A 57671-nucleotide genomic window follows, 5' to 3' on the forward strand; every position below is an offset into this window, starting at 1 on the left:
ATGTTTCTGTACGAATTTTCAGATACTTGAAGTACCGCTAACGATTTTGACCTTTTAGCGGTACTCCGTATCTGACCTCACTTTCATCCCACGTCTAAAGACGGGCTATGCCCGGTGTGGGCTTTCTCGTTCGGGAAATCTGTAATACAATTGGTAAAAAGGCTTTGAATGTCGATGGCATTTTACCAAATGAACGAACAATTTCATCGTAATCTAATTCCTCGCCATCATCTTCCACTTCTATTTTTCTAGCAACCGTTGTCGCCCAAAAATAACCGACAACGGTTGCAGGAATAGCAACAATTAAACCGATTAAAATGATTGTCCCTAAGAAACCATCCGCTCCAATATTCCCTGCAGCTGCAATCGGGCCAGGAGTTGGCGGAACAAGTGTATGTGTAGCGTATAAACCAGTTGCAAGTGCAACAGACATAGAGGCTAAGGCAACTTTCGCTCGTTTCGCTAATGCCTTTCTTAAACTGTTCAAAATAACAAAGCCAGAGTCACAAAATACTGGGATTGAAACAATGTAACCGATTAAGCTCATCGCTAACTGTGGTCTTTTCGGCCCAACAATACGGAGAACTACTTCTGCCATTCGTAAAGCAGCACCAGATTTCTCCAAGATTGTCCCAATAATTGTTCCGAATACAATGACTAGACCAATTCCGCCCATTATTCCACCGAAACCTGTATTGATATTTTCTACAATTTTCATAAGCGGCATTCCAGAAGCAAACCCTACAAACAATGTACCTAACATAAGTGATAGAAAAGGATGCACTTTAAACTTAGTCGTAGCAACGATAATTAACAATACTCCAATGGCTATTACAAGAAATAACATTTTGTTTCCTCCTGCTTTTTCTATTTTTGTAAACTTATCATATAAGTACGGATGACCTGTTCAGCTGTTTGCTCGAGCAGTTCAGCTCCTCTTGTGATGGCTTCTTGAAGAGTCATAGGAGCATTTACAATGCTATTAACACTTGTAATCCCATGCTGATACAAAACTTCAATTCCCTGACCAATTGATCCAGTAAGAGCAAATACCGGGATTCCCTTCTTTTTAGCGGCCTCTGCCACCCCCATTGGTGTTTTTCCAGATGCTGTTTGGAAATCAATTTGTCCTTCTCCAGTAAAAACACATTCTGCACCATCTAAATGTTGATCAAGCTTTGAATACTCTATAACAATGTCAATCCCTCTTTTTGTTTTTGATGGAAAAAAAGCTTGGAAAGCTCCACCAATTCCGCCTGCTGCGCCAGCACCAGGCTTATCATGCAATCGAATTCCTGTTTTCAGTACAACCAAATCAGCCCAATGAAGTAAGTTGTTGTCTAGAGCCTCCACCATTTCAGGTGTTGCTCCCTTTTGAGGTCCAAACACATGAGATGTTCCATCTTTACCAATAAATGGATTTTGCACATCTGTTGCAATCAAAAATTCACAATTGGAAATACGAGAATCAAAATCTTGGTCATCAATTTGGACAACTCTTGAAAGTTCACCGCCTCCAAAGCCAACAAGCTGATTGTTTGAATCTAACAACCTCATCCCCAAAGCTTGAAGCATGCCGATTCCACCATCATTGGTAGCGCTTCCACCAATCGCTAAAATGAATTTACGCAACCCATCATCCAGCGCTTTTTTAATTAATTGCCCTGTACCAAATGTTGTAGCAGCCATCGGATTGAGTTTTGTAGGATCGACAAGACATATGCCTGAAGCACTTGCCATTTCGATTACACAAGTTTCCTCGTCACCCAATATTCCATAAGCTGCTTCAACAGGATCTAGTAATGGTCCTTTAACTGTTAATTCAACCTTTCGTCCATTCGTTGCCGTAACTAAACTTTCCATCGTCCCCTCTCCACCATCGGCTACAGAAACGATAACTGTGTTTACTCCTTGTACTGCCTTTTTCACCCCTCTTTCAATTGCTTGTGCGGCTTCAAGTGCCGTCAAACTTCCCTTGAATGAATCGGGTGCAATGACAATCTTCATATTGCATACCACCTTACTAAATAAATTATCTACTGTGGAAACAGCACTTAAAAGAATTAATATTTGAAGATTTAATTAATATTCCATTAAAAAGTGAATCTATTAATACGGCCCGCGATCGCTAAGTGCCTGAAGCGGAAATCAACAGGGAAGTTTAACATATCCATAAAAAAAACACCTCCAATTGTTAGTTGTGTCTAACAATTGAGGTGAAGTTAAACTAATTCTACTCACTCTTTTTTTATTCTTGTTTATTTTATATCCACCCTAGCAACCTTGCTGTTTGTGCAATGATAAACGTTACAAGAATAGCGATTACTGTTGGAATAAGGAACGCAAGAAAAGTCCATTTCTTACTTTTCGTTTCTTTATAAATATTAATTAGTGTTGTTCCACATGGATAGTGCAGGAGAGAAAATAACATCATGTTAAGCGCTGTTACCCATGTCCATCCTTGTTCAAGAAAAATTTTCTTTAAGTCTACTAAGCTATCAACCTCTGTGAGAGCGCCAGTTGATAAATATCCCATCAAAAGTATAGGAAGCACAATTTCATTAGCAGGCAAACCTAAAATAAATGCCAACATGATGTAACCATCTAATCCTAGCATTTGTCCGAACGGGTCCAAAAATTGAACCATATACATTAAGATACTTGTGTCACCAATGTATATATTTGCAACGACCCAAGTTAATATTGCTGCTGGTGCTGCTACCTTAACAGCTCTCACTAATACTGCCCATGATTTTGTAAGAGATGATCGGATTACCGTATCAAAGAACTTCGGACGGCGGTATGGAGGTAATTCCAACGTATAATGAGTAGGAACACCTTTTAGCGCTGTTTTGGAAAGAACCCATGAAACAAAAAAGGTGACTATAATCCCAAATAAGACCAGTCCGACAATTACCCCAGTTGTTACAAGTGATTTAAGTCCGCCAGTAAAATTTGCCGCCATAAAAAGAGATGCAAATACAATTAATGTGCCCCAACGTCCATTACATGGAACAAAATTATTCGTTAAGATTGCTAGCATACGCTCTCTTGGCGATTCAATAATTCGAGTAGAAATAACTGCTGCTGCGTTACAACCAAACCCCATCGCCATTGTTAGTGATTGCTTTCCATGAGCCCCAACTTTTTTAAATATCCGATCCATATTGAATGCTACACGTGGCAGATAGCCATAGTTTTCTAAAAGAGCGAATGTTGGAAAAAAGATAGCCATAGGTGGAAGCATAACACTTATGACCCAAGTTGTTCCCCTATATAAGCCTAATACCAATACACCATGAAGCCAATCTGGAGCATGAATAAAGGTAAAGAATGCAGTTAAATAATTTTCTAACCATCCAAAAAACTCTGCCAGCATTGTAGAGGGAATATTAGCACCGGCAATGGTTATATAAAAAACAAGCCCTAACATAACAATCATTATTGGAAACCCAAGGAAAGGAGAAGTAAATATCGCATCTAACTTTTCTGTCTTCGTATCACTTTTTGATTTCGAATAAGTGACTCCTTCTTGACATAATTGGTTACTCCTCTGATATAAATGATGAACAATTTCGTCCCTAAGCTTTGGTGAAGAAAGTTGTTGCGCTTCAGAGAATAGCTGTTGAATATTCATCTGTTATCTTAACCTCCTCCAATCGCAGACGTTTATTTATTTCATTTAGTAACTTCTCATCTCCATCTAGTAATCTTAGTGAAACCCAACGTGACGATAAACGATCTCCAATCATTCCTCTTATATATGGTTCGATTTTATAAATTTGTTCTTCGATTTCATCGGAATATGTCATTAGAGTTGGCTTACATTCTATCGTTCCATTTGCAATCCGTTCGATCGTATCAAGCAACAGGTCAAAACCTACTTTGTTTCGTGCTGATAACTTAATAACTGGAACGCCGAGTTTATTAGTTAAAATACGTTCATTAATCTTGATGCCTTTTTTTTCTGCTTCATCTATTAAGTTAATGCAAACGATCACATTGGTTGTCATTTCCAAAACTTGCAATGCTAGATTGAAATTCCTCTCTAATGATGTTGCATCTAACACGACAAGCGTTACATCTGGTTTTTCAAAAACAATATAATTCCTAGCTACTTCTTCATCCGTTGAATTTGAAAATAGAGAGTACGTACCTGGAAGATCAATAAAACTATATGTTTTTCCTTTATATTGAACTTTGCCTTCTGCAAGCGAAACGGTCTTACCTGCCCAATTTCCTGTATGTTGTCTAAGGCCGGTTAGGGCATTGAATAAGGTGCTTTTTCCAGTATTCGGGTTTCCTGCTAAGGCAACTCTAATTGGATTTGTCATTGCTGATCAGCTCCCCTTCGATTTTGGAACTCTCTTCTTTCCTTAATGCAATCGTTGTTTGACTTACTCGAAAAGCGATTGGATCTCCAAGAGGGCTTTTTTTAAGAACTTCAATTATGGCTCCCGGCACAAACCCTAGGTCTAATAACCTTCTTCTCATTACTCCTTCTAAAAAGATATCAGTAATACGGATGAAATCACCTTTTTTCCCTTGATATAAGGTCAACCTATTGGTTGTATGCATATTTTTTTCACCTCTGCCTTTATTTTTCCCTAGCGCAACTTTTAGTATAATAATACGAATATATTTTTATATTGTCAATGGTATTATCATATTCATTAAAAATTTTCAAAAAAATTACACTCTATATAACCATCGTTATGCAGGGTTATTAACACATGTGATAATTCGGAGACTTATACTCCATGTACATTACACCTCGTTTAAAAAATAAGCGCTGCTGAAACTTAGTTCAACAGCGCTTTCATCATTTATATAAATGTATAACAAATCCATTGATCTAATTGTAAATAAAACTCCAAATGGATAGGACCACCTTTAATAGGGTATTCCCTTTTTTGGCTCATAATAGAGTCAATAATTAAACTGAAAATTGGGACACTATTTATGCAACACTAGTGTTTTTAATTAAATAATTTATAAACATCTTTTTCCCTTCCTCAACCACTTGTTCGTAAGGATTATCTTGATCCATGGTGGCATATTGAAAACTAATGCCATTTATTATGCTCCAGAACAATCTTGCTATAAGATCATTGTTAAATGTTGTTAGAAATTCTCCACTGTCTTTACCTTCTTGAAGCATATCAATAACGACTTTATTGTAGTAATGCCTTCAAATAATGTAACCTCTTGACTGGATTGACGATAGTGGCTATAAAGTTCAGGAATAATGATTGGCATTTTATACATCGGAAAATTTAGCATCTTACTGCGCTCTTTTATGGAAAGTTTTTTATATCTTCTAATTCACCAAATGCAAGTTTCTTAAATCCATGTTTATCAGCTAAATTGATACAAATGTATTCTGAGAATTTGCCAGAGTACCATCGAAATCAAATATAATATATTTAATCATCATTTCCCCTCTTTTCTCTTTTAAAATTTCATTTAAATAAAAAATACAATTGCAGCTGCTGCCACACTAATAAAAACTGATGATATTACATAAATGAATGCTATTTTAAATTGTTTTTCTAGAAGAAGTTTAACGGTTTCATTGCTAAATGTTGAAAAGGTTGTAAAAGCCCCGCAGAACCCTATTCCAAACATAAACCATACCCAATCTTGGATTTGGTTTGTTATATGTAATTTTGCAAGTAATCCTAATAATAATGACCCTGTAAGGTTAATGATCCATGTTCCTAATGGAAAAGTACCTTTTGATTTTTTATTAATAAAAGCACCTATTAAATACCTTAACAATGCCCCAAATGAGCCGCCTACTCCAATTATCCAAATCATAAAACATCAACTTTTTCTTTATTATTTAATGTGGCTAATTTATATCCAAGAAAAGCAAAGACTAATCCTAGTGTGACACTTAATAATACATAAATGATAGCTAAAAAATAATCTTTATTTACAATTAAATAAATGGTTTCCACTGAAAAGGTAGAGAAAGTTGTAAAAGAACCTAGGAAGCCTGTACCAACAAATAATGACAATCTTTTCATAGCTTTTCTTCTTTGACTTATAAATGTTAAGAGCCACCCAAGAACTAGAGAGCCTGTAAGATTTATGAAAAATGTTCCTAATGGAAATCCATTATTAATATGCACCCATTCTCCGATTCCGTATCTTGTTATAGCACCAAAAAATCCGCCAATCATTACCAAAAGAATATTCAATAATTTGTACACCTCAAATTAATATTTATCTGTATGGATATCATACCAAAAAATAGAAAAAGATAAAGGTTGACTAGTCCCTATATTATTGTAAATTTTTTGTTGAAATATTTTTATTATATATCATGAAATGATACAATAATTGATGTAAATTGTTTTTAAATTTGATCTTTAGGGGTGACTAAAGTGGCTATTAATGTCTATCTTAATTTTAATGGAAATTGCCGAGAAGCAGCAGAGTTTTACGCAGAGGTTTTTGGAACAGAGAAACCACAATTTATGACTTTTGGTGAATCACCTCAAGATCCTAATTATCCCCTTCCAGAAGAGGCAAAAGATTTAATCATGCATACTCGACTTAATATTGATGGCAGCAACGTAATGTTTTCTGATACTTTTCCAGGAATGCCATTTGTTGAAGGCAATAATATCACCCTTGCCATTGTCAATAAAGATTTAGATGGTTTGAAATCTACTTTCGAGAAACTTAAAGTTGGTGGTACAGTTGCCATGGAACTTCAAGAAACATTTTGGAGCAAATGTTATGGCCAGTTAACTGATAAGTTTGGTGTTAATTGGCAGTTCAACTTCGAAAGTGAAGAAATGTAATGTAATTTATAAAATGGAGCATCCACCTTAGTGAGATGTTCCATTTTTTTATTAAATGCCTCTAGTTATTCCTTTTAGTCGCATCCCCTTACTTCCTCCAAGAATTCAACCTTATCCCTTTTCACCTGACTAGCAGATAATACATATTTTAAGGTTAAGGAGTGGGTAATTGATGACTTTACTACAGAAATCACAACTTGAAGAGCTTTCAAAAAAATCTTGGCAATATCATGCTTATAATCATTTTAAAAATAAAATAATCGATAAAAAGAACCTTTTCCCTTGTATACCAGCCACTCAAGCATTTTCATTAAGCCATTTAAGATACGGTTTTGTTGGAAGTCCTATAAGTCCCGAAACTTCCAAAGAATTGGCAGAATTACTAAAGGATTATTCGATTCACTATAAAGACTTCGGAAAATATACATCACTCATCGTTTTTTTTAATACTTCCCAAGAATTGAAATTAAAATCCAATGTAGAAGACTTCGAAGCTTTTTTTTGGCAACATCTTATTAATTTAAATAACCTCGATGAAGTACAATGGCCGGTAAAGATTCCTAAAAACCCAGATAATCCTTTTTGGGAATTTTGTTTTCACGGCGAGCAATATTTTATGTACTGTGCTACTCCCGCTCATAAAAATAGAAAAAGCAGATATTTCCCTTATATGTTATTAGCTTTAACCCCTCGATCTGTGCTAATGGAATTTAATACAAATGAACAATTTGCGCTTAAAGTAAAAAAACAGATTCGAAGCAGATTAAAAGATTATGATACATTACCTATCCACTCTTCCTTAAATAGCTATGGAAACAAAGACAATTATGAATGGAAACAATATTATTTACATGATGATCATACTGAATTAATACAATGTCCGTTTACAAAAAGAAATAAGAATTAAAAACCCTTCCAAATATGGAAGGATTTTTAATGTAATATATTTAAGGTTAAAATACTGTACTTTTTGAAAATAAGTTTGAAATAATTACAAACCTCCGCAAGAGGAATTATTATTTTCCTCTTTTTTTTCGGTTGTTACAGATTCTAATCCATAGCCAGTAGAACTAATTTCTAATACTTCTTTATTTGTTGTCCCTTTTAAGCTTTGCTTTAATTCTTCACCTTTTTGTCCTAATTGATTTTCTTTCATTTTCATGCCTCCATATTATTTTTTCACTTTAATTAAAAACTAGATGCTTCTGCCCGAAATAGTTCATTACTGTATAAAATCCTGTTCCAATAAAAACGGCTAGATTTTCATTAGAAAGGAAGAGGTAACTAAAGAAAGAGAGATCGGATATGATTTCTGCTGCAATGTGACTAACTGTGAATGAAATGAAGTAACAAACAAGAATGACTGTGATAAATCGCGGTAAGCTTTTTGTTATTTTCGAGTTACTTTGGAAGGTAAAGCTTCGGTTCAAGAAATAGCTTACAACCGCACCAGCACTATTTCCAAAAAATGTTGATAGCCAATATGATAACCCAGTTACATTTAATAGAAAAAGCATAAGTGAAATACCTGTCAATGTATTCATGATTCCAACGAGCAAAAAACGAATAAAAGAATTAGTTCGTTTCAGATAGTTTTCCAAAATCAGCGTTAAAGAGTTCATTTTCATTCCCTCCGTCATTTATGATATGTCGGGGTATCGGCATGTTAAATGTATCTATATCAATCATAAATTTCGGCCTGCGCTTCGTCTCACTATATATTTTACCTATATATTCCCCAATTAATCCTATCGCGATCAGCTGAAGCCCTCCTATTAGCCAGATGGATGTAATTAAGGAGGTCCAGCCCATTTCTGTATGTCCAAAAAACTTTAATCCTAAAAAATATGCTCCGAACAAGAAACTAATACAGAATGACATAAACCCAATGACCATTACCAATCGAATAGGAGTGATAGAAAAAGAAGTAATGCCTTCAAAAGAGAATGCAAGCATCTTTTTTAATGGATATTTCGTTTCCCCTGCCAGCCTTGGCTTTCTGTCATAGTAAATAGTTGTTGATCTAAGTCCCAAAAGGGGAATAATACCACGCAGAAACAGATTTACCTCTTTAAAGCGACTGAGTTCATCAAGTGCCCTCTTGCTCATTAAACGAAAATCGGCGTGATTATAAATGAGATCCACGCCCATTTTTTTCATTAAATTGTAAAAGCCTTGGGCAGTATTCCTTTTGAAAAAAGTATCGGTATCCCTTCTGCGTCTGGCACCATAGACAATGTCATTTCCTTCATGAAATTTTATAAGAAACTCTCGAATTGCGTGTATATCATCTTGAAGATCAGCATCAATGGAAATCACACAGTCCGATGCTTTTCTAGCGGTCATAAGTCCTGCAAGAAGTGCATTCTGATGTCCTACATTTCTTGATAGCTTCAGTCCCCGAATCATCTCATTTATTAAGCTACTTTTGTAAATGATCTGCCAAGTTTGATCCTTGCTTCCGTCATCCACGAACAAGATTTTACTTTTTTCCGATATAAGTTCCTCCTTCACCATTTCTCCTAGAAAGCTGCTTAGCTGTAAAATGGTATCTGGAAGAACCTCTTCTTCGTTGTAACAAGGAATGACGATTGTAAGCACTGGATTTTTCATTTTGTTTCCTCCTGGCAGTTAAATGGCTTTATATAGGTAGATTTTCCATGCAGAGCTTTTTGATTCAAAAATTTTTTCTAAATTCAAACCGTTGTCAGATGCATTATCAATAGGGATGGCTGAGAAAATATGTGTGCCTCCCATTTCCTTAAATGGAGCCATATTAAGTTCAAGGTTCTTCAGCCGCTTTTTTGAATGTTTCTTAAACATATAGCGTTTACCCAGCTCTTTCGTAAAGATATAGCATCTCCCGCCCCATTCATCAAAATAGGTTCGAATCGTTTTATTTTTTGCAAGTTCTTTCTGGATAATTCTTCTAAACTGATATTTATAGCTTAATGGATAAAAATTATTATAGGTGTCGAGGGTGTAGAATCCGTTATATTGTGCAATTGCAGGATGGATACCAATGCTTGCAACTCGATATTCCTCTTGAGGGATGCCTATAAATTCTTTAATATCATTAAATTGCTCCTCAGCAAAAAATTGTCTAACTGTTGGTTTATTTTGAAATAATATCTCTTCATTGGTTAATGAAACAACGAAAATCTGTGCAGCAATAAAGACTGGAACAGCCCACGTCCATTTTATTTTCAGCAGTATTTTTAAAGAAATGGCAAACAAAACATAAATGACTAGCGGTCTTAAAAAATGGTAGCGGGCAAAATTGAATGTATTCATAAAGTGAAAACGTTCTGTTAATGGCAGCCAGCCTTTATAAAACCAAAATCCATACCATGCAGATAAAACGAAATTAAGAAAAAAAAGAAAAACAAACTCCTTTTCTTCCTTCCACAACCCTTTTCTAATAACGATGAAAAATGCCATCAGCATAACTGGCAGGATAATAATAGAATGTATTGTTGCAGCATGATGGTGGCCAAAAATATAATTTTTGAAGGTTAGCCGGATACAATGCCAAAAAGACAATCTTGCGTGAATATATTCATCTCTGCTGTTTGGCTCATCATCAAACAAGAAGGAATAAACAAGACGATATTCTACGATAAAATAAATAATGGTCATATAGGCTATGGATAAAAGGAAGCGCCAATTCAACCCTTTCCGTCTTATTACATCAGATAACCAAAAAAGTCCCATTGCACTTAAGAAAAAGAAAAAACCTAATACGATACTTGAATAAAACGGTAGAAGAGTTAGCACAACATAGCTTTTCCACATACTTTCTCCCTTTCGGATATTCAAGAACGCCCATAATGCTAAAGGCATTCCAAGTGTGCTTAACATACCTGAAGGCCAAAACGGAGTAAATGCAAATGCAAGCGAGGTCCCAATATTAATAGCTATTGTCTCCCATCCTCTTCCTTTAAGAAAATGAGTTTTCAATAGTAAATACATCCCTGAAAAAGCAACGAATCTTGTTATCGTCTGGCTTAATGCATATGCAACCATTGTTGGTAACAAAGCATACAGCCAAACGATTAAGCTGTATTCCGTCCCAAATGCATTACGAGATAAATATCCATTAATCACCTGCGGGATCCTTGCATAAACAGAACCGGTTAATTGATCGCTTTCCGAAAGAACCTTATACCACGCAAGATTGGAATCTAAATTATCATGAACACGTATATGTGCATCCTCCCCTAAAATAAAGAGCGGGGATAAAAATATTGCTATTGCGAGCAAGGCAAATATAAGTAATCTTTGCTCGACTTTATTTTTTTGTGTCAGCAATCATTACACCCCATGAAATTAATTCTTAAAACACTTTCTGTCTTAAGATGCTCGGGGGGAAAGAAAAATATTCCTGCATCCCATTTATGTTAAACAACCTATTTTCCAATCTTTAAATTGGGGTCCTTACTATCCATAGATATCGATTGACTCTTATAACCATCCGGGTGCCTCAAATGCCATTCCCAAGCATCCTTAATCATTTGATTAATACATTTCTTTGGCTTCCAACCTAATATTTTTTTTGCTTTGTCCGCAGAAGCTACCAACTCTGCAGGATCACCTTGCCTTCTATTCCCTATAATCACATGAAAATTTTTCCTGGTTACCTCCACTGCTGTATTTATTACTTCTCTAACTGAATATCCAATTTTGTTGCCTAAATTAAAGACATTACTTTTACCCCCACCTTGTAAATAGCGAAGTGCAAGCAAATGAGCTTCTGCCAAATCCTCTACATGAACATAGTCACGTATCTATTACAATTACCTCTAAACCTTGCTTCAGCAGAAAATAGACAGTATGTGACCCTATATAACCTGCCCCGCCTGTTACTAAAATCGCCATTTAATCACCCCGCATCATATCTTGTAACTCATTTTTCTATATGCAGAGATATCGGCCAGTATCACTAGCTTTATGAAACTCTTTTCTTAAGAGACCGGAGTCAGCAATTCGGCAATTTAATCCATAGAAAAAAGCCAAGCAAGATGCTTGACTTTCCTGATTCTTGTTCAAATAGCTTTTCACTTATTATATTCATCATCCATCTTTTTCAAGTCTGTTTGATTAGGTGTCAGTTCTTCTGAAGCTTCGGTCTGAAATTGCACTTTTAAAGGGTTAATCGTGCTAATTTGTGTATTATTAATAACCTGATTGGTCATATATTTGTGAAAGAAGAATTCGAAAATTGCAATGCCTACTGATGCGATAAGTGACCTCATAAACAAATTATTAGCAAAGGTTAGACTATAGATCATGAGCCATATGATAAATATGGACATTACAAAATCTGCTAAGGTTGCAACAAAGTTATATGTTCGCGGCAAAATGAGCAAGTCTCCTATAGTATAGGAAACAAAGACTAAACCAAAAGAAATAAAGAACACCCCCCAAAAGGTCATTCCGTAATATACACCGAGAATAATATATAAAAGGACAAAACATGAAATAAACTTTATGGCCAATGCTTTAACATGCTTCATATTATCATCTCCTTTTATTTTATTTTGCTTTTTTATTTTCTTATTTATCATTCATTGATCGATATAATTGCGTATGTATGCTTCCTTGTACAATATTTTCAAGAAAAAATTCACCAATTAATTTCACATATTCATCATCATCAAACATTCTTTTGTTCTGCAGCTCCATTTCTGCAAGTCCATCATAAGTTGAAATTAATGCGTATGTATGGTCCTTCCCCGTAATGGGTGTCAAAATATCTACCCTATGATTATAATTTTCATTTCTAAACTTCTTAATATCTTGTAAGTTTTCTATTCCTTCTTTAAATTTATCCTGTTTAATCTCAAAGGTTTGATAAACAATAACTGACATCTTCTGCCCTCCCAAACGATACACATTTTTTGTTTTATTATTTGCTAGAAAAGCCTAATTATTCATGATCATTCCTTTTTCAATTTTAAGGATTATTATTTTTCGCCTGTTATACATAAAACAAAAGGCGAGCTAAACATGCTCTCGTGAATTAATAACGTAAAACCCTTCTTTTTTATTCTTGCTTCCTTGAATCTGTCCCAAAAAGATGTCGTACAAGCCCTCCCTAAAGAATAGAATTGTACAAGTATTTAAATGTAAAACAGGGAGTTGTTTTTATGGATTTATTCTTTAGTTTTATTTTTCTAGGTTTGTCTTTAGCTGCACCGATTGGACCTGTAAATGCTGCCCAATTGGATAAAGGTATTAAAAGCGGTTTTTTTCACGCTTGGCTAGTAGGATTAGGGGCTATGGCTGCAGATGTTATCTATATGATTACAGTCTTTCTCGGATTCGTGAATTTTCTGGAGATTTCTTTCATAAAGGTCTTTCTTTGGTCGTTTGGATTTTTCGTACTCGTATACACAGGGATAGAAAGTATCATAAGTGCCAATAAATTGATTTCATTTACAAGAAAAAGCGAAGAAGCTGCAATAAAATCATTTTTTTCTGGCTTCCTGCTTTCCATTTCAAATCCATTGACAATTCTATTCTGGCTAGGCATTTATGGTTCTGTTCTTGCCAAAACGGTTTCAGAATATAATCCATCGCAGGTTATGATTTATAGTACAGCGATAATTATCGGACTTCTGCTTTGGGATATCACTATGGCAGTTGTTGCTAGCAGCTTTAGAAGATTTTTAACAGGAAAAATCCTGGCTGTTATCTCAATCATTTCAGGTTTATCCTTAATCGGGTTCGGCATTTATTTTGGTTACCAGGCTATTTTATTGCTGTTTTTTACATAAAAAAACTCCACTTCAATAACATGTTGAGTTATGCTTCCTGAGGGTTATATCCTCTATTTCTTTTCCTTTTTTTAATAATACTCATGATCAATAACACAATCACTATTAGCCCGACAAACAATAAACTGACAAAAAACCCTGGTCGACTCGATTTTTGAAAAAGTGTTCCGCTTATAGCAAGCAAAATCAAAATCATTCCAATAAATCGTTTTACATGATCAAACCTCGTTGCTTTTACAAGTTTTGGAAAATAAACAAGGATAAAAAGCCAATTGTATAATAACATTAGCCCTGCTGCTGTAGTAATATATTCGTAAACACGATCTGGCATGAATAGAGCTAACACTACTGAAGTAATTAGCCCGCAAATTGTTAAACTAAGCGCAAAAGGAGGGACCTTTAGTTTACCTTGTTTAGAAAAAATTTTTGGCGCATCTCCATCTTCTGATAAAGTGACAATCATGCTTGTTACAGCAAATAAGGATGCAGCCATTGTTGAAAAACCGGCTATAATAATTCCTCCATAAAAAACATGTGGAAAAAAATTAATGTCATATTTTTCGAGTGCAATGACAAAAGGACTTTCGTTTGTATGAAACTTATTTAATGCTGCCAACCCTGTTGCTAAAGCTAGTGATATTAAGTAAATAGTTGTTAGCAACATTAGCATAACAGTTCCTGATTTCCGTACATCCTCTTTATTTTTTAGCCTTGTAGCTAATATTCCCATAATTTCAATCCCGCCAAAAGCATAAAATCCAAAGATAAGTGCTGACCATAATCCATATATCCCTTTTGGTAAAAACTCTTTTTTATCAGTCGGAACATTGAAATCTTTTATGCTTCCACCATATAATCCGAATAAAACTGCGATTGCTAAAAAAATAAACATAATAATAGCTGCAATTTTTATTACTGCAAAAACATTCTGGGCCTTTTCAAATCCCTTCGTTCCAATAACCACGACAATTACTCCAAGTACTGCGTAAATCATCGAAAAAATCCACAGAGGGACATTCGGAAACCAAAAGCGAGTGAGCAGAGAAAGTGCAGTCAGCTGACTCCCTGAAATCAGCATTTCCGAAAACCAATACACCCAGCCGCTGCTAAAACCAGCCCAACGGCCATACGCTTTCTTCGCATATGATCGAAACGCACCCTTTTGCGGATCTTTGGCAGACATTTTTCCTAAGGCATCAAATACAATATATGTACCCAAGGCAGCAACGACAAATGCGATTAGAATACCTGGACCTGTCATTCTTATCCCGATTCCAGATCCAACAAAATAACCTGTACCAATAATGCATCCTACACCAATAAGTGACAGCTGCCACCATGCTAATTTTTTGTTACCCTTCTCATCGCCTTGACAAGCCGCCCGAGCAGGTATCTCCATAGAGAATCCCTCCCATCCAATTCCAAATTATTATTAGCTTTGGGTAGTTAAATATGTATTGTTAGGCTCGTTCTAGAATAACGAATAATTACTATTTTCTCGTTTCACAATAAATTCAATTGGACAAAAAAAGGAGGACATTTAAATGAATCAAGAATGTTTTTATTGTCAGAATGAAACGGAAGAAAAAGATATTCATCATGTTACTTTCCAGATTTCTGATATGGATAAGGATGAAGTATTATGCAGTGAATGATACCAAGAATGGCTACACGGGATAAAGGGTTAATTGATTTCAAAGCACATTCTTTTGCGAATGTTATAGAAATTCATCGTACTATAAAAAGGTTGTCAAAATTTAGAGTATGACTTATAATCATAAAAGTACATATATAGTGCTGTTTTTACATCATCAACACAATATACAGTAACAAACCAATGAATATGGTGTCGATTAAGACTTAATAGGGAATCTGGTGAGAATCCAGAACTGTCCCCGCAACTGTAAGTGCCATCGAAATAAGTAAATCCACTGTCTGTCAAGATGGGAAGGGCTTAGAGTAGGAAAAGGCACAAGTCAGGAGACCTGCCGTATTTATAGCGTGTTATCTTCTTCGGGAGTTGGGAAGGTAGAACGAGGGTATTTTGATAGATATTTTATGATCTATGAATATATCAACGTTTTTAAAACCCATCCTCTTTTTTGAGTGATGGATTTTTTATTTAGATGCATATTATTCCTCTAAATCTACCCTTATATCCCCTCATACCTAGGAATCAGAAAATCCAACTTTAAGAAAAGAGGTATGAAATGATCCCGTAATTTTCATCGAACGTATCCAGTACAATTCCAAGAAAACTTGTCTTAGCGCCTGGTATCAATCATAGAGGACTCAACTTCAGTGGAACTTAATTATCTGTATTTAAAAACTCATTTAAAGGGGAACTTTTTTAATGACATCACTTACTCATATTAATTTGGATTCAGTAATAGAAACAATAGACAAAGCTTCCTATTTATACAAACTGGATATTGATGAGCTTAAAAAGCAATTATTTGAACAAAATTTAACCAGTGAGTCAGCAAATCACCATGCACTCCTCTATTCTTTAAACCAAATTTCAATGGATAATCCAAACTGGACCTATCTAGCTGCAAATTTATTTTTAAATGAACTATATTCAAAAGCAGCTGTAAATAGAGGATACGAAAGAGAAATAAAATATGGTGATTTTTACGAGTTGATTCAAAATTTAACGAGGATTGGAATTTATTCTAAAGACTTACTTGCCATATTCACAAAAGATGAAATAGATGAATTTGCAAAAGAAATTGTTCCAGAGAGAGATCATTTGTTTAACTATGTGGGTTTATTTTTACTTGCAGATCGCTATCTTGCGAAAGATTATGAAAAAAATATATATGAATTGCCTCAGGAACGATTCATGATCATCGCAATGACATTAATGAAGAATGAAAATAAATCGAAGCGTGTACCATTAGTAAAAGAGGCTTACTGGGCTTTAAGCAATCTATATATGACTGTCGCCACTCCTACCCTTGCCAATGCAGGAAAAAGTTACGGTCAACTTTCTTCTTGCTTTATTGATACGGTTGATGATTCCTTAGACAGTATTTATTTAAATAATTGGGATATTGCTAGATTGAGTAAAGATGGTGGTGGCATTGGCATCTATTATGGAAAGGTCCGTGCTTTAGGGTCTGATATTAAAAGATTTAAAGGAAATTCATCAGGTGTCATTCCGTGGATAAGACTGTTAAATGATACTGCAGTCAGTGTTGATCAACTAGGGCAAAGGCAAGGAGCAATTGCAGTTTACCTCGATGTTTTCCACAAGGATATCATGAATGGGTTTTTAGATTTAAAAACAAATAATGGCGATGAGCGTCGTAAAGCACACGATATTTTCACAGGCGTTTCTATACCAGACCTGTTTATGAAAAAGCTTGAAGAGATTGATGATACTGGGCGAAGCATTGGACAATGGTATACTTTTTGTCCTCATCAAGTAAAACAGATTATGGGCTGGAAGGATGAAAATGGAGCTTCTTTAGGGCTTGAAGATTTTTATGATGAGTTAGATGAGAAGCATTTTACAGAAAAATACAAAGAAGCTGCTGCACATCCTCTACTTCCAAGAAAGTCATACCGTGCAATGGACATTATGGCCCGAATAATGGTATCTCAACTTGAAGCAGGAACTCCTTATATGTTTTATCGAGATGAAGTCAATCGGCAAAACCCGAACAAACATGTGAAAGGAAGAGGCCGTACTTCTATATACTGCAGTAATTTATGCACTGAGATTACCCAGAATATGTCACCTACTGTTATACAAAATGAATACGAAGATGATGAAGGAAATATCGTCATTATCCGTAAGCCTGGAGATTTCGTTGTTTGTAATTTATCCTCTATTCATCTCCCAAATGCGGTCAAGGCAAATGTGTTAGAGCGTCTCATTCGCATCCAAATGAGAATGTTAGATAACACGATTGATATTAACAAAATATCAGTCGGACAAGCGAAACAAACCAACTCAAAATATAGAGCAGTTGGTCTAGGAACATTTGGCTGGCATCATCTGCTTGCTACGGAAGGAATCTATTGGGAATCAGAGAAAGCAGTTGAGTATGCAGATGAACTTTATGAAGATATCGCCTATTATTCCATTCAATCATCAATGGAGCTTGCAATGGAAAAAGGCCACTATTCAATGTTTCATGGCTCAGAGTGGCAAACAGGCGAATATTTTAATAGGAAAGAATACAATTCTGAACGATGGAAAAAGCTGCAGGAAGATATTCAAACATATGGGGTTCGCAATGGCTGGATGCTTGCAGTAGCACCAAATTCTTCTACTGCAAAAATTGGCGGTTCAACAGACGGAATTGATCCCCTTTATGCGATTGAATACGCGGAAGAAAAGAAAAATTTTAAGTTAAAAATAGTTGCACCTGATCTGGATCACCATACTTACACCTATTACCGACGGGTAAGACATGAACTCGACCAATTATGGAGCATTAGACAAAATGCCGCACGTCAGCGTCATATTGATCAATCTATTAGCTTCAATTTATATGTCCGTCATGATATTAAAGCAAAAGAGCTGCTTCAGCTTCATATGGAAGCTTGGAAGCAAGGATTAAAAACTACTTATTATATACGAAGCACTTCTCAAACTGAAATTGAAGAATGTGAAGCATGTCATAGTTAATATTTTCAATAATCATTAATATGTTATGTCGAAGTAAATAGAGGGTTAGACTCCCTAACCCTCTGTATATAAGTATCTATATAAAAAATCTTTTGGAGTGATTCCATGAATATCCAACAACCACTAAGGAAAATAAAATTATTAAACCCTGAGTTTCCAAATAAATCTACAGGTTTAATTAACGGTCAAGCTTCTGGTATTTTAAATTGGAATGACATCAAATACCCGCAAATGTATCGGATGTATCAAACATTATTATCTAATTTTTGGAAGGCTCAAGAAATTAATATGCAGGATGATATAAAACAATGGGACTTACTTAGCTCGATTGAACAAGATGTATTTTTACGAATAAACACACAATTAGCTTCCCTAGATAGCCTGCAGACACCAACAATGACTCAAGTAATGGACTATGTGACAGATCCAAGCTTTAAAGCAATTTTTGCCGTTATCTCACAGCAGGAGGCTGTTCATAATGAATCATACTCTTATATATTAAGCTCGCTCATTCCATTAAGTGAACAAATTGCCAGGTTTGATCAAGCAAAAGATGATCCAATTGTCCAGAAACGAAATCAACTAATATTAGAGAGCTATGAAAAATTCAGAAATAGTCCGTCACTGCAAAATTTATTTGAGCTTGGAATCCATTCAATCATATTAGAGGGAATTTATTTTTATGCAGGCTTTGCCTTTTTTTATAACCTAGCCCGGCAGCAAAAAATGCTCAAAACTAGTACAATGATCAGCTATATTCAAAGGGATGAAATGCAGCATGCCTACTTTATCGCTCAATTTATTCGGATCCTGCAAACGGAGAACCCTGAGTTACAAACAGATCTTAATACACAATTCGTTTATGATACTATTCACAAAGCGGTTCAGCTTGAAAAAGAGTGGGCTCAATTTATTTTAAAAAATATTCAAGGCATTGATTTAACTGAATATGAAAGCTATGTGGAGTACCTGGCCAACAAACGTCTTCGACAATTAGGTCTTGATAACCTTTACGAAGGACGCGAAAACCCTATGCCTTGGATTCACGTTTTTAGTGATGAAATGATGAATGAAACTAAGTCTGACTTTTTCGAGCAAAAATCACGAACTTATACGAAAGTATCTCAAGATAACGGTTTTGATGAGCTATGAGAATAGCTATTGTTTATACATCAATTACTGGGAATACAGAAGAGTTGGCCTTATTGCTTTGTGAACAATTCAAGAAGAATGTTGACGACATATTTCTTTATAGGATTGAACAGTTTCCACTTCATACATTGGAAAACTTTGATGCCATCGTAATAGGTACCTACACTTGGGGAAATGGCGATATTCCTATTGAAATGGAACAGATTTTTCAAGCGATTGCAAAAAGAGAGCGAAAAAACCTAGTTACAGGAATTTTTGGAACTGGTGATCGTTTTTATCCTTATTTTTGTGGGGCTGTAGACAGATTCAAGGATGTTTTAAACAACAGTACAGATCTAGCGGTAACACTAAAGGTCGAATTATTGCCACAAGAACTTGATTTAAATCGATGCATGAAGTTTGTTAATATCATTAGCGAACGTGTCCAAATGAAGCATCAACTAAATGTTTATTCATAATGTATTTAAAGATTCATTTAAATCAAAAAACCTGTAGGATGCATTGAGACTCCTACAGGTTTTTTGATTTAAATTTTCATTACTCCTCCTGTACTAGCTGATGTAACTAGTTTAGAATACCGAGCTAAATATCCTTTTTTGACTTTCGGTTCAAAGCCTTTCCAGGCTGATTTGCGCTTCTCAAATTCTTCATCTGATATTTCCAGCTGAATTGTGCGTTTATTTAAATCAAGCTCGATGATGTCACCATCTTGTACAAAAGCAATTGGGCCACCTTCTGCTGCTTCTGGAGAAATATGACCGATTGAAATCCCTCTTGAAGCACCTGAGAATCTTCCGTCTGTTATTAAACCAACCTTCGCTCCGAGACCTCTTCCGACGATTTGTGAAGTTGGTGCAAGCATTTCCGGCATGCCTGGCCCACCTTTAGGACCTTCATATCGTATGACTACAACGTCACCTTCTTTCACTTTACCAGTAATAATACCGGATAGAGCATCTTCTTGAGAATCAAAGCAAATTGCAGGGCCTCGATGATAGCCGCCAACAGATTCATCTACTGCACCCACTTTAATAATAGAGCCATCTGGTGCTAAGTTGCCAAATAATACAGCTAGCCCACCTTGCTCAGAATGTGGCCGGTCCAATGGACGAATGACATCCTTGTCCAGAATATCACTGCCCGCTACATTTTCACGTATTGTCTTTCCTGAAACAGTCAAACAATCGCCATTAAAAGCACCTGGCTTCTTAAGCAGCTCATTGATGATGGCACTTACCCCTCCTGCATTATGTACATCCTCAATATGATAGTCTGATGCAGGAGCAATTTTTGCAAGATGCGGTACACGACTTGCAATTTCATTAATACGTTCCAGTGAATAATCAATTTCAGCTTCATGGGCTAATGCTAGCGTGTGAAGAACCGTGTTTGTAGAACCCCCCATAGCCATATCCAATGCAAATGCGTTATCAATTGCATCTATTGTTACGATATCACGAGGTTTAATATCCTTCTTAATTAGCTCCATTAATTGCTTGGCTGATTGTTTAACAAAGTCTTTGCGTTCCTCAGCAACAGCTAAAATCGTTCCATTTCCTGGAAGCGCAAGCCCCAGTCCTTCTGCTAAACAGTTCATTGAATTTGCAGTAAACATCCCTGAACAAGATCCGCAGGTAGGACATGCCAACTGCTCGATCTCTTGCAATCTTTCTTCATCAATTTTTCCAGATTGGTACGCACCGACTCCTTCAAAAACAGATGTTAAGTCAAGTGGATTACCAGCTTTATCTTTACCGGCTTTCATTGGCCCGCCACTTACAAATATCGTTGGAATATTAACACGAAGGGCCGCCATCATCATTCCAGGAGTAATTTTATCACAGTTAGGAATACAGACCATTCCATCAAACCAATGGGCAGCAACGACAGTTTCTACTGAGTCTGCAATAATTTCTCGGCTTGGCAGCGAATACCTCATTCCAATATGACCCATTGCAATTCCATCATCAACGCCGATTGTATTCATTTCAAATGGTACTCCACCTGCTTCACGGATCGCTTCTTTGACGATTTGACCAAATTCTTGTAAATGAATATGGCCTGGGACAATATCAATATAAGAATTTACTACTGCGATAAACGGTTTATTAAAATCTTCTTCCCTCACACCAGCTGCACGAAGCAAACTTCTATGTGGTGCACGATCATACCCTGTTTTTATCATATTACTGCGAAGATCAGCCACGATAAATCCCCCTCCATATCCAAAACAAAATAAAAAATTGTAACTTTTTTTATTGTTAAAATATTTTAATAATACTTTTTATTTAACACCACTTCTTTACTTGTGTAAAGGAGTTTTTCAGGAATCTTCACTTTCATATATGGTAAAGTATAGATATTACTTAATTTTTTTACTTGCATAATAAGAACGGGGAGCTTATTGCTCCCCATTTCTTACATAAGTTGCCATCAAAAACTACTATAACAATTTCTTCTTCTTATTAAGAGTCAATTCAACTTTGTCTCTTAAACTCTGTCCATATTTTTCAAAAATGTAATTTTGAATTGTTTACTACAATAAAGAAGTTTATTTTTTCTTTATAAAAACTAAGACACCTCCCAGTTAACTGGAAGGTTTTACAAATAATACACCTAATTTCATTTCACCAATACAAAGCATTTAACCTAATTCTTAAGAGCTAGATGAAGTTCCAGCAGCTTTTTTTGTGTTAGAAATTAGTTATTTTTTTATTGAAGTCTCTACTTTTGCTGTAGGACGCTGATCATACCAATTCATTATTTGAGTGAGTATTGAGAATAATAGAAAGAAATTCATAGCCCAGACCGAAATAAATGGGCTAATTCCGCCAAATTCAATCGATTGATAGCCTTTTAAAAACATAACTATATAGACTTCTAGGAAAATTAGAATAAATCCACCGATACCTGATATACCTACACGAACCATTCCTCTCCCTCCTTCTTTTAATTATTTTATAAGAATAATAAGATAATTACAAATAAATCGTTCATAAAAATGACAATATATCATAGCTTTTCCTCTTGACTACATAAACCCCCTTCAATTTGATAAATCGTTCTAAAATAATTCACATTTAATTTGCAAATATGTGAATTAAATTACAATATTGTTAAATATAGGAATTATTTATGCTATTATTAACATGTAATTATTATTTATTGAAAGGAAGAGATATGTATGTTTGTTAAATGGTTAAGAGAAAGTCAAATTGCTGCAGGATTATTAACAATTATTCGATTATATCTTGGCTATTCATGGATTACAGCTGGATATCATAAAGTTGTAGATGGTTTTGATGCTTCTGGTTTCTTACAAGGTGCATTAGCTAAAGCAACTGGTGATCATCCGGCAGTGCAGGGTTGGTGGGCAAGCTTTTTAGAAGGGATTGCAATCCCTAATGCGGGATTATTTAGTTTTCTGGTTGCATGGGGAGAACTGTTAGTGGGAATCGGCTTAATTTTAGGTTGCTTAACGACAGCGGCTGCATTTTTTGGTATTGTTATGAACTTCGCATTCTTATTTTCTGGAACAGTTAGTACAAATCCACAGTTAGTTTTATTAACTATATTCATTCTAGTGGCAGGTTATAACGCAGGAAAGTTCGGATTAGACCGTTTTGTCATACCTTTTATTCGTAAACAATTTAGAGGAAAGAATAACAAATCTGGAACTCTTGCCTCATAAGCTAATAAATACTATTAAATATGAAAACAAAAAGGAATATGAGGATCCCATATTCCTTTTTGTTTATATTTATTTATTCAAAGTATGCCCATTTGTATTGAACATCTCCAAGTCCTGATACGGCTACTCCTTTTAAGCTTTCATTCTGGATCCAGTTGTTTGTATAGAAGTAAATTGGTGCTACTGGCATATCTTCCATAAAGACTGCTTCTGCATCTTTTAATAATTGCTGACGCTTTTCATGATCAGCCTCAAGAGAAGATTTTGCAAGCAGATCTTGGAATTCTTTACTTTCCCAGCCAGTATCATTATTACCACCATCAGCATCTCGGTACAATTCAAGGAAGTTGATGGCATCATTAAAGTCTCCTAACCAGCCTAAACGTCCGATTTGATAATCAAGTGAGTGAAGCTTATCAATGTAAACAGCCCACTCTTGGTTATCTAATGTTACTTCAACACCTAAATTTTGCTTCCACATATCTTGAACTGCCTGCGCAATCTTTTGATGAAGTTCTAAAGTGTTAAAAGACAAAGTAACTGCTGGAAACTCAGAAACATCCTTATATCCTAATTCCTCTAATCCTTTTTGCAAATATTCTTTAGCTTTCTCTACATCATTATCAGAGAAAAAGCCTTTTTCATTATCAGGGAACATTGATGGCGGAACGATTGCCATAGCAGGCAATTGCTCACCTTGTGCAATGTTATCGATAATTTCCTGACGGTTGATTGCATGTGCAAAAGCTTTACGGATGTTTACATTGTTAAAAGGCTCAACTGTAGTATTGAATTTATAATTATAAACACCAGCAATTGGTTGCGTCGTTAAGCGGCCTTCATCTTTAAGAGTCTGCATTGCATCTGTCGGAAGATTGCCATTAGGAGATCCTGCCCAATCAAGTTCACCATTTTCAAACATAGATAGTTCAGTGTTAGAATCATTGATCATGACCATTTCGATTGTGTTAAGTTTTACAGTTTTAGCATCCCAATATTTTTCGTTCTTTTTAAGAAGGATTTTGTCGCTGTGAGACCATTCTGTCATCACAAATGGACCATTGGAAGTATAATTATCCCCTGCATCATTTGCCCAATTTGGATTTGCTTCGGCAACTTTGCTATTAATTGGAAGGTAAGTATAGAACGCTGTCAGCTCTAAGAAATACGGTGTTGGATTTTCAAGTGTTACTTCAAGCGTCTTCTCATCTAATGCTTTCACTCCAACTTCATCAAGTGATCCACCCTCAGCATTGGCTGCACGAGCTCCTTTAATATAATAAAGCTGATAGGCATATTCAGATTGGTTTTCTGGATCTAATGCCCATTTCCATGCATATTCAAAGTCTTTAGCAGTTACAGGATCGTCATTTGACCATACCGCATCACGAAGAGTGAAAGTATAAACCTTCTGGTCATCAGAAACGGCAATTTTTTCTGCAGCTGCATCTTCAGCTTTTCCTTCTGCATTAATACGAGTTAACCCTTCAAAGGTTTGGCGGAGTACTGTTCCAGATGTTGAATCCTTCGCTAAACCAGGATGTAAAGATGGTGGTTCAGTATTAATGTTTATTCGTAAGTCCTGTGGTACTTCAGGCTTTTCTTCTGTTTTTTCAGGCCCAGTTGCTGTTTCACCGCCAGTTTTCTTCCCGCCGCTACAAGCTGTAAGGAACATACTAAAAACTAATAAAATGCTAAAAAAGACTAAAAATTTCTTATTCACCTATTTTCCCCCTTTATAATTTTCCACAAACTTGGTTCCATAGCTCCGTTCTGTTTAAACACAACCTAAACTAAAGTACTAGATCATAATTGATTTATACAAAACAATTCTAAACTAGTATTTAATTCCAGTTGTATACTGTGACGGTTCCTATGTTATAAAACTATTTCTTTAGATAATTATAAATAATCAAAAAACTAGGCGCAAGAGATATTTTTGTACTATCTTATACATTTTTCGACAAAAAAGTGAAATTTCTAATTACTTAATAATTTCAAGAATGGCAAGTATTTCATTCGAACTTTGCTCAATTGATCAATCTTAAGTTGAATTCACCACTTGTGTTTTTTCCTTTCCAGCACTCGCGGGCGTTTCGGAAGCCTCCTCGTCGCTATCGCTTCTGCGGATTCCCCCATTGACTTCGCTTCTCCCGCAGGACGTTGGATAATCTTCCCCGAATAAACACCGCACGAAGGAAATGCGAATGCATTTTTCGAGGATCTCACGCCTACAGCGAAAATCAACAACAAAATAGCCATTATCAACACTGAGCTTTAGCACAGCCTCCCTTTTTAAAATGGCAACAACCCTATCTTCATAATTAACTGCCACAGATAAATTTCTAGTGTGCCCTAAAGGAATCCCAAGAAAGAACAAATGCGCAAGCGCCTTCGGAACAATTAAAGGACAAATTGTTCCTGCGATGAATATTCAAAGAAGCTTTCCTTAGTGCTCACCTCCGACAAGCACAAGACGAGCCTCACGGAAAGGTGTTCTTTACCTTTCTGGGAGGATTGGCTTGTGACCTCGAGGAGGTAGGCGCTGGAGCTGAACGTAGATAAACTATATCTCAAGTTATCAACAGATAGCGAAAATTATAATTTCCTATACAATCAAAAAAGCACTTGTAGCAAGTGCTTCAATTATCTATCTTCTTTTGTAAACGTTAATAGGAAAAATAACAGAAAGCTCAACAATAAAATGGAGCCTCCGACAATATATAATACCGTGTTTAGTGTACTAGGAAGAAACTCAGGTTTAAAGATATAAAGTGCCATTCCAACTGTTAACCCAATTGAGCCTATAGCAGCTGTATAAACATGAAGCTTAGCTAATATCCCAATTTTTGGTGAGAACACCTTATAATATATCGCCCATGCAAATAGTGTTAACCAGCCAACAACAAGTATATGTGCATGAATTGGTCTGAAAGCATAATCACCGGAACCAGCCATATGTGAACCTAGAAAAGCACCGATAAGACCAAATAATGCTGACAATCTTAATAATAATTTACTATATTTATTACCCATCTTTTTATCCTCCATTTCGTTTTTTTACTACTTAGTTTAATAGGTTATTAAAGCCTAATCAAAATAAAGCTTTTTGATAATTTTATATTATTCAATTCCACACAATATTACTTCTTTAATATAACTTTAGAATATGAACAGAAGATGAACAGTACTTTACAATCTTTCATTAACCTATCGCAATATGTCAACTTAATAATTACTAAGTTGACATATAATAACTTAAGATTTATTCTTTATTTATATTACTACTGTTTTTGGAGGAATACTTTATGAAAAAGAGATTAAGACCAATTGAATTAACACTTGCAGGAATGTTTGTTGCCTTGATGTGTGTAGGTGCTAATATCACTTCAATTGTTCCATTCATGGTTATTGGCGGAGTACCAATCACCTTACAAACGTTTTTTGCTATTCTTTCAGGAGCCATTCTTGGAAGCAGATTAGGAGCAATCACCATGGCTGTATATGCATTTGTTGGCCTTGTCGGAGCACCTGTATTCGCTAAATTCGGCGGAGGATTATCTCATTTACTAAGTCCTACCTTTGGTTTTATTCTTTCTTTTATTCTTACAGCCTATGTAACCGGAAAAATCATCGAAAGAAAAAGGACCCTTCCGATTTATATTTCGGCTGCATTAGTTGGCTTAGTGATTAATTATGTTTTCGGTACAAACTGGATGTATTTTGCTTATAAATTTTGGGCAGCAGCACCAGATGGTTTTACTTATAAATTAGCTTGGCTGTGGATGATTCCACCTCTTCCAAAGGATATCATTCTTTCTGTTTGTGCAGGGATGGTGGCTTATCGATTGGAGCACAAAGTTCTTGCTCGAAGCCAATTTAGGAATATCCAACGGGCATCATAATGAAAGCGGAAGTAAGATAATGGCAAAATGGGAAACACTAGCTCAACAAGTATTAAAAGGATACGAACTAACTGATGAAGAAGCCTTGAGTATTTTAGAAAGCCCTGATGAAGAGCCTCTAGAGCTGTTACATAGCGCCTATCAGATTCGTTATCACTTCTATGGAGAAAAAGTTAAGCTTAATATGATCATCAATACAAAATCAGGGCTATGTCCTGAAAATTGCGGATACTGCTCACAATCTAGTATTTCTACTGCACCAATCGAAAAGTATCGGATGATGAATAAGGATGCTATTGTAAAAAGGAGCAGAGCAGGCATACCAGATGAATGTCGGTACCTATTGTATAGTTGCCAGCGGCAGATGGCCTAGTAGTAAAGAGGTTGATCACGTTGTACTAAAAAGTGCAGAAGCATGGTCTCAGCCATGCTTCTGCACTTTTTAGAAAATATTTTCCTTAGGAACTATCACTGTAAAAATGGACCCTTCCCCTTTTTTACTCTCTACCTTAATCTCTCCATTATGCATTTCAATAATGGATTGAACAATAGATAATCCCAAGCCGGTCCCTTCAATTGATCGCGTTCTGGAGGAATCCGATCGATAAAAGCGATCGTAAATTCTATCAAGCTCCTCAGGGTCCATCCCAATTCCTTGATCTTTAAAGCTAACTTCTATTGCAGCGCCCCCATCATTCAGATTGATATCTATCTCTCCTTCTTCTTCGCTATATTTAATAGCATTCGTTACCAAATTTTCCCATACAGAATATAGCAAAAAAGAATCGCCATATATATAAGTTTCTGGAAGAGAATAACTTATCATTATTCCTTTTTCACTCAAATTCCACTGATATTGACGAATAACATTTTTAATCTGTTCACTTACATTAAATCTTTTCGGTTCTAACATTTCTTTCTTGCTATCTATTGAGGATAATAGCAAAAGCTGCTTCGTCATATATGACAATCGACTTACTTCTGAATCAACAATTTCAATATACTGCTTATCCTGATCCGTTAGCTGACTACTCTTTAATAGCTTCATATAGCCCTTAATATTAGAAAGTGGTGATTGAATGTCATGAGAAATATTTGAGATGAACTCTTTCCGCATCTCATTTACTTTTTCTAGCTTACTTGCCATGGAATGAAAGCTTGCTGCTAGATCCCCTATTTCATCATTTCGTTTTATATTTAATTTTATTCCAAAGTCCCCTTCAGCTATCAGCGCTGTTGCTTTGTTCAATTTTGTTATCGGGTTAACAAGGAATTTTGTACTAATTAAAACCAATATTATGCTAAAAGAGATCGTACCTATGAGAAGCCAACCAAACATTTTATGCATTTCATTAAATAATAGCTTAATATCTGGACGGAGAAATAAGGCGTAATTTTCGTTCTGGTATTCAAAAGGAACACCAACAGTATTCATTAGTTCATTAGCAAAAAAACCAGTAACAAAAGTTTTATGAGGAAAATTCTCAATCCCATGATAAACCTCGCCATTCAATACTTTCTCTATAGCTTTATTAGATAGATTATGCTCTCTATATGGAGCACCAAAGAATTGCCGATTCCCCTTATTATCAATGATAAAAATTTGATACCCTATCAAACCTAGATGACCAAAGTATTCATTTAAGCTGACCTCATCATGTGATTGGATAAACCTAGAAACCTCTAAAGCAATATGAGTCATCTTCTCGTCATTTTGCTTTTTTAAAATACTTTGGTAATGGATGTTTGATAGCAAAAAAGAAATAATTCCACTTAAAAGCATAATGAAAATCGTTGTTACTGCAAATTTGGAATAAAGAGACTTCATTATGAAACCTCCAGGGAATAGCCAATCCCTCTAATTGTCTTTATGGAAAAATCATTCTCAGCTTGCGCAAACCTCTCCCTTAGCCGTTTAATATGAACATCAACCGTTCTCTCGTCTCCTTCATAATCCATACCCCATACATTTTCAATCAACTGTCCCCTGCCAAATACTTGATTCGGCCTGGATGCTAAATAATAGAGCAGTTCAAATTCTTTTAAAGGCAATATGTATGTTTTTCCATTCCATTCAACTTCGTAGCTTTTTTTATTAATGAACATGGAGCCTATCCGAATATTCGTTTCGGTAACCTTTCCATATCTTCTAAGCAAAGCATTCACTCTAAACAAAAGTTCCTTTGGCTCGAAAGGCTTTACTAAATAATCATCTGTCCCTGATAAATAGCCTTTCTCTTTATCTTCTATTTGGCTCTTAGCGGTTAATAATACAACGGGAATATCGTAACTCTTTCGTATTTCTTCTGTTAATTTATAGCCATCCATAACAGGCATCATAATATCTACGATTGCTAATTCACATAATTGACTCTCGAGCATTTCCAATGCCTTTACTCCATTTTCTGCCTCAACTATTCGGAAACCTTCTTTCATTAATAATTCTTTAACTAAATACCTTACATGCTGGTCATCGTCTGCTACAAGTATTGTTTTCATTATGACACCTTCAATCTAATGGAACTTTACTGATATTGTATTTAAACATTTGCTATAAATCCAATATTTTTTAATAACAACAGCCACCCTAATTAAAGGGTGGCTAAAATGTTATTGTTCCTGGAGTTCAGAAATTACAACAACAGATCTTTCTTCTAATGGACCACGTAAATGAACAGTTGCGGTATTAACATCTTCATTAATTTTATCAATCCATATTGACACACCATTGTACAAAACCTCGATGTCTGCAGAAGAGGAAAGGATTTGTTTTACTCGATTTACATCCATATCATTCACTCCCTATCTATTGTCATTTTATTTTTTGTTTGAAAGTGAATTTTATTCTATTTCTTTTCGGAGTGACTTAAAGCGTTTGTGATAAAATAACATGTTAATAAAAAGTTGTTTTAGATGGAAAAGGAAGTAATAGTCATTAAAAAACTACTTTTATCCTTACGAGATCTTGAATACTCCCATCCTTAGCGCTTCCTGTGAAAACTCAAAGTTTACCTGTACTTGCTGTTGGTGTTTTGCCAAAAAAGTAACGTACTTCGGAAATTTCCAGACTCAGGAGCTCTTGCATCGGCCATAATAGTGCGCTCTTTGGAAACGATCAAGCCATTTGCATCTCTTACTTCATAACTAAGTGCCGCTTCGAAGACTCTTGCTTGTCCTTCTACACGCTACCCATTAACAGCTTTTATCCCAGGAAGAGGAGTCTATTCAACAATATTTACAGTTGTTAGAAAATGGAGAATCAAATGAAACTTTGCCCAAATTTACTTTTAAGTGATGTAAGCGGCATCGAAATTCTTTTAAAAAATAAAAAGGGCGATTGACATCGCCCTGTAAAAATTATATATTAATTATTCGAATAAATACTATTATTGTTGACTACCTGCAGCTCTTTTGTCGTTTCTTTCATCTCACTGCTGCAGATTGGGCAAGTTGGTTTTTGACTACTTTTAAAATTATCTCGAATCCAGCAATTACACGTTTCAGAAGTACATTCCCAAATCTTAATTTCTTCCAGCTTAATTTCTTCTGTATTCTTTCTTCCAAATCCCATTGCCATTTAAAGGCACCTCCTAAAGAGTTGAACCCTAATTTCCCCAAAAAATAAAAACACTCGTTAAATAAAGCGACATAAAATACCAACTCTAAATAACAAGTGAATTATGGGATTCATTCAATATTATTAGTATAACACATATCCCCTGCTCCGTCAAAAATCATATCTCTTCTTTTCACACTAGCCAAATTATATGAAGAAAACTTATAGAAAATTATATTAATATGAGTTATACTATTACATTCTTGTGGGTAAGGTGTATAATGTTTTCGTTAACCAAGATTATGGTTTATATACGAAAGGGTGAAAGCAATGAATATCACAGGCTATACTGCTGAAAAATTAAAAGACCCTACAGGAATTTTAATAGGAGATCGCTTTGAATTCTTTTTAAATATCGAAGTAGATGAGGACGATGAGCTATTCTCAGAAAATGGCGTCCAGCTCCGAGTTCTTTTTTATATGCATGAAGATGATAGCAGGATTTTGAATTATTATTTCCTTTCTTCAGAGCAGATTTTAGACTTTGCATTAGATGAAGAAGAAGAAAAAACAATTACGAAATTTTGCAATGAGCATCTTTCAGATATTGATGAAGAATAAAGAAAACTCGCCGATTGGCGAGCCTTGGAAAGGCGAAGACAGAGGCGAAGTTGCACTTATCGCGCTCATACACGCCACATCCTCCCAAAAGCTTCTCTTTTGGTCGTGCGATGTATCTCTGACGAAGCTTTCCTTATCCTGTGGCATTCGCCCGACTAGGACATCCTAGTAAAAGCTATCGCTTTTCCTTCGTGCGATGTTAATCGCTATCGAAGCCTTCCTTGTCCTGTCCGTCGCACTTAATTCCTAAAATTGGAAACCACATCAAATCATCTTCTGTGCTGGCAATTTATACTTTCTTTACGTGTAAGAAAAGAGCAGGAATCCCCTGCTCTTTAAACTTCAAGATCTTTTCCATCTTCAACAATATGGTACATTAAGTGTGCCAAATGATGAATGGGGCTATATTCTTCCTCATCAGAATCATTCTCGTCATTCTCTTCTTGAAACTCTAAATCATTCAAATGCAACGCTGCAAACTGATAAAAATCTTTCAATTCAAATGCATAGCATGCACTTGGATCTTCATTATCCTCCTCATATTGAAGAACCATATATGATTCCTTCCCATTATTGTCAATAGCATCAAAATAAATAAAGAAGCCTATATTTGTATCCAATTCGAATAAGTGTCTTGTTCCTCCTTCTGTCAATCTTTCAAAATCCGCTTCACTTAATTTCTGGACCTTCATTGATTCGACTTGATCTTCCTTATGAAAATGGACTGTAAATTCCTTCATGCCCCTTCCCCTTCTCTAAAATGATTTTATCATTCATATTATGACCTACTTTAAACATTACACATAATAAAAGAGCCACTATTGAGGGCTCTTTTTTAGGCTTTATGCTTTCGTTACATTTACAGCTTGAGGTCCTCTTTGTCCCTCTTCTATGTCAAAATTAACTTCTTGGCCTTCTTCAAGGGTTTTGAAGCCTTCGCTTTGGATTGCAGAATAGTGAACGAAAACATCCTCTCCGCCCTCTACCTCAATAAATCCAAAACCTTTTTCTGCGTTAAACCATTTTACTTTACCTGTTGCCATTTTAATCCTCCTAAATATCAATCACTGACAGAATTATTACCCTGCATCAACTATTATGGGTAATATTTAGGATTTTATCCAAATATGGCTCTAGAAATACATAATAAATTTAGTTTCAATTATTTATTACGAGTTCTATTTCTTTTTCTTCTGTCCCAACCGTCTTTGCTGGAATTTCTTCCGCGATCATTATAACGTTTCCTGTCTCCACCTCGATCAGCACGCGGCTTTCTAACACGAATAGGCTCGACAGCTGATAATTTTACCGGAGTAGCATCTGGATCTTTCGTTAATAATTTTAAAGCAGCTGCAAGCAAAGTGACAGAATCCGTGTCTTCAAGCAGAGACTCTGCTGCTCTTTTATAATCATTATGGTCGTTTCTTTCAATAACGGACATAAGACGATTAATTGTAGCCTGCTGATTACCTGCAAGAACATCTTTAAAAGATGGAACAGGCTTTTTCATCATTTTGCTCTTAGTTACATTTTCAATAATTTTTAAATGATCAATTTCTCTAGGTGTTACAAAAGTAACTGCCAATCCCTTATTACCTGCACGACCTGTTCTTCCAATTCTGTGTACATAGCTTTCAGGATCTTGCGGAATATCAAAATTATAAACATGTGATACGCCGCTTATATCAAGTCCCCTTGCCGCAACATCTGTGGCAACCATAATATCGATCGTCTGCTCTTTAAATCTGCGGATAACTTGATCTCGTTTTGCTTGTGGAATGTCCCCATGTATGCCTTCAGCAGAATACCCTCGTTTAATTAAACCCTCCACCACTTCATCCACACGTTTTTTTGTACGTCCAAAAACGATGGCCAGTTCAGGAGATTGGATATCTAAAAGACTGCAAAGCACATCAAACTTTTGCTTTTCATGTACTTCCATATAGTGCTGCTCTATATTTTTTACTGTCATTTCTTTTGCCTTGATTTTGACTAATTCCGGATCACTCATAAACTTTTCTGCAAGTGATTGGATTCTTTTTGGCATTGTTGCAGAGAAAAGAAGGGTCTGACGCTCTTCTTTTATTTCACTTAGAATTCGTTCAATATCTTCAATAAAGCCCATATTGAGCATTTCATCCGCTTCATCTAAAACAACCATTTTTATGTTTGCAAGACGTATTGTTCTTCTCTCTATATGGTCAATCAATCTTCCTGGAGTTGCAGCAATGATATGCGGTTTATTCTTTAATGCACGGATCTGGCGATTGATATCCTGCCCACCATATATCGGCAAGGTTTTTACACCCTTCACATGCCCAATACGGTTTAATTCCTCTGCTACTTGGACAGCAAGCTCACGCGTAGGTGCTAAAACAAGTCCTTGGATTCCATCATTAATATTTATTTTTTCCAATAATGGCACTCCGAATGCAGTTGTTTTCCCTGTACCTGTTTGTGCCTGCCCAATCATGTCTTTTCCTGAAAGTCCAATTGGGATCGCTTGTGATTGAATTGGTGTAGGTTCCTCAAATCCCATGTTTGAAAGGGCTTTTATTAATTCATTACTTAAACCAAAATCTGAAAAAGTTGTCAAATTTGTTCCTCCTTAAATAACCTCTAGTTATTTATTCTTATTCGTTTAGTTTTTAAACAATCGTTACGTTAGTAGGTTTTCCAGTTTGCATCTCTTTTTTACATTTCTAGATTAAGAATTTAAATTCATTTTTTAAAAATTGAATTCATCTAGCCCTTCTCCAAAAATTAAGAGAGGAAAACTTTTATTCCAAAAAAGTTAATAAAGGATGGATTCTCTTTTGAGGAATGAATGAAGAATACAAAGTGGAGAAAAACAACGTAAAAAAGTGATGCATGAATGACATGCATCACTTCATTTCTCACAATATTATGCTTTTGCTACGTTAGCAGCTTGAGGTCCACGGTTACCTTCAACGATTTCGAAAGTTACTTCTTGACCTTCTTCTAAAGTTTTGAAACCTTCAGTTTGAATTGCAGAAAAGTGTACGAATACATCTTGACCTTCTGAAGACTCGATAAATCCAAATCCTTTTTCTGCATTAAACCATTTAACTTTACCTGTGTTCATGTTATTACCTCCAAAAAAGTGTTCACTATAAGTCTTGATTATATAAACTTAAACATAAAAAGGTCGTGCAACAATATTGAGGAATAAAAAAATCGTCCACAATTGATTGCAGCTACGACCACTTATCCAAAAAATATATAACGAACATTACAGCGTTAACCTAATCATAAGGGGAGAATATCCATTTGTCAAATCTTTTTCATGCCAATAAGACCTTATGATCGCATGTTCGGTTATTCGAGTGCTTTACACCTAAAACAATGAAAGCCCTGCCTCTCTTCCATCCTTACGGCTCCTAGGCCGTGCCAGTGGGAATCAGGAATTTTTAATAATTAATTTCGGAAATGATACTCTTGAGATTTTTCACGTTGCTAGTTAAATAATTGAAGTTTTAAAGCGAGGTAAATCCTGGTTTTTCAGAAGATGACTTAAGAAGAAATTCAACATAAATAGTTGTCCACAAATTACTCTTAATTTCAAACCCATTGCTCACCTATTAATCTAAAGAGCAGTAATCGAATAAAACGATAGTCGTATTCTATATATATCGAAGGGCAAAAGCTCCAATATTTGCATGATTTTCACGACTTTTCCATAACACTTCGAATACAGCATTTTATATAATAGCATATAGATTAAATCATGTCAAGAATCTGTTGGTTAATCATTCAATTTGAAACATTTCCCACCTCACCCTCGTATAATAAGTACATTGAGAGGAGGAGATATTAGTGGAATATGGTACTGGTTTTAGTCCAGGATTTAATATATTTTCATTTTTTTCTTTTATATTTCCTATTTTATTTATTGTCGTTTTCGGATTCATTCTTTATCAATTTGTTCGGGGAATAAAGCAGTGGAATTATAATAATAAGCAGCCAGTAGTAGATGTGTCTGCCAAGCTCGTAACAAAAAGAACGCAAGTAAGCAGACATGCACACAATCACGATAACCATGTCCATCACCACTCAACTACGTCCTATTTTGCCACTTTTGAAGTAGAAAGCGGTGGCAGGATGGAGTTACAAGTAGCTGGCAATGTGTATGGTCAGCTTGCTGCAGGAGACTATGGAAAATTGACTTTTCAAGGGACGCGTTTTTTAGGATTTGAGCGAGAAAAAAATGTTAGGTATTAAAAAACACAATAGACCGAATATCCAATTAGTTAAAATATTATTCCCAATCTACGATATTATTTAAAATCCATGCCAATACTAATTTTGAAAGGGATTTTTATTATGAAAGAACATATTCTAGAGGTTATTAAGCAGATTGAAATCGATTACGATGTAAAAATCCTCTATGCCTGTGAAGCAGGAAGCCGGTCTTGGGGATTCCCATCTAAAGATAGTGACTATGATGTACGTTTCATTTATATCCATAAGAAAAATTGGTATCTGTCCATTGATCGAAAACGTGATGTTATTGAAGTTCCGAAGCATGATTCTATTTCTATTCCTATTGATGACCTTTTAGATGTGAGCGGTTGGGAATTAACTAAAGCTTTAAAGCTTTTTAGAAAATCGAATCCGCCACTTTTGGAATGGTTAATGTCCAACATTGTGTACTATGAGGCAACCTCTATGACAAACAAAATGAGAACCTTTGCTAAGGACATCTTTGCTCCACATTCTTGTCTTTATCATTACCTTAATATGGCTAAAGGAAATTATCGTGATTATCTTCAAGGTGAGGATGTGAAAATCAAAAAGTATTTCTATGTGCTTCGGCCAATACTTGCAGCTAAATGGATTGAAAAATACAAAAATATCCCACCAATTCAATTTCAAAGCCTTCTCGAAGATTTATTACCTTCAGGTGAACGTAGAAATGAAATCAATACTTTACTGAAACGAAAAATGGCGGGTGAAGAGCTAGATTTAGAACCCAGAATTGAACTCATTAATCAATACATAAACAAGGAAATTGAACATTTAGAGGTATATGCGAAGAGCTTAAATATTTATATCCCAGATCCGACAGAGCAATTGGATCAGCTCTTTAGGGAAACATTAGATGAGGTTTGGGGCAAATCGAATATCAAAGCAAATTAGAAATCTATTTAATAAAAGCTAACAGTAATTAATTGTGGAAGAAGTGCAGAAATACAATTTGCTGATAAAGACCTATCAGAACTTGGAAAAGGGAGAGAGCCAAGTATTACTTTCCAATTAGAAGATGACTTCAAGAACAAAAATTCTCTTATTAGTATTTTACTCGTATTAATTGGAACTGTTTCGATAATTGTTCTTTTTAGTATAGTGAAAAAGAAAAATTAATAAGTGCTCCTAAAAATGCAGGACTGTTTCAGATGTCCAGTTTTAGACTTCGAAACAGTCCTGTACAAAAAATCGGATACATAATAGATAAACTTATAGCTGATCAAATGGAACAGTTGCATCTTGTAGTTCTTTTTGTAATTGATGATCGTATTTCGCCTTTGAATCCTGATTCCATTCAAAATAATCAGCCATATAATCAATCACTTCGTTTTGATACTTTCTGACTGTTTCAATGTCAAACAATAAGGCACCTGTCCTGCGAATAAAAAAGTCGACGGGTGTTGCAGTCAATTCGTGTTCCAACGCATATCTCAATTTAAGCCATAGTTTTATAGGTAAATAATATTTTTCTGCCTCACTCGTTCCATAGTCTTCAATCATTTTAAATAAGATAGATACATTTGAACCATACATTGAAGTAAGTTGAACAGCATCCTCTTTTGTTAAACCTGCATCAATTCCTTTTTGGGACTCCTTTGAAATGTATTCAACAAATTTACTTGAACCGCCCACATCACCACCAGAAATTGGCAAAAATTTCGTTTGACAGCTTGGAAAGCTTTTATTTTGTTCCTCTTTGAATCTCTTCGCTAGAACATCTACTATTGTTTCCGCCATTTTTCGGTACCCAGTAAGTTTTCCTCCAGCAATTGTAATGAGCCCTGACTCAGATTCCCAAATTTCATCCTTACGAGAAATTTCTGAAGGGTCCTTCCCTTCTTCCAAAATAAGCGGACGAACTCCTGCCCAACTGGATTCCACATCTTTATCCGTGATTTTGACTTCTGGGAACATATAATTTATCGCATTAATAATATAAGTTCGATCTTCAATCGTCATTTTCGGACTCACTGGATCTTCTCCGTAAAAAGTATCTGTTGTTCCTATATATGCCTTTCCTTCTCTTGGAATCGCAAATACCATCCGATTATCAGGTGTATCAAAATAAACGGCCTGTTTTAGAGGGAATCTTGATTGGTCAATTACTAAATGAACGCCTTTTGTTAACTGCAATGTCTTTCCTTTTTTGGACCCATCCATTTCACGTATGGAATCGACCCAAGGACCTGCTGCATTAACAATTTTCTCAGCCTTGATTTCATATTTCTCCCCTGTCAGCTGATCGATAACAAGAACACCGATAACTTTTCCATTCTCATATAGGATTTGGTCAACCTTAGTATAATTTATTGGAATTGCACCTTTTTCTGCAGCAGCTTTGATAACTTCAATTGTTAAGCGCGCATCATCTGTACGGTATTCTACATAATAGCCCCCGCCCTTTAATCCATCTTTCTTAACAAGCGGCTCTTTGTTAATGGTTTCTTGTACACTAAGCATGCTTCTGCGTTCAGACTTTTTAACCCCTGCTAAAAAATCATACACTCTCAAACCAATTGAAGTACTAAATTTCCCAAAAGTTCCTCCTTTATGCATAGGGAGGAGCATCCACTCTGGAGTCGTTACATGAGGACCATTGTCATAAACAATAGCTCGTTCCTTTCCAACCTCAGCAACCATCTGTACTTCAAATTGTTTTAAATATCGAAGCCCTCCATGGACTAGCTTTGTTGAACGGCTTGAAGTTCCCGCAGCAAAATCCTGCATTTCAACAAGAGCTGCATTTATTCCTCTCGTCACACCATCGAGTGCAATACCTGCACCAGTAATTCCCCCACCGATTACTAATACATCGAATTTTATAGTCTTTAGTTTATTTATCATTTCTTTTCGATTATGGTTTGAAAATTTCATTTCAATGACCTCCTATTATAGAAAGAGTTTTACTATTACAAATTATTCCCTGTTACGGTAGATGGTAAAAAAAGACCACAAATAACATTATCAATTAATGATAATGAATTTGTGGTCTCTCCATTTCTCCTACCGAGCTATTAACTTATTTTTATTTTAACATACTTCATGTTGTTTGGAAACATTTATCATGTTTAAAGTTTCACATTATTTAAAAGCCATTGCAGCATGTACTGCTTTTTTCCAGCCATTATACAAATCATTACGAATATTAGATTCCATGGTAGGTGCAAACGATTTGTCGATTGCCCATTGACCGGCAATCTCTTCTTGATTTTTCCAGAACCCAACTGCAATACCTGCTAAATAGGCAGCTCCAAGAGCAGTTGTTTCATTAATTGTCGGTCTTTCAACAGGGACATTTAAAATATTGCTTTGGAAATCCATAAGAAAATTATTCTTAACTGCACCTCCATCAACACGGAGTGTCTTTAATTCGATACCTGAATCTGCTTCCATCGCTGACAATACATCTTTCGTTTGGTAGGCGAGTGATTCTAGTGTAGCACGAATAAAATGCTCCTTAGATGTACCTCTTGTCAGGCCGAATACAGCTCCTCTTACTTCACTATCCCAATAAGGGGTCCCTAGTCCGACAAAAGCAGGTACAACATATACACCATCCGTTGAATCTACTTTCTTAGCATAACTTTCGCTATCTTGTGCACTCTGTAGCATTCTCATCCCATCGCGAAGCCATTGTATCGCTGATCCAGCAACAAAAATACTTCCTTCAAGAGCATATTCTACCTTTCCACTTAAACCCCATGCGATTGTTGTTAATAGTCCATGATCGGAACGAACAGCTTTTTCCCCTGTGTTCATAAGCATGAAGCAGCCTGTTCCATATGTGTTTTTCGCCATCCCTTTTTCAAAGCATGCTTGACCGAATAAAGCTGCCTGCTGATCTCCGGCAGCTCCAGCTATCGGAATCTCCTTGCCAAAAAAATGATAGTCAGCGGTATAACCATAAATTTCTGATGATGACCTTACTTCAGGTAGCATGGATGGCGGCACATCCAGAATTTTCAGCAACTCTTCATCCCATTTAAGATCATAAATATTAAACATAAGCGTTCTTGAAGCATTAGAATAATCCGTTACATGGGCATTTCCGCCAGAAAGCTTCCATATCAGCCATGTATCAATCGTTCCAAACAATAATTTCCCTTGCTTAGCTTTTTCTCGAGCGCCTTCTACATGATCCAAAATCCATTTCACTTTTGTACCTGAAAAATAGGCATCGATTAGTAATCCTGTTTTTTCACGGAAAAGATCATTATAGCCTTTTTCCTTCAATTCATCGCATATTTCACTAGTCTGCCTAGATTGCCAGACGATCGCATTATATACTGGCTTACCGGTTTCCTTATCCCAAACAACAGTTGTTTCACGCTGATTTGTGATTCCTATACCAGCAATTTGCTCAGGTTTAACACCAGATTCAGAAAGCACCTCAGCAATGACTGACAGAATCGAGCCCCATATTTCATTGGCATTGTGTTCTACCCAGCCTGCTTTAGGGAAATGTTGCGTAAACTCCTTTTGGGCTACATGGGTAATGCCTCCTTTTTTGTTAAAAAGAATTGCTCTTGAACTTGTTGTTCCTTGATCCAAAGATAAAATATATTTTTCCATTTTCCCTTCCCCCATTCAATCGTTAAATTTCTATTATGCAGATATATTCGATGATTCCATTTTTACATCTTCTTTTTTTCCAAATAGATATACAATGATTAATACAACTATATTAACAGCAAGGATCGTCCATAACATAATTGAACTCTTTCCTGAAAACACAATTTGATAGAATATGGAACCGAGAGAACCTCCCATAATCGGTCCGACAACAGGAATCCACGCATAGTCCCAGCCAGATTTCCCTTTTCCAGGTATCGGTAGAAGAAAATGAGCAATTCGAGGACCAAGATCACGTGCAGGATTGATCGCATATCCTGTTGTTCCCCCAAGTGACATACCAATAACAACAATTAATAGCCCAACTGCAATTGGATTCAAGCCTTCTGTAAATTGATTTGCTCCAATAAATAGTAGGCCTAACACAAGAATAAATGTTCCAATGATTTCACTTAAAAGATTGGAGAAAGTATGACGGATAGCAGGGCTTGTTGAAAAAACTGCCAATTTCGCTCCTTGATCCTCTGTAATTTTCCAATGTGGCAAATAATGAAGATAAACAAGAACGCCTCCTAAAAATCCACCAATCAATTGAGCAATTATATAGCCTGGGACGTCTGTCCATGGAAAATCACCATTCAAAGCTAAACCAATCGTAACCGCTGGATTTAAGTGGGCACCGCTAATTGATCCAACTGCAAAAACACCCATAGTTACTGCTAATCCCCATGCAATGGTTATGACAATCCATCCGCCACTAAAGGAAAATGTCTTCTTTAAATTCGCTCCGGCAACGACTCCTCCCCCGAATAAGATCAGAATCATCGTACCGACGACTTCCCCCATAAATGCTGACATATAAAATCTCCCCCTAGATATTTTGACTCATAAAACACAAAAAAGGAGATCACAGCAGAATAAACCATGAGTAGTAGGTCTAAGCTGTGTGCATCTCCGTATCTCCAACACTAAAATTAACTTGTAACAGAAAGTATACATTCCCCTGAAAGCGCTGTCAACATTTTCATTACATTTCCCATAGATCAGTTTTTGATGTCGTTATCGCTGATGCCCCAGCTAACAGCGCATTTCGCACCTCTTCCCTAGTCCGAATAAGTCCTCCTGCAAAAATAGGAGTTTTTACTCGGGTACGTACTTCTTCGATCATCCAAGGCATAGCTCCTGGTAATACCTCTATATAATCAGGTTTTGTCTTTTCTAATATCTTATAGTTTTTTTCAAGGGCATGCGTATCAATAAGAAAGATCCTCTGAACTGCAATAACTCCTTTTTGTTTTGCCTTTAAAATAACACTTGATTTTGTTGAAATTAAGCCAAATGGTTTATATTCTTGACAAATATACTCTGTTGCATATTCGTCATTCTTGATTCCATGAATTAAATCTACATGATAAATCATTTGTTTATCATGTTCTTTTGCCATTTTATCAATATTTTTTAGCTGAGCAATATGCATATCAAGAAAGACACCGATTTTATATGGGCTTATTAAAAATCGTTCAAATTCTTTCATAGAAGATGATGCAGGCAAGATTTTTTGGTCCATATTTTCAACTCCAACTACTTAATATCTTTTAATCATACCCGAAAATGATGAACATTCCCAACAGTTGAAAAAACCGATTTTGTCTATATAAAATCGGTAGATCCTCAAAACAATATTCAGTATAAAGCCTATGCTTCTTTTTTGGCTTTTGTTGCGGTGGTTCTTTTCTTTTTTGCTGCTGGCTTTTTTGGTTTCGTTTTATCAATGGATGCTTGTAATGCTGCCATTAAATCGGTCACATTCGTTGTAGGCTCTTTTTCTACTGGGGTAACAATCTCCTTGCCTGTCCGCTTCGAATCAATAAGCCCTAATAAGGCTGTACGGTAATCATCTGTATACTTTTCAGGGTCAAAATCTGATGTTAATTGGTCAATTAAAAGAATGGCTGTATCAATTTCTTTTTTCGTTACCTTATCATCAGCTGGAACATTAGGTACATCTTCAGATTTCCGAACCTCATCAGGGTAATGGATTGTCTCCATAACTAAGGTATTCTCATAAACACGAAGAACAGCAAGCTGTTCCTTAGAACGAATTATTATTTTTGCTAATCCAACTTTTTCTGATTCTTTTAATGCTTTACGTAATAACGAATAAGCTTTCCCTCCACCATCACCGGGAGACATATAGTATGTTCGGTCATAATAGATCGGGTCAATTTGTTCCATTTTTACAAAATCCATTATTTCAACTGCCTTATCCTCATTTTCCTTTTTTAATTTTTCCAAATCCTCATTCTCTAGGACAACAAATTTTCCTTTTGTATATTCGAACGCCTTTACAATATCCTCGTTCTTAATTTCCACATTGCAAACAGGGCACATTTTTTCGTATTTTATCGGGGAATGACATTCTTTATGAAGATTTCTCAGCTTAATATCCTTATCCTCTGTTGCTGCATGAAGCTTAATAGGAATATTCACTAAACCAAAGCTAATGCTTCCTTTCCACATTGTATGCATATTATTACTCCAATCATGTTTTTACCTTTAATTTGCGTGAAACCTATGGATACATGCATAAAAAATTATGGAAACTGAGTAACAGTAAATGATAATGGAAAATCTATAATGACTGCTTAATTGATAGAAATGAAAAATGCATTTGGAAAGGATGTTGTTTTCTTGTATGAAGCCAATGCTGCCAAGTTTAACATTTGAGGTTCCAAAAGTGAATGACTGGCTCTATGAAGTGAAATATGATGGATTTCGTGCAATATTACACTGGGATCATAATGAAATGTCATTAGTAAGCAGAAATGGCAAGCCATTATTAAACATTTTCCCTGAAATAAGCTCATTTCTTGAAGATTATAAAGACAAGCTCAAACCCTATCTTCCTTTAACATTCGACGGAGAACTCGTCTTTTTAGAGAATGCATATAAGTCACAATTTTCTACAGTCCAAGTAAGAGGAAGAATGAGATCTTTGAGTAGGATTACTGAGAAGGCAAAAGCATCTCCATGTCATCTTCTCATATTTGATGTCCTTCAAATAAAAGGAAAACCCTTGAAAAATGTGGATTATCTTTCAAGAAAAAAGACACTGTATGATTTTTTTAAGAAATGTCACCTTCCATTACTCCCTGATGAAATGAATACCAAGCTTGTACAATATATCCCCTACTTTGATGAATTTAATGAAATTTGGGAAAAGGTAATTCTTTTCAACGGAGAAGGAATTGTAGCAAAGCAAAAAACGAACATATGGGAAGAAGGAAAAAGAACAACGCTATGGTTAAAATATAAGAATTGGAAATATGTTTCATGTTTTATCACTGCATACGAAAAAACAAATGGATACTTTTATGCCAGTGTTTATCAAGACACAAAAGTTATATCCATCGGGCAATTCATTTTTGGTTTAAAGCCAGACGAAAAAAAAGCATTATATGAAATTATTAAAGGGAATAAAACAGATGAGGATAATAAATATATTTATGTTGAGCCGGCAATTTGTGTAGAGGTTAAATATTTGGAGATGTATGAGGGGCAGATGCGAGAACCTCATTTTCACCAATTTAGATTTGATTTAAGTCCAAATGATTGTACTTACGATCAATTCATTCAAAAGCAAAAGAATTTCCCATCTGATATTGAGGTGACACATCCTGATAAACCTTTATGGGCTGAACCACCCATTCAAAAAATCGATTATATTCATTATTTACAAGAAATCTCACCCTATATGCTTCCATTTCTTAAAAATCGATTATTAACTGTTATTCGGTATCCACATGGTATTTTTGGAAATCCTTTTTATCAGAAAAATTGTCCAGAGTACGCTCCAGAATTTGTTGAAACTGAAATGTCAGACGAGATCATCTATATTATTTGCAATCAATTAAAGACACTTCTCTGGCTTGGTAATCAATTGGCATTCGAATTTCATATCCCTTTTCAAACGACTCTAAGTAAAGGCCCGAGCGAAATTGTATTTGATCTAGATCCGCCATCAAGAGATGCATTTGGTCTAGCCATCAAAGCTGCTTTGTTAATTAAGGAAATTTTTGAGCAGCTGGAATTGATTAGCTTTATTAAAACGTCGGGAAACAAAGGACTACAAATTTATTTACCATTACCAGAAAATACATATTCCTATGATGAAACAAGATTATTTACAGCTTTTATCGCTGAATATCTTGTTACTAAGGATCCCGCTTCTTTTACCATTGAAAGGATGAAAAAGAATAGAGGCAACCGACTTTATGTCGATTACATTCAGCATGCAGAAGGAAAAACCATTATTGCTCCCTATTCACCTAGAGGTACAAAGGAGGCTACCGTAGCAACTCCGCTTTATTGGGAAGAAGTAAATGATCATCTAAAGATGGAAAATTTCCAAATACCACAAATCATAAAACGAATTAATAATAATGGAAATCCATTCCATTCCTATTTCGAAGCGAAAGATAAGCAAAAATTCGGACCCATATTGGAAATTTTAAGGAAATAAAAACCTGCCCTCTTTATGAAGGCAGGTCCAACATTAATTAATAAACTTTTCCTTGGATACTAGTTCATTCGACCAATTTAATGATTCTGCATATAATTTAAATAAGTCTTTTTCATTAATATTCATATCCTTACATTTTTCACTTATTACATTCCATTGAGCAGTTTCTACAGCGAGAACAAGATCAAGAACTTCCTTCAACGGATTTCCTTTTCCATTTAAAGCATCACAAATATCTTCTTCAAGGGGAAGATCCTTTAATATCATACTCATCGGAATTCTTAAGATCGAATCCATAATTGAAAACATACCTGTCATAAAATAACTTGGAGAAGGATTTCTTTTCATTCTAATTTTTTCAATTTCCTCACACATTTTTGCTCTCGTAAGACTCAATTGAATGTTTTCCTGTGAAATCTCTCTTTTCTCAATTGTGGACTCGCGTACTGCGAGTACATAAATCCATTTTTCTAACTCAATAAGCCCTAACAAAACAACGGCTTGTCTGATCGAATTGATTTTTTGTTTTGGCCTGTATGCAGGCGAATTGATTAATTTTAATAATTTATACGATAAGGAGATATCCTTCTCTATTAATTCAGTAATTCGGTCTATACACGGATCATTAGTCGACAAGTGTTGTATCATTTCATAATATGAATGAAAATAGGTAGGAACATCACGAGTTGAAATTACCGTTGGCTTAGCAAAGAAATAGCCTTGAAAATAATGATAACCCTTTCTCTTTCCCTCCTCAAATTCTTCTCTCGTTTCAACTTTCTCTGCAACCATTTTTAGGTTCATTCGTTTGACAATGGACTCTACTTTGTCTCTCATTTTTTTCGGTGTAAACAGGAAATCAACTTTTACGATATCTATATGTTTCAAAAGCTCATATGAATATGAATTCTCCTCATTAAAAACATAATCATCAAGTGCAATTTGATAACCAAGTTCTTTTAAATCCTTACATATCTGAACTAATTCTTTACTTGGTTCAATAGATTCAAGTATTTCAACAACAATATCACGCGGCTGGAAATAAGTTGGTAGTCTTAGTTTAAGTAGGTTTTCAGTAAAATTAATAAAACAAGGCTTCCCATTTGAAAGCTTGTCAATTCCAATATTTAAGAAGCTGTTGATGATGAGCTCAGTTGTCGCTTGATCCCCATCCATATCAGGAAATGCATTTTCATCTTGATTTCTCCGATACAAAAGCTCGTATCCGTATACATCTTCATTTGCATTAAAGATGGGCTGTCTTGCTACAAAAACCTCCATAAATTACCCTCCGACAAATTCTGCATGTATGATCGTATATATTTTATACAACAAAACTAATTAAAGTTGTCGAATTATGTAGTAAATGAAAAAAATTTATATTTTTGAAAAAATAGATCATGAGCACATATTAATGAAAAAAGGAGCACTTTAAAATAGCGCTCCTTCATTTCTTATATAAAAAGATATAATAATAAAGCGGTTCTCGTAACTTTGAGATTTACTTGGACATCTGTTTATACAAATTCCCCATCTCTATAGCCCCAACAGCAGCTTCCCACCCCTTATTTCCTGCTTTAGTTCCAGCACGTTCAATCGCCTGTTCGATGGTATCTGTTGTCAGAACACCGAAAATAATCGGTATGCCACTTTGCATCCCTGTAGCAGCAACCCCTTTTGCCACTTCATTGCTAACGAAATCAAAATGAGGTGTTGCTCCTCGAATGACTGTTCCAAGCGTAATAATTGCATCAAAGTCACTAGCTTGAGCAAGTTTCATAGCAGTTAAAGGGATTTCAAATGCACCTGGCACCCATACAACAGTCACATCTTCATCCTTAACACCATGACGCTTTAAAGCATCTTCTGCCCCACTTAGTAATTTTCCAGTAATAAATTCATTAAAACGTGATACTACAATTCCAATTTTTAATCCAGTCCCTAATAAATGTCCTTCAATCACTTTCTTCATTTTCTTCTCTCCCTTTATAGTTTTAAAAGATGGTCAAGCTTTGCTTTTTTTGTTTTTAAGTATTCTTCATTCTCATTTTTAATAGGCATTTGTAAAGGGACACGCTCAATAACCTCTAAGCCGTATCCTGCTAATCCGGCTATTTTCCTTGGATTGTTCGTCAAAAGCCGCATTTTCTTGACACCTAAATCCCTTAATATTTGAGCGCCTACCCCGTAATCACGCAAATCATCACCAAATCCAAGTTTATGATTTGCTTCAACTGTGTCATATCCTTCTTCTTGAAGCTTATAAGCTTTCATTTTGTTAATGAGTCCAATGCCTCGTCCCTCTTGCCTCAAATAAAGAAGAATTCCCCTTCCCTCATTTTCTATTTGGGAAAGTGCTGCTGCTAATTGTGGTCCGCAATCACATCTGTTGGAGCCGAAAACATCTCCAGTAAGACATTCTGAATGGACCCTTAGCAACACGGGCTCGTCCTCTGTTATCTCTCCTTTTACTAAAGCAATATGCTCTTTTCCATCCATCGTATTCGTATAACCCACTGCCCTAAACAATCCGAATTCTGTCGGAAGCTTGATTTCAGCTTCTCTCTTTACATGTGAATCATGTTTTAATCGATATTCGATTAACTGCTGAATTGAAATCATTTTTAAATCAAATTTTTTGGCAATAAGCTCAAGATCCTTAACTCGTGCCATTGTTCCGTCATCTTTCATTATTTCACAAATAATTCCAGCTGGTTTTGCTCCCGCAATACGTGCCAAATCAACTGCTGCTTCCGTATGGCCAGCTCTTCTTAAAACTCCACCTTGTTTAGCAATTAAAGGAAAAATATGGCCAGGACGGTTAAATTCTTCTGGACGGGCATCATCATCCAGCATTTTTTCAATAGTCAAAGCCCTCTCGAATGCGCTAATTCCTGTGGTTGTTTCTTCATGGTCAATCGAAACGGTGAACGCTGTACCGCGACTGTCCGTATTTCTCTCAACCATTGGAAGCAGTTTAAGTTTTTCAGCTAATTCTTTAGAAATCGGTGTACAAATTAAGCCTCTACCTTCTTTAGCCATAAAGTTTACTGTTTCTGGCATCACGAACTCGGCAATAGAAAGAAAATCACCTTCATTTTCCCGATCTTCATCATCACAAACAATAATGACTTTCCCTGCTTTTAAATCCTCAATGGCTGCTGTAATCTCACTAAACATAGTGCCTTCCTCCTTATCTCACTTGATTAATTAGAAAAACTTGGCGTTCGCCTAGTCCTTTTTGGTGAATGCCTTAGTTTTTCTTATGCGATCTTATTAGCAGGTGTTTAACTAAAAAAACACTTTACTTTAGTACGTTAATAAACTTAAACATTCCTATTAGCTTATAAAAAGCCATTGCTTCTTAAAAAATTTTCGGTAATGACTTGGTCCTGACTTGATTCTTTTTGCTCTTTTTTCAAAAAGGAAAACATATATTTTGCAAGCATATCAAATTCAATATTAACTATATCTCCAACACTTTTTACTCCCAGGGCTGTCTCTTTTGCAGTATGAGGAATAACTGATACCGTTACTGACTGATCAGTTATTCCAAAAATAGTTAAAGATGTTCCATCAATTGCAATGGATCCCTTGTTTATTACGAGATGATTTAATGAACTTGGAATGGATACCTCAATGTAAATGGCATTTTCTTTTTTCTTCTTGTTTAGAATTTTTCCAGTTCCATCTACATGTCCCGTTACAAAATGTCCTCCAAAACGCCCATTTGCAGCCATAGCCCTTTCTAAATTAACCATAGTTCCTTCCTTAACTGAAGTTAAAGAGGTACTTTTAAAAGTTTCAGGCATCACATCTGCGGAAAATTCTTCCCGTTGGAATTCAGTAACAGTTAGACATACTCCATTGACAGAAATGCTATTACCAAGCTGGATATCTCGTATTATCTTTGTAGCTTGAATCGTTAATTTAATTGTGTTTCCATTTTGAATGGCTCTTTTTACAGTGCCAAGCTCTTCTATGATTCCTGTAAACATGACTTTTCTTCCTCCTCTAGAGGTTTAGCTATAATTTTTAGATCACATCCAATTGTTTGTACTGATTCAAACTTAAGTTTTTTTGCATCCTCGACAATTTCAATACCTTGTCCACCAATAAAAGGGATTGCAGTCTTTCCGCCTATTATTTTTGGTGCAACATATAAAATGATTTGCTGATAAGCATCATTATCAATAAAGGAAGAATGAATCTCTGAACCTCCTTCTACTAATAACGACATAATGTTTCTTTTTCCTAACTCTTGTAGCACTTCCTGAATAAGAATAGTTGGCTGTGATAATGGTATAACTTCTACATCAAATTCTCTAAAGCTTGCTACTTTTTCTATATCTATCTCATTTCCAGTAAAAATAATCGTTTTTACCGCTCGATCTTGGATCATATTTGATTCAAGAGGAGTCCGTAAATACGTGTCTAATACAACTCGAATGGGATTTCTTCCACCTCGGGGCAGTCTGGTGGTTAAATGTGGATTATCATGAATAATGGTATTCACGCCTGTTAAGATTGCATCATGTTCATGTCTTAATTGGTGAACATCTAATCTGGATTCTGGAGAGGTAATCCATTTGCTGTCACCAGTTTTTGCCGCTGTCTTTCCATCAAAAGAAGCAGCTGCCTTTATTGTTACAAAAGGAGTTTTTGTTTTAATAAAATGAAAGAATGGTTCATTCATGGCATAGGCTTCCGCTTTTCCAATGCCAATTTCAACTTCAATCCCAGCCTCTTTTAGTTTGGCAATTCCTTGTCCAGCTACGAGAGGATTTGGATCAAGTCCTGCTACGATTACCCTTTTAATCCCTGATTTTATTAACAAATCAGAACAGGGAGGAGTCTTGCCATAATGGCTGCAAGGTTCAAGAGTAACATATAGATCTGCCCCTCTAGCTTGTTCACCAGCTGCATTGATGGCATATACCTCTGCATGTGGTGTTCCTGCTCTTAAGTGGGCACCAAGTCCAAGTACTTCACCATTCTTGATAACTACTGCTCCAACTTTTGGATTAGGGCTTGTTTGCCCTCTTGTAGCTTGAGCCATTTTTAAGGCTAAATCCATATATTCAATATCATGCATTTAATTGTAGTACCCCCTTTCACTAAAATTCTCCAACAAAAAACCCCGCACACAACTCTCATGTACGGGGCAAAATCGCATAACGAAATAAGCGTTAAAAATTGATGTTTTTTACGCAAATAATCATTCATTTCTTCTCCCATCCAGACTTTAACTGTCGGCTTTGGAGTTTCACCAAATCCACCGTTTTCAACGTATTGAAACCGGGTCACGGACTGAGAGGCCAGGACCTCATCACCGCCGGTTGGGAATTCCACCCAGCCCCGAAGAAATCATATTCGTTTAATTAAATAGTATCACGAGGTTTCCGAATAAACAATATGTATGTTCCAATGCATAATAAAAAATGGAAACCATTCAGCCTCTATGAACGTAAAATAATCATCTAATAATGGAAGGATTTATGCGTTGTGCTAGAAAACGAAAAAGAAAGAAGCTGCAATGGTGCTGAATAGCCTTGCAGCTTCTTTCTTTACTTATGGAATACAGAATTACTTTTTTGAATTAAGAAATTTTTAGAAGCACTTTTAAGGTAATCGTTTAATTTCATGCTCCATTACCTCTTCATTAACAGCACCTAACACTTTTTTACGAATGACACCATCTGAATCGATAAAGAAGCTTGTTGGATACACCCTTATATCATAATCATGTGTTGCAGTCCCTTTTTCATCTAGCGGGATTGTGAAGGTTAGCGCATTATTTTTTACGAACTCATCAACATTGGTACGTTTTTTCTCAGAAGTCGTAACATTAACCGCTAAGATTTCAAAACCTTCGTTTTTATATTTATTATATAATTTTTCCATATAAGGCATTTCAGCCATGCATGGCGGACACCAAGTAGCCCAAAAGTTCAATAAAATTGTTTTTCCTTTATAATCACTTAACTTCACAGTATTACCTTCCAAGTCTAATAATTCAAAATCTGGTGCCTTATTACCCTCTTCTAAACCGACCGGAAGCTGATCAGCATTTTCTATCTTCTCGTATTTCTTCGATTGTTCAAGATTATTAACCATACCTTTTTCTTTAAGGATTGTCTTGTCAATAATAAATAAGCAAAGGATGATAATTCCCGCTACCAGCAAGAATTTTTTCATGAAAACACCTCATTTATGTAATCCAGAAGGAAGTTTAATTGATGTAATCATACTATATCAAACCAATCGAAGCTATTGTTCTGCATTAGAGGCACATGATTGTTGAAGACATCTTTTGATCTTTAAACTGATAGAAGTGAAATATTAGTGATTTGTTGACTGAAACAGTTTTACTATGATTGCATAAACAAGTAGCTTTTCTTCCACTGGCAATTGTTGCTCAAATATTAGTATGGGCGTATTCGGATCTTTAAATCTGTTCCCCCACTCTATCGGCATCCAACCTTTACGCAATCTCGCAATATTTTTGTAACCATCCTTTAAAAACTGAATATCCATAAATAATCGTGATTGCTTTACTAAAAAACTCCGATTTTCATGCCCAAAAATAACGGCTATACCATTTCCTAATGTATTCTGTATCGTTATTGAATGAATCTCGTTTCCTGAACTCGCTATTTCAATACGATTCTTCTTAAAAGTAAAACTTCCAATTAGCTTATTATTCGCATCATATAAACCATATTTTCTTTCAATAAACTTATCAAGCAGAAAAGGTAAGAACCATCGAAAAGGCTTAAAATTGATATCTCTTATTTCTCCAACTAGCTGACCATTTGTGCCAAAGACAAGCAATCTTAATGTTGGTGCTGGAAGAAACGTCAAAAGGACATTTTCTTCATATAAAAATGATCCTTGATTTGCAATGCCCTCATCTATTTTCTTAATATCTTTTGATCTGTTATCATTTATTAAATAAGCTTGATAGCTTATAAAACTATAAAGTAAAAAAGGTACAACCAATACAACCATTTTGCCATTAGGTACAACAATAATACCGTATATTATTAGGAAAAATGGAGGAATAAGTGCAACAAGACTGGAATTTAAGGAAATAGATGCTGTTTTTTGATAAAATTGCTGTATATTCTTCATAATAATCCCCTAACATCCTTAAAAGGAAAATACTTCCTAATAATAGTTTTATATGCTAAATTAATAGAGTCATTTTATTCTATTAATTAAGAAGCGTAAACATGAATACTTGGAGGAAAAATATGAAAAAAATCATAATCATATTCGGTTTGATTTTAATTTTCTCAATAATCATTATCGCACTTTTACATTATCAAATGAAAAAAACCGCACGCTCAACTCCTCCACCTAATATTCCTTATTTAATCGTTCTAGGAGCTAAAGTGAATGGAGATGAAATGTCTCTCAGCTTGCTTAACAGAGCAAATAAAGCACTAGAATATTTAGAAGAAAACCCCAACACAGTTATCGTTGTAACTGGAGGACAAGGCAAAGGAGAAAATATAACCGAGGCAGAAGCTCTAAAAAGATTTTTTCTTGAAAATGGGATTGAGGAAGAAAAATTACTAGTAGAAGATCTTTCAACATCTACATATGAAAATTTGAAATATACAAAAGACCTATACAATATTGATCAGGCAGTTATTGTCAGTAATGATTTTCATTTATATCGATCAATCAAGCTTGCCGAGAAAGTCGGAATAAAAGGACATCCTTTAGCTGCCGAAACACCAAAAGTCGTGAAAGCAAGTCTATATATACGAGAATATGCAGCCATAATAAAGATGAAAATATTTGGAACATAATCATTTAAAATGCACCCCTATTGTTAGACATAAATCTAACAGCTGGTGGTGCATTTCATTTAAGCAAGTTCTTTTCTTCTAAAAATAGAAATGCTGCAAACAAGTAGAACTATCATACCAATGATTGCAACGATTATGGCAGATAATACATTGTCAGGAATTTCATTGCTTAAAAGGAATGTATTCGTATAAGTTGGCAGCAAAGAAGGACTCCATTGTAGCCAATGTGAGAATGAACTGCTCAATACGCTTAAAAGGATGATGATAGCAATAGTTATAAATCCAACAACACCTGGTGATTTATTAAATGAGTTAAAAAATATCGTCATCGTTAACACAAAAGAAAGCCAAATTCCATTCAATAAAAAGGATTGAAAGAAATCAATAAAAGGCACAGCTTCAAACAAAATGACAACATAATACCATGATGCTACATAGCCAATAAAATAGGATACCCACAATAAGAGCATTGCAGCTGCCCACTTAGCAGTTACGAATGATGCATATGAAACTGGCTTAACCAAAATGATCGCAGCAACTCCGCTTTTCCTTTCAGCTGCGATGATCCCCATCGAAGTTAGCACGATAATTAATACACCTAACGTATTGAATTGGCCAAGAATGGCGATTAATACTTCTGAAGCTGAGGGAACTGGAAGCTCAATCACCGCTCCTTCTGGCAAGCCACCTAGTGCATCTATTATTTGCGGCATATAATATAAGGTAAGCGGTTCTTTAACTGCAAGTAAAATAAAAACGATCGGAACCCAAATCCATTTGAAATTTCTCGACATTTCAACCAATTCTTTATTAAACAAGACCATCCAAAGATTCATTTTTCTACCACCTTCATAAACACATCTTCCAGACTTGTTTTGCTAATTTCAAATTTTAGAAGTGGCCAATTCCTATCAGTAATTTCACGAAGAAAAGCATGTTTTGCGTCATCGATATTATGGACAAAAAAACTAATTTTGTTCTCATGTACAGAGATCGATTGAATTTCTACTAGAGATGATAGCTTTTCAATATATTGATCACTTTCGCCCCGGAAAACAAGGTCAATCTTTGATTGTTGATATTTGTCGCGAAGCTCCTTCATTGAGCCTGATTCTACAATTTCACCCTTATGAAGAAAAAGAATATCATCGCATACTTCCTCTGCGTCGTTAAGAATATGTGTTGAAAAAAGAATGGTTGTTTCTTTTTTCATTCGTTCCATAAGCTCAAGAACCTCTCTTCTTCCAAAAGGATCAAGGGCAGAAACAGGTTCATCAAGCATCACTAATTTGGGACGATGAATAATAGCCTGAGCAATACCCAATCTTTGCTTCATTCCACCTGAATATTTTCCTATTCTGCGATTCTTCGCATTAGAAATACCAACCATTTCGAGTAATTCTTCTGCTCTCTCTTTGGATTCCTTTTTCGACAAACCTGCAAGCATACCTGTATACTCTAAAAACTCACGTCCACTCATCCACTCATAAAATACAGGGTGCTGTGGAAGGTATCCAATTAATTTTCGAAAATCCTCACCCTTCTGAACACCATCAAAAGCAATACTGCCAGCTGAGGGCCTCAAAAGTCCAGATAACATTTGTAAAGTTGTAGTTTTTCCAGCACCATTAGCTCCTAGCAATGCAATACATTTCCCTTTTGTTAAATCAAATTCCAATCCTTTGATTACATCTTCATTCTGAAAGCTTTTTCTTAACCCACTGACGGTTACAACGGCAGACATTATTGATTTCTCCTTCCAATAACAAAATAAAGTATTGGGCCAACTAAGTTTACAAATAGAATGATAATTGCCCATAACCACTTTGGCCCATTCGTCTTTTCTATCCGGCATAAGTCAATAACAGCGATTATCAAAAGAATAAGCTGTATCAAAATAATTGGAACAATGATTGGAACAATAGCTGCCCAATTAATACTATTAAAAAGTTCCATAGGCTTATCTCTCCTTTTTGGGTAAATATTGTTAACATCAATAAGACGCACAAGTTAGATTTTCGTTCACCACAATTGAAAAATAAACAAAAAAAGAAGCCTATTTGAAATATAGAGGCTTCTGTTTAAAAATTCTTATTTACTTAATGATTAACGAATTATTCTAAAAATTAGTGGGAAATGATATTCTTTCCCTTCATAAGCTTTAATTGCTGCAATAATCGTAAAGACAAATGCGACTATTCCTACGATCCACATCAAAATGAAACCGATTAGAATAATCATCAATACTAAGCTGATAAGGAAATAAATCGCATAGGAAATAATAAAGTTGAAATACTCCTTCCCGTGATAATCAACAAACGATGATTCATCTTTCTTTATGAGCCAAATTATAAGTGGACCAATAATCGCTGTAAAAATGCTTGTCACATAAATCAACGTAGCTAGTAATCGTTCGTCCTGAGATGGCATTAAACATTCCTCCACTTTCATTAGTTTAGGGAAGATCCTTAATAAATAATATCCAGATTAATTATTCCAAAAACAATTTTCCCTTTATATATTACTATTTACGCTTTATAGAAAGAAATGTTTCGTATTTTTTAACAATTTTATTATTATTTTACAACTTCACCTCTTTTTCAGTTCTTGTTTAGGACAAGATGAATAAACTTTGTATAGAACGCCTTTGTAAAGGATGATGCCATTTGATGTCTAAACTGGAAGCCTTTGTCCTTGGATTAATTCAAGGTCTAACTGAATTTCTTCCGATATCTAGTACAGGTCATTTATATTTAGGACGGCATTTATTCGGGCTAGACGAGGCTGGACTTTATCTAGATACGATGCTCCATGTTGGGACATTACTAGCTGTTCTAGTTGTTTACAAAAATGAATTATTACAAATATTAAAGAACCCACTAGGCAAGCTCTCCATGCTGCTTGTTATTGGAACCATACCTGCTGTAATCGTTGGATTTCTATTTAGTGATATGTTCGACTCCATTTCTAAAACGGGAATAACAATTGGATGGGAATTTTTAATTACAGGAATAATACTTTGGATGTCAGAAAGCATCAAAAACGGAGCAAAAAAAATGGATAATATAAGCTATGGAGATGCATTATTTATAGGCACCTTTCAAGCAGCAGCTATATTTCCTGCCGTATCAAGATCAGGACTAACGATTGCTGCAGGGCTATTTAGAAGGCTAGATAGGGAAACTGCAGCTTATTTTTCATTCTTATTATCGATTCCAGCTATTGCAGGTGGAATTGTTCTACAATTTGGTGAGATGCTTTCAGGGAGAACGGAATCCATCCCTTTTGACAGTCTATTCATTGCTACACTTTCATCTGCTCTTTTTGGCTATTTAGCAGTTGTCTGGATGATAAATTTCCTCAAAAGAAAATCGCTTAAAATATTCGCTGTTTATGTTTGGATTCTAGGTATTTTCATACTAATCCTTCAGATGACAGGAATCTTTTGATACTTTTTGCTTTGAGAATGTAAAGGAGCATTCATGATGAAAGAATTCATCCTTTCTTTTTTTGAGTTATTATCACAACTAGGCTATTTAGGAATTTCACTTGGTCTTATGGTTGAAGTAATCCCGAGTGAAATTGTCCTAAGCTATGGCGGGTATTTAATTAGCACAGGAAAAATCAATTTCTTGGGCGCACTTGCAGCAGGGGTAATTGGAGGTACATTAGCACAAATTTTTTTATTTTGGCTAGGTGTATATGGAGGCAGGCCGGTTCTTGATAAATATGGAAAATTTTTGTTGATTAAAAAATCTCATTTAGATGCTTCAGAACAATGGTTTGATAAATATGGTACAGGTGTCATTTTTACTGCTAGGTTTGTCCCTATCATCCGTCATGCCATTTCGATTCCAGCAGGCATTGCTAAAATGCCGCTATCTACATTTACAATTTATACACTTGCCGCCATGATTCCTTGGACAGTTCTATTTTTATTATTAGGAATGGAGCTTGGAGACCATTGGGAAGATATCAAAGAATATGCACAACCATTTCTCCTCCCCATAATCATTCTTGCAGCCATATCAGTTACAATCTATTTATACTATGAAAGTAAAAAATAAAAATGCATTCCTTAAGCCCGCAATAATGCGGGTTTTTAAGTGGATTTTTTTAGTTAAAAATTTCTATTACAAAAATTATTTCCTATTATGATTACACTTGTTAAAATAGGAAAATAAGTATAGATGGATATATGAAAGGAATATTATGTCGAAAATATTGTTAAAAAACGCCAATGTGTACCCTGTCACGACATCAGCTTTTTATGGCGATGTTCTAGTGGAAAATGGGAAAATAAAAAAAACAGGGAAAATAAATTTATCCGATTCTGACGTGCAAATCATAGAGTGTGAAAATCATTATTTATTTCCAGGATTTATTGATGTCCATACTCACCTCGGTTTATATGATGAAGGTACTGGCTGGGCAGGAAATGATGCAAATGAAACGGCTGAATTAATGAGTCCTCATGTTCGAGCAATGGATGGAGTATATCCGCTCGATCCAGCGTTTTCTGATGCTGTAAAATATGGAATTACTACTGTTCATATTATGCCAGGCAGCGCAAATGTCATCGGAGGTACAACATCTGTAATTAAAACCTCAGGAAAAAATATAAAGAAGATGCTAGTCCAAGAGACAGCCGGATTAAAAATTGCTCTAGGTGAAAATCCAAAGCAAATCCATAGCCAAGGGAATAAAGACTCGATTACGAGAATGGGAATCATGGGAAAACTTAGAGAAACCTTCTATGAAGCAAGTAAGTCAGAAGAGCCTGATTCGTTAAGAACAATTCCGATTATCCAAGCTTTAAATCGGGAAATTCCGGTTCGTGTTCATGCCCATCGTGCAGACGATATCATATCTGCCATTCGGTTTGCTGAAGAATTTAATCTTGATTTGCGCATAGAACATTGTACAGAGGGTCATTTAATTGCGGATGAATTGTCTGGTCTAGGATTAAAAGTTTCGGTAGGACCTACTTTAACGAGAAGGTCAAAAGTGGAATTAAAAAATAAGACTTGGAAAACTTATCAGGAGCTCACCAATCACGGTGTAGAGGTCTCTATTACGACTGACCACCCTTATACACCTATTCAATACTTAAATCTATGCGCAGCCATTGCGGTTCGTGAAGGTCTTCCTGAGCAAAAAGCCTTAGAGGGAATCACTATTTTCCCAGCCAGAAATTTAAGGCTTGACAATCAGCTAGGCAGTATCGAGGAGGGAAAGGATGCCGATCTAGTTCTTTGGAGCCATCACCCGTTTCATTATCTTGCAAAAACAAAATGGACGATGATTAATGGAAATTTTGTCTACAA

General features: G+C 35.5%; 59 protein-coding genes, 4 pseudogenes and 2 riboswitches (1 of these 65 running past the window's edge). Of the genes and pseudogenes, 17 read left to right on the forward strand and 46 right to left on the reverse strand.

What is annotated here, in order from left to right:
- Nucleotides 1–136 precede the first annotated feature (136 nt).
- The 8 genes and pseudogenes from KHA94_RS11505 to crcB (KHA94_RS11540) form a co-directional block, all read right to left on the reverse strand.
- A pseudogene (locus KHA94_RS11505) lies at nucleotides 137–847 on the reverse strand (GntP family permease); the annotation flags it as partial.
- Nucleotides 848–867: 20 nt separating this feature from the next.
- On the reverse strand, nucleotides 868–2007 hold the full coding sequence (locus KHA94_RS11510; protein ID WP_213102300.1) for a glycerate kinase family protein: 1140 nt from the start codon (nucleotides 2005–2007) through the stop codon (nucleotides 868–870).
- Between the two features lie 256 nt (nucleotides 2008–2263).
- Nucleotides 2264–3637 (reverse strand): ferrous iron transporter B, encoded by a 1374-nt coding sequence (locus KHA94_RS11515; protein WP_213102301.1) that lies wholly within the window; start codon nucleotides 3635–3637, stop codon nucleotides 2264–2266.
- Entirely contained in the window at nucleotides 3612–4334 is a 723-nt protein-coding gene (locus tag KHA94_RS11520; RefSeq protein ID WP_213102302.1) for a FeoB small GTPase domain-containing protein, read from the reverse strand. Before KHA94_RS11520 ends, KHA94_RS11515 begins: the two co-directional genes overlap by 26 nt.
- Nucleotides 4318–4578 (reverse strand): FeoA family protein, encoded by a 261-nt coding sequence (locus tag KHA94_RS11525; RefSeq protein WP_213102303.1) that lies wholly within the window; start codon nucleotides 4576–4578, stop codon nucleotides 4318–4320. The genes KHA94_RS11520 and KHA94_RS11525 overlap by 17 nt, the downstream gene beginning before the upstream one ends.
- A gap of 382 nt (nucleotides 4579–4960) precedes the next feature.
- Complete coding sequence (locus KHA94_RS11530) at nucleotides 4961–5161, reverse strand: hypothetical protein (protein WP_213102304.1); 201 nt, start codon at nucleotides 5159–5161, stop codon at nucleotides 4961–4963.
- A 305-nt stretch (nucleotides 5162–5466) separates the two neighbouring features.
- Nucleotides 5467–5820: a fluoride efflux transporter CrcB gene (gene crcB / locus KHA94_RS11535; RefSeq protein WP_213102305.1), complete on the reverse strand. Its 354-nt coding sequence runs from the start codon at nucleotides 5818–5820 to the stop codon at nucleotides 5467–5469.
- Nucleotides 5817–6206, reverse strand: coding sequence for a fluoride efflux transporter CrcB (crcB, locus tag KHA94_RS11540; protein WP_213102306.1), 390 nt, complete (start codon nucleotides 6204–6206; stop codon nucleotides 5817–5819). Before crcB (KHA94_RS11540) ends, crcB (KHA94_RS11535) begins: the two co-directional genes overlap by 4 nt.
- Nucleotides 6207–6392: 186 nt before the next feature.
- Here crcB (KHA94_RS11540) and KHA94_RS11545 point away from each other — a divergent pair, with 186 nt between their 5' ends.
- Together KHA94_RS11545 and KHA94_RS11550 are read left to right on the forward strand one after the other, a co-directional pair.
- Nucleotides 6393–6815 carry a VOC family protein gene (locus KHA94_RS11545; protein ID WP_213102307.1) on the forward strand — a complete coding sequence of 141 codons (423 nt, stop codon included), beginning with the start codon at nucleotides 6393–6395 and terminating at the stop codon, nucleotides 6813–6815.
- A gap of 172 nt (nucleotides 6816–6987) precedes the next feature.
- Complete coding sequence (locus KHA94_RS11550) at nucleotides 6988–7722, forward strand: YqcI/YcgG family protein (protein ID WP_213102308.1); 735 nt, start codon at nucleotides 6988–6990, stop codon at nucleotides 7720–7722.
- An 84-nt stretch (nucleotides 7723–7806) separates the two neighbouring features.
- Here KHA94_RS11550 and KHA94_RS11555 read toward each other — a convergent pair whose 3' ends face one another.
- The 8 genes and pseudogenes from KHA94_RS11555 to KHA94_RS11590 form a co-directional block, all read right to left on the reverse strand.
- Nucleotides 7807–7971, reverse strand: coding sequence for a hypothetical protein (locus tag KHA94_RS11555; RefSeq protein ID WP_213102309.1), 165 nt, complete (start codon nucleotides 7969–7971; stop codon nucleotides 7807–7809).
- A 28-nt stretch (nucleotides 7972–7999) separates the two neighbouring features.
- A complete protein-coding gene (locus KHA94_RS11560; protein WP_213102310.1) occupies nucleotides 8000–8437 on the reverse strand; it encodes a GtrA family protein in 438 nt (145 codons plus the stop codon).
- On the reverse strand, nucleotides 8391–9428 hold the full coding sequence (locus KHA94_RS11565; protein ID WP_213102311.1) for a glycosyltransferase family 2 protein: 1038 nt from the start codon (nucleotides 9426–9428) through the stop codon (nucleotides 8391–8393). Before KHA94_RS11565 ends, KHA94_RS11560 begins: the two co-directional genes overlap by 47 nt.
- A gap of 18 nt (nucleotides 9429–9446) precedes the next feature.
- On the reverse strand, nucleotides 9447–11123 hold the full coding sequence (locus KHA94_RS11570) for a DUF6044 family protein (protein ID WP_420828167.1): 1677 nt from the start codon (nucleotides 11121–11123) through the stop codon (nucleotides 9447–9449).
- A 101-nt stretch (nucleotides 11124–11224) separates the two neighbouring features.
- Nucleotides 11225–11575: a hypothetical protein gene (locus KHA94_RS11575; protein ID WP_249365481.1), complete on the reverse strand. Its 351-nt coding sequence runs from the start codon at nucleotides 11573–11575 to the stop codon at nucleotides 11225–11227.
- Nucleotides 11576–11600: 25 nt separating this feature from the next.
- A pseudogene (locus KHA94_RS11580) lies at nucleotides 11601–11693 on the reverse strand (NAD-dependent epimerase/dehydratase family protein); the annotation flags it as partial.
- 179 nt (nucleotides 11694–11872) lie between these two features.
- The gene (locus KHA94_RS11585; protein ID WP_213102314.1) at nucleotides 11873–12331 is read right to left on the reverse strand and encodes a YndM family protein; all 459 of its coding nucleotides are present in this window, start codon (nucleotides 12329–12331) and stop codon (nucleotides 11873–11875) included.
- A gap of 40 nt (nucleotides 12332–12371) precedes the next feature.
- Nucleotides 12372–12686, reverse strand: coding sequence for a hypothetical protein (locus tag KHA94_RS11590; protein ID WP_213102315.1), 315 nt, complete (start codon nucleotides 12684–12686; stop codon nucleotides 12372–12374).
- A 278-nt stretch (nucleotides 12687–12964) separates the two neighbouring features.
- Here KHA94_RS11590 and KHA94_RS11595 point away from each other — a divergent pair, with 278 nt between their 5' ends.
- Nucleotides 12965–13594, forward strand: a complete 630-nt coding sequence (locus KHA94_RS11595; protein ID WP_213102316.1) for a LysE family transporter — start codon at nucleotides 12965–12967, stop codon at nucleotides 13592–13594.
- 28 nt (nucleotides 13595–13622) lie between these two features.
- On the opposite strand, the gene KHA94_RS11600 is transcribed toward KHA94_RS11595, so the two are convergent.
- Complete coding sequence (locus KHA94_RS11600; RefSeq protein WP_213102317.1) at nucleotides 13623–14993, reverse strand: amino acid permease; 1371 nt, start codon at nucleotides 14991–14993, stop codon at nucleotides 13623–13625.
- Between the two features lie 428 nt (nucleotides 14994–15421).
- Nucleotides 15422–15601, forward strand: a riboswitch (cobalamin riboswitch).
- Between the two features lie 346 nt (nucleotides 15602–15947).
- Here KHA94_RS11600 and KHA94_RS11605 point away from each other — a divergent pair.
- The 3 genes from KHA94_RS11605 to KHA94_RS11615 all read left to right on the forward strand — a co-directional run bounded on the left by KHA94_RS11605 (nucleotide 15948) and on the right by KHA94_RS11615 (nucleotide 19846).
- On the forward strand, nucleotides 15948–18236 hold the full coding sequence (locus KHA94_RS11605) for a ribonucleoside-diphosphate reductase subunit alpha (protein WP_213102318.1): 2289 nt from the start codon (nucleotides 15948–15950) through the stop codon (nucleotides 18234–18236).
- 105 nt (nucleotides 18237–18341) lie between these two features.
- Nucleotides 18342–19388 (forward strand): ribonucleotide-diphosphate reductase subunit beta, encoded by a 1047-nt coding sequence (locus KHA94_RS11610; RefSeq protein WP_213102319.1) that lies wholly within the window; start codon nucleotides 18342–18344, stop codon nucleotides 19386–19388.
- A complete protein-coding gene (locus tag KHA94_RS11615) occupies nucleotides 19385–19846 on the forward strand; it encodes a flavodoxin domain-containing protein (protein ID WP_213102320.1) in 462 nt (153 codons plus the stop codon). The genes KHA94_RS11610 and KHA94_RS11615 overlap by 4 nt, the downstream gene beginning before the upstream one ends.
- A 68-nt stretch (nucleotides 19847–19914) precedes the next feature.
- Here the strand turns inward: KHA94_RS11615 and ilvD are convergent, their stop codons facing one another.
- Together ilvD and KHA94_RS11625 are read right to left on the reverse strand one after the other, a co-directional pair.
- Nucleotides 19915–21594, reverse strand: coding sequence for a dihydroxy-acid dehydratase (gene ilvD / locus KHA94_RS11620; protein WP_213102321.1), 1680 nt, complete (start codon nucleotides 21592–21594; stop codon nucleotides 19915–19917).
- A gap of 498 nt (nucleotides 21595–22092) precedes the next feature.
- On the reverse strand, nucleotides 22093–22320 hold the full coding sequence (locus tag KHA94_RS11625) for a hypothetical protein (RefSeq protein WP_213102322.1): 228 nt from the start codon (nucleotides 22318–22320) through the stop codon (nucleotides 22093–22095).
- A 252-nt stretch (nucleotides 22321–22572) separates the two neighbouring features.
- On the opposite strand from KHA94_RS11625, the gene KHA94_RS11630 reads away from it, so the two are divergent.
- Nucleotides 22573–23079 (forward strand): DoxX family protein, encoded by a 507-nt coding sequence (locus tag KHA94_RS11630; RefSeq protein WP_213102323.1) that lies wholly within the window; start codon nucleotides 22573–22575, stop codon nucleotides 23077–23079.
- A 73-nt stretch (nucleotides 23080–23152) separates the two neighbouring features.
- On the opposite strand, the gene KHA94_RS11635 is transcribed toward KHA94_RS11630, so the two are convergent.
- Together KHA94_RS11635 and KHA94_RS11640 are read right to left on the reverse strand one after the other, a co-directional pair.
- Entirely contained in the window at nucleotides 23153–24802 is a 1650-nt protein-coding gene (locus KHA94_RS11635; protein WP_338030772.1) for a peptide ABC transporter substrate-binding protein, read from the reverse strand.
- 923 nt (nucleotides 24803–25725) lie between these two features.
- The gene (locus tag KHA94_RS11640; protein ID WP_213102324.1) at nucleotides 25726–26115 is read right to left on the reverse strand and encodes a hypothetical protein; all 390 of its coding nucleotides are present in this window, start codon (nucleotides 26113–26115) and stop codon (nucleotides 25726–25728) included.
- Nucleotides 26116–26387: 272 nt separating this feature from the next.
- Between KHA94_RS11640 and KHA94_RS11645 the strand changes: the two genes are divergently transcribed.
- Both KHA94_RS11645 and KHA94_RS11650 read left to right on the forward strand, forming a co-directional pair.
- Nucleotides 26388–26984, forward strand: coding sequence for a biotin transporter BioY (locus KHA94_RS11645; RefSeq protein ID WP_213102325.1), 597 nt, complete (start codon nucleotides 26388–26390; stop codon nucleotides 26982–26984).
- Between the two features lie 19 nt (nucleotides 26985–27003).
- A pseudogene (locus tag KHA94_RS11650) lies at nucleotides 27004–27382 on the forward strand (biotin synthase BioB); the annotation flags it as partial.
- 44 nt (nucleotides 27383–27426) lie between these two features.
- Here the strand turns inward: KHA94_RS11650 and KHA94_RS11655 are convergent.
- The 5 genes and pseudogenes from KHA94_RS11655 to KHA94_RS11675 form a co-directional block, all read right to left on the reverse strand.
- Nucleotides 27427–28812 (reverse strand): sensor histidine kinase, encoded by a 1386-nt coding sequence (locus tag KHA94_RS11655; protein ID WP_213102326.1) that lies wholly within the window; start codon nucleotides 28810–28812, stop codon nucleotides 27427–27429.
- Nucleotides 28812–29483 carry a response regulator transcription factor gene (locus KHA94_RS11660; RefSeq protein WP_213102327.1) on the reverse strand — a complete coding sequence of 224 codons (672 nt, stop codon included), beginning with the start codon at nucleotides 29481–29483 and terminating at the stop codon, nucleotides 28812–28814. The genes KHA94_RS11655 and KHA94_RS11660 overlap by 1 nt, the downstream gene beginning before the upstream one ends.
- 111 nt (nucleotides 29484–29594) lie before the next feature.
- On the reverse strand, nucleotides 29595–29774 hold the full coding sequence (locus tag KHA94_RS11665) for an H-type small acid-soluble spore protein (RefSeq protein ID WP_213102328.1): 180 nt from the start codon (nucleotides 29772–29774) through the stop codon (nucleotides 29595–29597).
- Nucleotides 29775–29992: 218 nt separating this feature from the next.
- A pseudogene (locus tag KHA94_RS26660) lies at nucleotides 29993–30106 on the reverse strand (hypothetical protein); the annotation flags it as partial.
- Nucleotides 30107–30348: 242 nt separating this feature from the next.
- Nucleotides 30349–30561 (reverse strand): cold-shock protein, encoded by a 213-nt coding sequence (locus tag KHA94_RS11675; protein ID WP_213102329.1) that lies wholly within the window; start codon nucleotides 30559–30561, stop codon nucleotides 30349–30351.
- Nucleotides 30562–30870: 309 nt separating this feature from the next.
- Between KHA94_RS11675 and KHA94_RS11680 the strand changes: the two genes are divergently transcribed.
- Nucleotides 30871–31161 carry a DUF6509 family protein gene (locus KHA94_RS11680; RefSeq protein ID WP_213102330.1) on the forward strand — a complete coding sequence of 97 codons (291 nt, stop codon included), beginning with the start codon at nucleotides 30871–30873 and terminating at the stop codon, nucleotides 31159–31161.
- Nucleotides 31162–31496: 335 nt separating this feature from the next.
- Here KHA94_RS11680 and KHA94_RS11685 read toward each other — a convergent pair whose 3' ends face one another.
- From KHA94_RS11685 to KHA94_RS11700, 4 genes are all read right to left on the reverse strand, one after another.
- Nucleotides 31497–31901, reverse strand: a complete 405-nt coding sequence (locus KHA94_RS11685) for a cytosolic protein (protein WP_213102331.1) — start codon at nucleotides 31899–31901, stop codon at nucleotides 31497–31499.
- A 102-nt stretch (nucleotides 31902–32003) separates the two neighbouring features.
- The gene (locus KHA94_RS11690) at nucleotides 32004–32204 is read right to left on the reverse strand and encodes a cold-shock protein (RefSeq protein ID WP_057771058.1); all 201 of its coding nucleotides are present in this window, start codon (nucleotides 32202–32204) and stop codon (nucleotides 32004–32006) included.
- 119 nt (nucleotides 32205–32323) lie between these two features.
- Nucleotides 32324–33757 (reverse strand): degradosome RNA helicase CshA, encoded by a 1434-nt coding sequence (gene cshA / locus KHA94_RS11695; protein WP_275950892.1) that lies wholly within the window; start codon nucleotides 33755–33757, stop codon nucleotides 32324–32326.
- A 309-nt stretch (nucleotides 33758–34066) separates the two neighbouring features.
- On the reverse strand, nucleotides 34067–34267 hold the full coding sequence (locus KHA94_RS11700) for a cold-shock protein (protein WP_057771062.1): 201 nt from the start codon (nucleotides 34265–34267) through the stop codon (nucleotides 34067–34069).
- Between the two features lie 731 nt (nucleotides 34268–34998).
- Here KHA94_RS11700 and KHA94_RS11705 point away from each other — a divergent pair.
- The gene (locus KHA94_RS11705; RefSeq protein WP_213102332.1) at nucleotides 34999–35403 is read left to right on the forward strand and encodes a DUF2500 domain-containing protein; all 405 of its coding nucleotides are present in this window, start codon (nucleotides 34999–35001) and stop codon (nucleotides 35401–35403) included.
- A gap of 102 nt (nucleotides 35404–35505) precedes the next feature.
- Complete coding sequence (locus KHA94_RS11710; protein ID WP_213102333.1) at nucleotides 35506–36321, forward strand: nucleotidyltransferase domain-containing protein; 816 nt, start codon at nucleotides 35506–35508, stop codon at nucleotides 36319–36321.
- 318 nt (nucleotides 36322–36639) lie between these two features.
- Here the strand turns inward: KHA94_RS11710 and KHA94_RS11715 are convergent, their stop codons facing one another.
- The 5 genes from KHA94_RS11715 to ku all read right to left on the reverse strand — a co-directional run bounded on the left by KHA94_RS11715 (nucleotide 36640) and on the right by ku (nucleotide 42531).
- Nucleotides 36640–38304, reverse strand: coding sequence for a glycerol-3-phosphate dehydrogenase/oxidase (locus KHA94_RS11715; protein WP_213102334.1), 1665 nt, complete (start codon nucleotides 38302–38304; stop codon nucleotides 36640–36642).
- A 207-nt stretch (nucleotides 38305–38511) separates the two neighbouring features.
- Nucleotides 38512–40002 carry a glycerol kinase GlpK gene (glpK, locus tag KHA94_RS11720; protein WP_213102335.1) on the reverse strand — a complete coding sequence of 497 codons (1491 nt, stop codon included), beginning with the start codon at nucleotides 40000–40002 and terminating at the stop codon, nucleotides 38512–38514.
- A 33-nt stretch (nucleotides 40003–40035) separates the two neighbouring features.
- The gene (locus KHA94_RS11725) at nucleotides 40036–40860 is read right to left on the reverse strand and encodes an MIP/aquaporin family protein (protein ID WP_213102336.1); all 825 of its coding nucleotides are present in this window, start codon (nucleotides 40858–40860) and stop codon (nucleotides 40036–40038) included.
- A 169-nt stretch (nucleotides 40861–41029) separates the two neighbouring features.
- A complete protein-coding gene (locus KHA94_RS11730; protein WP_213102337.1) occupies nucleotides 41030–41569 on the reverse strand; it encodes a glycerol-3-phosphate responsive antiterminator in 540 nt (179 codons plus the stop codon).
- A 128-nt stretch (nucleotides 41570–41697) separates the two neighbouring features.
- Nucleotides 41698–42531, reverse strand: coding sequence for a non-homologous end joining protein Ku (gene ku, locus KHA94_RS11735; protein WP_213102338.1), 834 nt, complete (start codon nucleotides 42529–42531; stop codon nucleotides 41698–41700).
- Between the two features lie 166 nt (nucleotides 42532–42697).
- On the opposite strand from ku, the gene KHA94_RS11740 reads away from it, so the two are divergent.
- Nucleotides 42698–44524, forward strand: a complete 1827-nt coding sequence (locus KHA94_RS11740) for a DNA ligase D (RefSeq protein ID WP_213102339.1) — start codon at nucleotides 42698–42700, stop codon at nucleotides 44522–44524.
- Between the two features lie 33 nt (nucleotides 44525–44557).
- On the opposite strand, the gene KHA94_RS11745 is transcribed toward KHA94_RS11740, so the two are convergent.
- The 7 genes from KHA94_RS11745 to KHA94_RS11775 all read right to left on the reverse strand — a co-directional run bounded on the left by KHA94_RS11745 (nucleotide 44558) and on the right by KHA94_RS11775 (nucleotide 51658).
- Entirely contained in the window at nucleotides 44558–45805 is a 1248-nt protein-coding gene (locus KHA94_RS11745) for an EAL and HDOD domain-containing protein (RefSeq protein ID WP_213102340.1), read from the reverse strand.
- A 220-nt stretch (nucleotides 45806–46025) separates the two neighbouring features.
- Nucleotides 46026–46496 (reverse strand): 6,7-dimethyl-8-ribityllumazine synthase, encoded by a 471-nt coding sequence (gene ribH, locus KHA94_RS11750; protein ID WP_213102341.1) that lies wholly within the window; start codon nucleotides 46494–46496, stop codon nucleotides 46026–46028.
- A 14-nt stretch (nucleotides 46497–46510) separates the two neighbouring features.
- Entirely contained in the window at nucleotides 46511–47704 is a 1194-nt protein-coding gene (locus tag KHA94_RS11755; protein ID WP_213102342.1) for a bifunctional 3,4-dihydroxy-2-butanone-4-phosphate synthase/GTP cyclohydrolase II, read from the reverse strand.
- A 164-nt stretch (nucleotides 47705–47868) separates the two neighbouring features.
- Nucleotides 47869–48522: a riboflavin synthase gene (gene ribE, locus KHA94_RS11760; protein WP_213102343.1), complete on the reverse strand. Its 654-nt coding sequence runs from the start codon at nucleotides 48520–48522 to the stop codon at nucleotides 47869–47871.
- Complete coding sequence (ribD, locus tag KHA94_RS11765; protein ID WP_213102344.1) at nucleotides 48504–49619, reverse strand: bifunctional diaminohydroxyphosphoribosylaminopyrimidine deaminase/5-amino-6-(5-phosphoribosylamino)uracil reductase RibD; 1116 nt, start codon at nucleotides 49617–49619, stop codon at nucleotides 48504–48506. Before ribD ends, ribE begins: the two co-directional genes overlap by 19 nt.
- Nucleotides 49620–49746: 127 nt before the next feature.
- Nucleotides 49747–49894: riboswitch (FMN riboswitch) on the reverse strand.
- A gap of 252 nt (nucleotides 49895–50146) precedes the next feature.
- Nucleotides 50147–50722, reverse strand: coding sequence for a peroxiredoxin family protein (locus KHA94_RS11770; RefSeq protein ID WP_213102345.1), 576 nt, complete (start codon nucleotides 50720–50722; stop codon nucleotides 50147–50149).
- A gap of 144 nt (nucleotides 50723–50866) precedes the next feature.
- The gene (locus KHA94_RS11775) at nucleotides 50867–51658 is read right to left on the reverse strand and encodes a hypothetical protein (protein WP_213102346.1); all 792 of its coding nucleotides are present in this window, start codon (nucleotides 51656–51658) and stop codon (nucleotides 50867–50869) included.
- Between the two features lie 122 nt (nucleotides 51659–51780).
- On the opposite strand from KHA94_RS11775, the gene KHA94_RS11780 reads away from it, so the two are divergent.
- A complete protein-coding gene (locus tag KHA94_RS11780; RefSeq protein ID WP_249365482.1) occupies nucleotides 51781–52344 on the forward strand; it encodes a YdcF family protein in 564 nt (187 codons plus the stop codon).
- 59 nt (nucleotides 52345–52403) lie between these two features.
- On the opposite strand, the gene KHA94_RS11785 is transcribed toward KHA94_RS11780, so the two are convergent.
- The 4 genes from KHA94_RS11785 to KHA94_RS11800 all read right to left on the reverse strand — a co-directional run bounded on the left by KHA94_RS11785 (nucleotide 52404) and on the right by KHA94_RS11800 (nucleotide 54774).
- Nucleotides 52404–53180, reverse strand: a complete 777-nt coding sequence (locus tag KHA94_RS11785; RefSeq protein WP_213102347.1) for an ABC transporter permease — start codon at nucleotides 53178–53180, stop codon at nucleotides 52404–52406.
- On the reverse strand, nucleotides 53177–54088 hold the full coding sequence (locus KHA94_RS11790; protein ID WP_213102348.1) for an ABC transporter ATP-binding protein: 912 nt from the start codon (nucleotides 54086–54088) through the stop codon (nucleotides 53177–53179). The genes KHA94_RS11785 and KHA94_RS11790 overlap by 4 nt, the downstream gene beginning before the upstream one ends.
- Nucleotides 54088–54300, reverse strand: a complete 213-nt coding sequence (locus tag KHA94_RS11795) for a PLD nuclease N-terminal domain-containing protein (RefSeq protein WP_213102349.1) — start codon at nucleotides 54298–54300, stop codon at nucleotides 54088–54090. Before KHA94_RS11795 ends, KHA94_RS11790 begins: the two co-directional genes overlap by 1 nt.
- 150 nt (nucleotides 54301–54450) lie before the next feature.
- A complete protein-coding gene (locus tag KHA94_RS11800; RefSeq protein ID WP_213102350.1) occupies nucleotides 54451–54774 on the reverse strand; it encodes a DUF4870 domain-containing protein in 324 nt (107 codons plus the stop codon).
- Between the two features lie 239 nt (nucleotides 54775–55013).
- Between KHA94_RS11800 and KHA94_RS11805 the strand changes: the two genes are divergently transcribed.
- From KHA94_RS11805 to KHA94_RS11815, 3 genes are all read left to right on the forward strand, one after another.
- On the forward strand, nucleotides 55014–55793 hold the full coding sequence (locus tag KHA94_RS11805) for an undecaprenyl-diphosphate phosphatase (RefSeq protein ID WP_213103221.1): 780 nt from the start codon (nucleotides 55014–55016) through the stop codon (nucleotides 55791–55793).
- A gap of 36 nt (nucleotides 55794–55829) precedes the next feature.
- Entirely contained in the window at nucleotides 55830–56411 is a 582-nt protein-coding gene (gene uptA / locus KHA94_RS11810; RefSeq protein WP_213103222.1) for an undecaprenyl phosphate transporter UptA, read from the forward strand.
- A gap of 145 nt (nucleotides 56412–56556) precedes the next feature.
- Nucleotides 56557–57671, forward strand: partial view of an amidohydrolase gene (locus KHA94_RS11815; protein WP_213102351.1) — the 5' portion only. It continues 7 nt past the right edge of the window; only the first 1115 of its 1122 coding nucleotides appear in the window; the start codon lies at nucleotides 56557–56559; its stop codon lies off the right edge, out of view.

This window comes from Cytobacillus citreus, assembly GCF_018343665.1.
GTDB lineage: Bacteria > Bacillota > Bacilli > Bacillales > Cytobacillaceae > Cytobacillus > Cytobacillus citreus.

Bases quoted from the DNA above. Each gene is read 5' to 3' on its own strand.
- KHA94_RS11745 (WP_213102340.1), bottom strand. From the start codon at position 45,805: ATGGAGGTTTTTGTAGCAAGACAGCCCATCTTTAATGCAAATGAAGAT.
- KHA94_RS11630 (WP_213102323.1), top strand. From the start codon at position 22,573: ATGTTTGTTAAATGGTTAAGAGAAAGTCAAATTGCTGCAGGATTATTA.
- ku (WP_213102338.1), bottom strand. From the start codon at position 42,531: ATGCATACAATGTGGAAAGGAAGCATTAGCTTTGGTTTAGTGAATATT.
- KHA94_RS11795 (WP_213102349.1), bottom strand. From the start codon at position 54,300: ATGGAACTTTTTAATAGTATTAATTGGGCAGCTATTGTTCCAATCATT.
- KHA94_RS11805 (WP_213103221.1), top strand. From the start codon at position 55,014: ATGTCTAAACTGGAAGCCTTTGTCCTTGGATTAATTCAAGGTCTAACT.
- KHA94_RS11715 (WP_213102334.1), bottom strand. From the start codon at position 38,304: ATGAAATTTTCAAACCATAATCGAAAAGAAATGATAAATAAACTAAAG.
- KHA94_RS11610 (WP_213102319.1), top strand. From the start codon at position 18,342: ATGAATATCCAACAACCACTAAGGAAAATAAAATTATTAAACCCTGAG.
- KHA94_RS11520 (WP_213102302.1), bottom strand. From the start codon at position 4,334: ATGACAAATCCAATTAGAGTTGCCTTAGCAGGAAACCCGAATACTGGA.
- KHA94_RS11740 (WP_213102339.1), top strand. From the start codon at position 42,698: ATGAAGCCAATGCTGCCAAGTTTAACATTTGAGGTTCCAAAAGTGAAT.
- KHA94_RS11690 (WP_057771058.1), bottom strand. From the start codon at position 32,204: ATGGCAACAGGTAAAGTAAAATGGTTTAACGCAGAAAAAGGTTTTGGA.
- KHA94_RS11525 (WP_213102303.1), bottom strand. From the start codon at position 4,578: ATGCATACAACCAATAGGTTGACCTTATATCAAGGGAAAAAAGGTGAT.
- KHA94_RS11625 (WP_213102322.1), bottom strand. From the start codon at position 22,320: ATGGTTCGTGTAGGTATATCAGGTATCGGTGGATTTATTCTAATTTTC.
- KHA94_RS11710 (WP_213102333.1), top strand. From the start codon at position 35,506: ATGAAAGAACATATTCTAGAGGTTATTAAGCAGATTGAAATCGATTAC.
- KHA94_RS11645 (WP_213102325.1), top strand. From the start codon at position 26,388: ATGAAAAAGAGATTAAGACCAATTGAATTAACACTTGCAGGAATGTTT.
- KHA94_RS11770 (WP_213102345.1), bottom strand. From the start codon at position 50,722: ATGAAAAAATTCTTGCTGGTAGCGGGAATTATCATCCTTTGCTTATTT.
- KHA94_RS11560 (WP_213102310.1), bottom strand. From the start codon at position 8,437: ATGAACTCTTTAACGCTGATTTTGGAAAACTATCTGAAACGAACTAAT.
- KHA94_RS11555 (WP_213102309.1), bottom strand. From the start codon at position 7,971: ATGAAAGAAAATCAATTAGGACAAAAAGGTGAAGAATTAAAGCAAAGC.
- uptA (WP_213103222.1), top strand. From the start codon at position 55,830: ATGAAAGAATTCATCCTTTCTTTTTTTGAGTTATTATCACAACTAGGC.
- KHA94_RS11680 (WP_213102330.1), top strand. From the start codon at position 30,871: ATGAATATCACAGGCTATACTGCTGAAAAATTAAAAGACCCTACAGGA.
- KHA94_RS11755 (WP_213102342.1), bottom strand. From the start codon at position 47,704: ATGTTTAGTGAGATTACAGCAGCCATTGAGGATTTAAAAGCAGGGAAA.
- KHA94_RS11590 (WP_213102315.1), bottom strand. From the start codon at position 12,686: ATGTCAGTTATTGTTTATCAAACCTTTGAGATTAAACAGGATAAATTT.
- KHA94_RS11665 (WP_213102328.1), bottom strand. From the start codon at position 29,774: ATGGATGTAAATCGAGTAAAACAAATCCTTTCCTCTTCTGCAGACATC.
- KHA94_RS11595 (WP_213102316.1), top strand. From the start codon at position 12,965: ATGGATTTATTCTTTAGTTTTATTTTTCTAGGTTTGTCTTTAGCTGCA.
- KHA94_RS11780 (WP_249365482.1), top strand. From the start codon at position 51,781: ATGAAAAAAATCATAATCATATTCGGTTTGATTTTAATTTTCTCAATA.
- KHA94_RS11675 (WP_213102329.1), bottom strand. From the start codon at position 30,561: ATGGCAATGGGATTTGGAAGAAAGAATACAGAAGAAATTAAGCTGGAA.
- glpK (WP_213102335.1), bottom strand. From the start codon at position 40,002: ATGGAAAAATATATTTTATCTTTGGATCAAGGAACAACAAGTTCAAGA.
- KHA94_RS11515 (WP_213102301.1), bottom strand. From the start codon at position 3,637: ATGAATATTCAACAGCTATTCTCTGAAGCGCAACAACTTTCTTCACCA.
- KHA94_RS11530 (WP_213102304.1), bottom strand. From the start codon at position 5,161: ATGCTTCAAGAAGGTAAAGACAGTGGAGAATTTCTAACAACATTTAAC.
- ribE (WP_213102343.1), bottom strand. From the start codon at position 48,522: ATGTTTACAGGAATCATAGAAGAGCTTGGCACTGTAAAAAGAGCCATT.
- KHA94_RS11700 (WP_057771062.1), bottom strand. From the start codon at position 34,267: ATGAACACAGGTAAAGTTAAATGGTTTAATGCAGAAAAAGGATTTGGA.
- KHA94_RS11605 (WP_213102318.1), top strand. From the start codon at position 15,948: ATGACATCACTTACTCATATTAATTTGGATTCAGTAATAGAAACAATA.
- KHA94_RS11775 (WP_213102346.1), bottom strand. From the start codon at position 51,658: ATGAAGAATATACAGCAATTTTATCAAAAAACAGCATCTATTTCCTTA.
- KHA94_RS11725 (WP_213102336.1), bottom strand. From the start codon at position 40,860: ATGTCAGCATTTATGGGGGAAGTCGTCGGTACGATGATTCTGATCTTA.
- ribH (WP_213102341.1), bottom strand. From the start codon at position 46,496: ATGAAGAAAGTGATTGAAGGACATTTATTAGGGACTGGATTAAAAATT.
- KHA94_RS11785 (WP_213102347.1), bottom strand. From the start codon at position 53,180: ATGAATCTTTGGATGGTCTTGTTTAATAAAGAATTGGTTGAAATGTCG.
- KHA94_RS11640 (WP_213102324.1), bottom strand. From the start codon at position 26,115: ATGGGTAATAAATATAGTAAATTATTATTAAGATTGTCAGCATTATTT.
- KHA94_RS11660 (WP_213102327.1), bottom strand. From the start codon at position 29,483: ATGAAAACAATACTTGTAGCAGACGATGACCAGCATGTAAGGTATTTA.
- KHA94_RS11565 (WP_213102311.1), bottom strand. From the start codon at position 9,428: ATGAAAAATCCAGTGCTTACAATCGTCATTCCTTGTTACAACGAAGAA.
- KHA94_RS11510 (WP_213102300.1), bottom strand. From the start codon at position 2,007: ATGAAGATTGTCATTGCACCCGATTCATTCAAGGGAAGTTTGACGGCA.
- KHA94_RS11600 (WP_213102317.1), bottom strand. From the start codon at position 14,993: ATGGAGATACCTGCTCGGGCGGCTTGTCAAGGCGATGAGAAGGGTAAC.
- crcB (WP_213102305.1), bottom strand. From the start codon at position 5,820: ATGATTTGGATAATTGGAGTAGGCGGCTCATTTGGGGCATTGTTAAGG.
- KHA94_RS11685 (WP_213102331.1), bottom strand. From the start codon at position 31,901: ATGAAGGAATTTACAGTCCATTTTCATAAGGAAGATCAAGTCGAATCA.
- KHA94_RS11550 (WP_213102308.1), top strand. From the start codon at position 6,988: ATGACTTTACTACAGAAATCACAACTTGAAGAGCTTTCAAAAAAATCT.
- ribD (WP_213102344.1), bottom strand. From the start codon at position 49,619: ATGCATGATATTGAATATATGGATTTAGCCTTAAAAATGGCTCAAGCT.
- KHA94_RS11800 (WP_213102350.1), bottom strand. From the start codon at position 54,774: ATGCCATCTCAGGACGAACGATTACTAGCTACGTTGATTTATGTGACA.
- KHA94_RS11655 (WP_213102326.1), bottom strand. From the start codon at position 28,812: ATGAAGTCTCTTTATTCCAAATTTGCAGTAACAACGATTTTCATTATG.
- KHA94_RS11730 (WP_213102337.1), bottom strand. From the start codon at position 41,569: ATGGACCAAAAAATCTTGCCTGCATCATCTTCTATGAAAGAATTTGAA.
- KHA94_RS11790 (WP_213102348.1), bottom strand. From the start codon at position 54,088: ATGTCTGCCGTTGTAACCGTCAGTGGGTTAAGAAAAAGCTTTCAGAAT.
- KHA94_RS11615 (WP_213102320.1), top strand. From the start codon at position 19,385: ATGAGAATAGCTATTGTTTATACATCAATTACTGGGAATACAGAAGAG.
- KHA94_RS11585 (WP_213102314.1), bottom strand. From the start codon at position 12,331: ATGAAGCATGTTAAAGCATTGGCCATAAAGTTTATTTCATGTTTTGTC.